The sequence below is a fragment of the Acinetobacter sp. 1424608 genome, assembly GCF_000588255.1.
GTDB classification, from domain to species: Bacteria; Pseudomonadota; Gammaproteobacteria; order Pseudomonadales; family Moraxellaceae; genus Acinetobacter; species Acinetobacter nosocomialis.
Window position 1 is genome coordinate 1 of the sequence record NZ_JFXL01000016.1, and the last position, 57,671, is coordinate 57,671.

General features: G+C 40.3%; 46 protein-coding genes, 2 tRNA genes and 3 pseudogenes. 41 read left to right on the forward strand and 10 right to left on the reverse strand.

Going from position 1 to position 57,671, the window contains the following annotated elements:
- The first annotated feature begins 66 nt into the window (after nucleotides 1-66).
- The 5 genes from J678_RS17990 (at nucleotide 67) to J678_RS18005 (ending at nucleotide 3,811) form a co-directional block, all read left to right on the forward strand.
- A protein-coding gene (locus J678_RS17990; RefSeq protein ID WP_085940844.1) for an IS3-like element ISAba22 family transposase occupies nucleotides 67-1,232 on the forward strand; the annotation gives its coding sequence in 2 pieces (ribosomal slippage) (nucleotides 67-325 and nucleotides 325-1,232; 1,167 coding nt in all).
- Nucleotides 1,233-1,303: 71 nt separating this feature from the next.
- Nucleotides 1,304-1,645 carry a hypothetical protein gene (locus J678_RS17995; RefSeq protein ID WP_031956534.1) on the forward strand — a complete coding sequence of 114 codons (342 nt, stop codon included), beginning with the start codon at nucleotides 1,304-1,306 and terminating at the stop codon, nucleotides 1,643-1,645.
- A gap of 418 nt (nucleotides 1,646-2,063) precedes the next feature.
- Nucleotides 2,064-2,198 carry a zinc ribbon-containing protein gene (locus J678_RS23770; RefSeq protein WP_001983336.1) on the forward strand — a complete coding sequence of 45 codons (135 nt, stop codon included), beginning with the start codon at nucleotides 2,064-2,066 and terminating at the stop codon, nucleotides 2,196-2,198.
- 124 nt (nucleotides 2,199-2,322) lie between these two features.
- Nucleotides 2,323-2,898 (forward strand): DUF4126 domain-containing protein, encoded by a 576-nt coding sequence (locus J678_RS18000; RefSeq protein WP_000447804.1) that lies wholly within the window; start codon nucleotides 2,323-2,325, stop codon nucleotides 2,896-2,898.
- A gap of 403 nt (nucleotides 2,899-3,301) precedes the next feature.
- Nucleotides 3,302-3,811, forward strand: coding sequence for a GNAT family N-acetyltransferase (locus tag J678_RS18005; RefSeq protein WP_031956535.1), 510 nt, complete (start codon nucleotides 3,302-3,304; stop codon nucleotides 3,809-3,811).
- 364 nt (nucleotides 3,812-4,175) lie between these two features.
- Here the strand turns inward: J678_RS18005 and J678_RS0104455 are convergent, their stop codons facing one another.
- Entirely contained in the window at nucleotides 4,176-4,460 is a 285-nt protein-coding gene (locus tag J678_RS0104455; protein ID WP_031956128.1) for a hypothetical protein, read from the reverse strand.
- Between the two features lie 681 nt (nucleotides 4,461-5,141).
- Here J678_RS0104455 and J678_RS18010 point away from each other — a divergent pair.
- From J678_RS18010 to J678_RS18020, 4 genes are all read left to right on the forward strand, one after another.
- Nucleotides 5,142-6,371: a beta-ketoacyl synthase N-terminal-like domain-containing protein gene (locus J678_RS18010; protein WP_031956127.1), complete on the forward strand. Its 1,230-nt coding sequence runs from the start codon at nucleotides 5,142-5,144 to the stop codon at nucleotides 6,369-6,371.
- 436 nt (nucleotides 6,372-6,807) lie between these two features.
- Entirely contained in the window at nucleotides 6,808-9,615 is a 2,808-nt protein-coding gene (locus J678_RS18015) for a type VI secretion system Vgr family protein (RefSeq protein ID WP_031956126.1), read from the forward strand.
- 2 nt (nucleotides 9,616-9,617) lie between these two features.
- On the forward strand, nucleotides 9,618-10,712 hold the full coding sequence (locus tag J678_RS0104460) for a DUF2515 family protein (RefSeq protein WP_031956125.1): 1,095 nt from the start codon (nucleotides 9,618-9,620) through the stop codon (nucleotides 10,710-10,712).
- A gap of 25 nt (nucleotides 10,713-10,737) precedes the next feature.
- Nucleotides 10,738-11,625 (forward strand): hypothetical protein, encoded by an 888-nt coding sequence (locus J678_RS18020; protein ID WP_031956124.1) that lies wholly within the window; start codon nucleotides 10,738-10,740, stop codon nucleotides 11,623-11,625.
- Nucleotides 11,626-11,645: 20 nt separating this feature from the next.
- Here the strand turns inward: J678_RS18020 and J678_RS23775 are convergent.
- Nucleotides 11,646-12,013: pseudogene (locus tag J678_RS23775) on the reverse strand (short-chain dehydrogenase); the annotation flags it as partial.
- A gap of 36 nt (nucleotides 12,014-12,049) precedes the next feature.
- Here J678_RS23775 and J678_RS18025 point away from each other — a divergent pair.
- The 5 genes and pseudogenes from J678_RS18025 (at nucleotide 12,050) to J678_RS0104480 (ending at nucleotide 14,022) form a co-directional block, all read left to right on the forward strand.
- On the forward strand, nucleotides 12,050-12,493 hold the full coding sequence (locus J678_RS18025; protein ID WP_031956122.1) for a hypothetical protein: 444 nt from the start codon (nucleotides 12,050-12,052) through the stop codon (nucleotides 12,491-12,493).
- Nucleotides 12,494-12,543: 50 nt separating this feature from the next.
- A pseudogene (locus J678_RS23990) lies at nucleotides 12,544-12,747 on the forward strand (hypothetical protein); the annotation flags it as partial.
- Between the two features lie 8 nt (nucleotides 12,748-12,755).
- Nucleotides 12,756-13,163, forward strand: a complete 408-nt coding sequence (locus J678_RS0104470) for a hypothetical protein (RefSeq protein WP_031956119.1) — start codon at nucleotides 12,756-12,758, stop codon at nucleotides 13,161-13,163.
- Nucleotides 13,117-13,539: a hypothetical protein gene (locus J678_RS0104475; protein WP_031956117.1), complete on the forward strand. Its 423-nt coding sequence runs from the start codon at nucleotides 13,117-13,119 to the stop codon at nucleotides 13,537-13,539. Before J678_RS0104470 ends, J678_RS0104475 begins: the two co-directional genes overlap by 47 nt.
- Nucleotides 13,540-13,563: 24 nt before the next feature.
- On the forward strand, nucleotides 13,564-14,022 hold the full coding sequence (locus J678_RS0104480; RefSeq protein ID WP_031956115.1) for a hypothetical protein: 459 nt from the start codon (nucleotides 13,564-13,566) through the stop codon (nucleotides 14,020-14,022).
- Between the two features lie 85 nt (nucleotides 14,023-14,107).
- Here J678_RS0104480 and J678_RS18030 read toward each other — a convergent pair whose 3' ends face one another.
- A complete protein-coding gene (locus J678_RS18030) occupies nucleotides 14,108-14,809 on the reverse strand; it encodes an SDR family NAD(P)-dependent oxidoreductase (protein ID WP_004711133.1) in 702 nt (233 codons plus the stop codon).
- A 670-nt stretch (nucleotides 14,810-15,479) separates the two neighbouring features.
- On the opposite strand from J678_RS18030, the gene J678_RS18035 reads away from it, so the two are divergent.
- From J678_RS18035 to J678_RS18055, 5 genes are all read left to right on the forward strand, one after another.
- Complete coding sequence (locus J678_RS18035) at nucleotides 15,480-15,983, forward strand: DUF2867 domain-containing protein (protein WP_031956114.1); 504 nt, start codon at nucleotides 15,480-15,482, stop codon at nucleotides 15,981-15,983.
- Nucleotides 15,984-16,063: 80 nt separating this feature from the next.
- Complete coding sequence (locus J678_RS18040) at nucleotides 16,064-16,765, forward strand: DUF1003 domain-containing protein (protein ID WP_031956112.1); 702 nt, start codon at nucleotides 16,064-16,066, stop codon at nucleotides 16,763-16,765.
- A gap of 110 nt (nucleotides 16,766-16,875) precedes the next feature.
- Nucleotides 16,876-17,541 carry an RluA family pseudouridine synthase gene (locus J678_RS18045; RefSeq protein WP_031956111.1) on the forward strand — a complete coding sequence of 222 codons (666 nt, stop codon included), beginning with the start codon at nucleotides 16,876-16,878 and terminating at the stop codon, nucleotides 17,539-17,541.
- 111 nt (nucleotides 17,542-17,652) lie between these two features.
- On the forward strand, nucleotides 17,653-18,033 hold the full coding sequence (locus tag J678_RS18050; protein WP_002050544.1) for a ribonuclease E inhibitor RraB: 381 nt from the start codon (nucleotides 17,653-17,655) through the stop codon (nucleotides 18,031-18,033).
- 25 nt (nucleotides 18,034-18,058) lie between these two features.
- Complete coding sequence (locus J678_RS18055) at nucleotides 18,059-18,439, forward strand: nuclear transport factor 2 family protein (RefSeq protein WP_002050553.1); 381 nt, start codon at nucleotides 18,059-18,061, stop codon at nucleotides 18,437-18,439.
- A 46-nt stretch (nucleotides 18,440-18,485) separates the two neighbouring features.
- Here J678_RS18055 and J678_RS18060 read toward each other — a convergent pair whose 3' ends face one another.
- The gene (locus J678_RS18060) at nucleotides 18,486-20,576 is read right to left on the reverse strand and encodes a TonB-dependent receptor (protein ID WP_032027421.1); all 2,091 of its coding nucleotides are present in this window, start codon (nucleotides 20,574-20,576) and stop codon (nucleotides 18,486-18,488) included.
- 74 nt (nucleotides 20,577-20,650) lie between these two features.
- On the opposite strand from J678_RS18060, the gene J678_RS18065 reads away from it, so the two are divergent.
- Nucleotides 20,651-21,796, forward strand: coding sequence for a DUF1624 domain-containing protein (locus J678_RS18065; RefSeq protein ID WP_031956109.1), 1,146 nt, complete (start codon nucleotides 20,651-20,653; stop codon nucleotides 21,794-21,796).
- A gap of 40 nt (nucleotides 21,797-21,836) precedes the next feature.
- Here J678_RS18065 and J678_RS18070 read toward each other — a convergent pair whose 3' ends face one another.
- On the reverse strand, nucleotides 21,837-22,304 hold the full coding sequence (locus J678_RS18070; protein ID WP_001247568.1) for an Lrp/AsnC ligand binding domain-containing protein: 468 nt from the start codon (nucleotides 22,302-22,304) through the stop codon (nucleotides 21,837-21,839).
- Nucleotides 22,305-22,440: 136 nt separating this feature from the next.
- Between J678_RS18070 and J678_RS18075 the strand changes: the two genes are divergently transcribed.
- The 5 genes from J678_RS18075 (at nucleotide 22,441) to J678_RS18095 (ending at nucleotide 28,604) form a co-directional block, all read left to right on the forward strand.
- The gene (locus J678_RS18075) at nucleotides 22,441-23,706 is read left to right on the forward strand and encodes a D-amino acid dehydrogenase (protein WP_031956107.1); all 1,266 of its coding nucleotides are present in this window, start codon (nucleotides 22,441-22,443) and stop codon (nucleotides 23,704-23,706) included.
- Between the two features lie 20 nt (nucleotides 23,707-23,726).
- Nucleotides 23,727-24,830 carry an alanine racemase gene (alr, locus tag J678_RS18080; protein ID WP_031956106.1) on the forward strand — a complete coding sequence of 368 codons (1,104 nt, stop codon included), beginning with the start codon at nucleotides 23,727-23,729 and terminating at the stop codon, nucleotides 24,828-24,830.
- Between the two features lie 10 nt (nucleotides 24,831-24,840).
- Nucleotides 24,841-25,200, forward strand: coding sequence for a RidA family protein (locus J678_RS18085; protein ID WP_031956105.1), 360 nt, complete (start codon nucleotides 24,841-24,843; stop codon nucleotides 25,198-25,200).
- A gap of 162 nt (nucleotides 25,201-25,362) precedes the next feature.
- Nucleotides 25,363-26,802 (forward strand): amino acid permease, encoded by a 1,440-nt coding sequence (locus J678_RS18090; protein ID WP_031956104.1) that lies wholly within the window; start codon nucleotides 25,363-25,365, stop codon nucleotides 26,800-26,802.
- Nucleotides 26,803-27,173: 371 nt separating this feature from the next.
- Nucleotides 27,174-28,604, forward strand: a complete 1,431-nt coding sequence (locus J678_RS18095) for an amino acid permease (protein ID WP_031956103.1) — start codon at nucleotides 27,174-27,176, stop codon at nucleotides 28,602-28,604.
- Nucleotides 28,605-28,664: 60 nt separating this feature from the next.
- On the opposite strand, the gene J678_RS18100 is transcribed toward J678_RS18095, so the two are convergent.
- A complete protein-coding gene (locus J678_RS18100) occupies nucleotides 28,665-29,546 on the reverse strand; it encodes a LysR family transcriptional regulator (protein WP_002050510.1) in 882 nt (293 codons plus the stop codon).
- 165 nt (nucleotides 29,547-29,711) lie between these two features.
- On the opposite strand from J678_RS18100, the gene J678_RS18105 reads away from it, so the two are divergent.
- From J678_RS18105 to J678_RS18135, 7 genes are all read left to right on the forward strand, one after another.
- Complete coding sequence (locus J678_RS18105) at nucleotides 29,712-31,229, forward strand: CoA-acylating methylmalonate-semialdehyde dehydrogenase (RefSeq protein WP_031956102.1); 1,518 nt, start codon at nucleotides 29,712-29,714, stop codon at nucleotides 31,227-31,229.
- Between the two features lie 11 nt (nucleotides 31,230-31,240).
- Nucleotides 31,241-32,131 carry a 3-hydroxyisobutyrate dehydrogenase gene (gene mmsB, locus J678_RS18110; RefSeq protein WP_031956100.1) on the forward strand — a complete coding sequence of 297 codons (891 nt, stop codon included), beginning with the start codon at nucleotides 31,241-31,243 and terminating at the stop codon, nucleotides 32,129-32,131.
- Between the two features lie 81 nt (nucleotides 32,132-32,212).
- Nucleotides 32,213-33,862, forward strand: a complete 1,650-nt coding sequence (locus tag J678_RS18115; protein ID WP_031956099.1) for an AMP-binding protein — start codon at nucleotides 32,213-32,215, stop codon at nucleotides 33,860-33,862.
- Nucleotides 33,863-33,873: 11 nt separating this feature from the next.
- A complete protein-coding gene (locus J678_RS18120) occupies nucleotides 33,874-35,001 on the forward strand; it encodes an acyl-CoA dehydrogenase family protein (RefSeq protein ID WP_031952106.1) in 1,128 nt (375 codons plus the stop codon).
- 21 nt (nucleotides 35,002-35,022) lie between these two features.
- Nucleotides 35,023-35,796 (forward strand): enoyl-CoA hydratase, encoded by a 774-nt coding sequence (locus J678_RS18125; protein ID WP_004711103.1) that lies wholly within the window; start codon nucleotides 35,023-35,025, stop codon nucleotides 35,794-35,796.
- A gap of 12 nt (nucleotides 35,797-35,808) precedes the next feature.
- Entirely contained in the window at nucleotides 35,809-36,834 is a 1,026-nt protein-coding gene (locus J678_RS18130) for an enoyl-CoA hydratase/isomerase family protein (RefSeq protein WP_031956097.1), read from the forward strand.
- 119 nt (nucleotides 36,835-36,953) lie between these two features.
- Nucleotides 36,954-38,306: an MFS transporter gene (locus J678_RS18135; RefSeq protein WP_031956096.1), complete on the forward strand. Its 1,353-nt coding sequence runs from the start codon at nucleotides 36,954-36,956 to the stop codon at nucleotides 38,304-38,306.
- 94 nt (nucleotides 38,307-38,400) lie between these two features.
- On the opposite strand, the gene abaI is transcribed toward J678_RS18135, so the two are convergent.
- Together abaI and J678_RS18145 are read right to left on the reverse strand one after the other, a co-directional pair.
- Nucleotides 38,401-38,967, reverse strand: a complete 567-nt coding sequence (abaI, locus tag J678_RS18140; RefSeq protein WP_079377154.1) for an acyl-homoserine-lactone synthase AbaI — start codon at nucleotides 38,965-38,967, stop codon at nucleotides 38,401-38,403.
- Nucleotides 38,968-39,030: 63 nt separating this feature from the next.
- Nucleotides 39,031-39,447 (reverse strand): DUF4902 domain-containing protein, encoded by a 417-nt coding sequence (locus J678_RS18145; protein ID WP_050456665.1) that lies wholly within the window; start codon nucleotides 39,445-39,447, stop codon nucleotides 39,031-39,033.
- 818 nt (nucleotides 39,448-40,265) lie between these two features.
- Here J678_RS18145 and abaR point away from each other — a divergent pair.
- The 9 genes and pseudogenes from abaR to J678_RS0104485 all read left to right on the forward strand — a co-directional run bounded on the left by abaR (nucleotide 40,266) and on the right by J678_RS0104485 (nucleotide 57,302).
- Nucleotides 40,266-40,982 carry a LuxR family transcriptional regulator AbaR gene (abaR, locus tag J678_RS18150; protein WP_031956092.1) on the forward strand — a complete coding sequence of 239 codons (717 nt, stop codon included), beginning with the start codon at nucleotides 40,266-40,268 and terminating at the stop codon, nucleotides 40,980-40,982.
- Nucleotides 40,983-41,662: 680 nt separating this feature from the next.
- Complete coding sequence (locus tag J678_RS18155) at nucleotides 41,663-43,552, forward strand: fatty acyl-AMP ligase (RefSeq protein WP_031956090.1); 1,890 nt, start codon at nucleotides 41,663-41,665, stop codon at nucleotides 43,550-43,552.
- A 50-nt stretch (nucleotides 43,553-43,602) separates the two neighbouring features.
- Nucleotides 43,603-45,378 (forward strand): acyl-CoA dehydrogenase, encoded by a 1,776-nt coding sequence (locus J678_RS18160; protein WP_079377502.1) that lies wholly within the window; start codon nucleotides 43,603-43,605, stop codon nucleotides 45,376-45,378.
- Complete coding sequence (locus J678_RS18165) at nucleotides 45,375-45,635, forward strand: acyl carrier protein (protein ID WP_002054205.1); 261 nt, start codon at nucleotides 45,375-45,377, stop codon at nucleotides 45,633-45,635. The genes J678_RS18160 and J678_RS18165 overlap by 4 nt, the downstream gene beginning before the upstream one ends.
- Entirely contained in the window at nucleotides 45,632-49,591 is a 3,960-nt protein-coding gene (locus J678_RS18170; protein ID WP_031956088.1) for a non-ribosomal peptide synthetase, read from the forward strand. The genes J678_RS18165 and J678_RS18170 overlap by 4 nt, the downstream gene beginning before the upstream one ends.
- Nucleotides 49,592-49,615: 24 nt before the next feature.
- Nucleotides 49,616-53,362 (forward strand): outer membrane lipoprotein-sorting protein, encoded by a 3,747-nt coding sequence (locus tag J678_RS18175; protein ID WP_032027424.1) that lies wholly within the window; start codon nucleotides 49,616-49,618, stop codon nucleotides 53,360-53,362.
- Nucleotides 53,359-54,630, forward strand: coding sequence for a hypothetical protein (locus J678_RS18180; protein WP_031956086.1), 1,272 nt, complete (start codon nucleotides 53,359-53,361; stop codon nucleotides 54,628-54,630). The genes J678_RS18175 and J678_RS18180 overlap by 4 nt, the downstream gene beginning before the upstream one ends.
- Before the next feature lie 52 nt (nucleotides 54,631-54,682).
- Complete coding sequence (locus J678_RS18185) at nucleotides 54,683-56,548, forward strand: alpha/beta fold hydrolase (RefSeq protein ID WP_031956085.1); 1,866 nt, start codon at nucleotides 54,683-54,685, stop codon at nucleotides 56,546-56,548.
- Nucleotides 56,541-57,302: pseudogene (locus J678_RS0104485) on the forward strand (4'-phosphopantetheinyl transferase family protein). The gene J678_RS18185 and the pseudogene J678_RS0104485 overlap by 8 nt, the downstream one beginning before the upstream one ends.
- Nucleotides 57,303-57,472: 170 nt before the next feature.
- Here J678_RS0104485 and J678_RS18190 read toward each other — a convergent pair.
- Nucleotides 57,473-57,548: transfer RNA gene (locus J678_RS18190), tRNA-Gly, on the reverse strand.
- A gap of 45 nt (nucleotides 57,549-57,593) precedes the next feature.
- Nucleotides 57,594-57,669, reverse strand: a tRNA-Gly gene (locus tag J678_RS18195).
- Nucleotides 57,670-57,671: the final 2 nt, after the last annotated feature.

Genomic DNA, 57,671 nt, shown 5'->3' on the forward strand with positions numbered 1-57,671 from the left:
TGATGTGTGCTGAAAAAACAGGAGGTTTTAACTTGGTAAACTAAACACACTCATCAGGAGTTTACCATGAGCAAGAAACACAAGACTTACACCACAGAATTTAAAGCTGAAGCCATCAAATTAATTGAAGCCAATCAAGGCAATGTCTCGGAAACAGCTAGACAACTTAGCATTTCAATGCAAACTCTTTCAAATTGGAATACCAAAGCAAAGGCTGGAACTTTAGCAGGTACAAAACAGTATTCACCTGATCTAAACGCTCTACTCGAAGAAAATAAAAAACTCAAACAACAGCTCAAAATAGCTGAAATGGAACGTGAATTTTTAAAAAAGGCAGCAGCGTACTTTGCCAAAGAAAGTCAGTAAGGTACGCCTATATGAAACAAAAAAGATATTCTTTTCCAATTACCTTAATGGCTCGATTACTTCATGTTTCAGTTTCATGTTTTTATGATTGGCTCAAGAGAGGCGTGAGCAAAAGAACGATTCAACGAAATCAACAGACGATATTGGTGAAAATAGCCCATGAGGAGACAAGGCAGAGCTATGGTTATATTCGATTAACCAAATACTTACAAGCTCAGGGTATAAAAATGAGTATGTACGCTGTACGTCAGATAAAAGCGCTGAACCACCTGTATTGTAAGCGACACAAGCGTTTTAAAAGGACTACGAATAGTGACCATAATCGAGCGATCTATGAAAACCTGCTGGAGCAACAATTCTCAATGACTAGACCAAATCAAGCATGGTCAAGTGATATTACGTACATATGGACTGTTGAAGGATGGCTGTACTTAGCAGCGGTAAAAGACCTTTACACGAAGCAAGTGGTTGGCTATAGCTTAAATGAGCGCATGACAACACAGCTTGTTTGTAATGCGCTAAATATGGCTATTCACAATCAAAAACCAACCAAAGAACTGATTGTGCATTCAGACAGAGGAAGTCAATATTGCAGCCATGAATATCGAAATATACTTGAGCAATATGGTTTTCAAGGTTCAATGAGCAAGCGCGGAGACTGTTACGATAATGCACCGATTGAAAGCTTTTGGGGAATACTGAAAAATGAGTTAGTGCATCATTACAACTATCAAACCAGAGAAGAAGCCAAAGCAGATATTATAAAATACATTGAATTATTTTATAATCATCGAAGAATTCAAAAGGGTTTGGGTTTTAAGACACCAAATCAAATGGCCGAAGACTTTTATAAGTTGGCTGCCTAGAATCTCCCAAGGGAAAGTCTCCTGATAATTCAGCGTATATCATTAAGTGTGATAAGTGTTCTAAAGGAGAGGTGCGATTTCAGGGAGAACCTCGTGCTGAATGTAATATATGTAAACACTCTTTTAATGAGGATGATCTTAAAGAAAAGTTTGTAGATGATAGTGCTGCATATATGGCAATTAGAGATGGGGTAAGTAATTACTTTCCTATTAATTGTGGGGCTTGCTCAGGATATGAAACAGTTATAGAAATAAATAAAAATGATTTGTTATGTGTAGAATGTTTTGATGTCTCGCGTTCATATGGTACTTGTGAATGGTGTAATGAACAATCTACAAACTTAAGGGAAGAGTCTTACGTAACAGGTTGTGAGTTTTGTGAAGGGCGCATGGGATGGGAAAGAGATGATTAGTAGAAACAAAAGGTATTAATTTTTTAACTTTACTCAAAGAATTGTTTTAGCTTAAACAAACAATACAGCCTAAAATTGAGACATAATGTTTTGTTGAAGATATAAAAAAGCCCGACATCCTGTCGGGCTTTTTCGTATTTGGTTGCTAGATATGACTCCTGTCGTATCTCACGATCCTGATGCATGAACCTATTATTGTTGTTTTATGTTCCGGAACATCCTGTTCCTGTATGAGTTCATATTAGAAAAAAAGTAGGGGACAGCCAATCCGCTAAATCCCTAAATCTGTGTAAGATAAATCGTACAAATAACATTTTTTGCATTTATGCCATCATCATCGGGCGAAATGGACAATTGACAATCACTCTAACTGGGTTATATTCCTGTTTAATATATATACGATTATAGGAATGTAATCATGGTAACAGCTGGCGAAAAACCCGGAACAGGCTTCTATTTCTGTGCTCAGTGCGGTCATAGAGTGTTTTTAGAAATTAATACCGACCCTTTACCACCTTGTACGAAATGCTACTGCACACAATTTAAACGTTAAGAATGAAATAATATTTGCGTTCGCATTTAACAAAAAGCCCTGTCACCCGATGGGGCTTTTTTGTTAATTTAAAAATAAGACTTACATAATAAGACCCGTGATGGGCATAAAGAAGGAAACCGTTATGGAAACGATATTGGGTTTATGTATTGGTGTGGGCCTGAGCGCTGCCTGCGGTTTTCGCGTGTTTGTGCCGCTACTGGTCATGAGCATTGCCACCATGATGGGCTGGTTTGAGCCATCGAAAGGCTTTGAATGGTTAGCTCTGCCATCGGTGTGTTTGGCTTTAGGTGTGGCAACGGTGTGTGAAGTTGCGGCTTACTATATTCCGTGGGTCGATAATGCCTTAGACACAGTCGCAACCCCTGCGGCTATGATTGCGGGTACATTAGCGACAATGGCGGTGAGTAGTGGAGAAATGTCTCAGTTTGCCAGTTGGGCAGCAGCCATTATTGTCGGTGGTGGTACGGCAGGTGTGGTGCAAATGAGTACCGTTGCTGCACGTGGTGTTTCAACTGCAACCACAGGTGGCTTGGGTAACTTTGTCGTTGCAACAGGTGAGTGGATTGGCGCAATCTTACTTTCGGTTTCAGCAATGCTGGTGCCTGCACTTGTGGCAATAGTGGTGCTGATTGCAGTTATTTGGGTGGTGCGTTGGATTCGCCATAAAAAGCAAGAACAGGCGCATACCCCGCTATAGGTGTGTGCAAATATCAATTTTTAATAAGCATAAAAAAAGCCCGACATCCTGTCGGGCTTTCTTGTATTTGGTGATTAGATATGACTCCTGTCGTATCTCACGCTCCTGGTGCTTGAACGTATTATTGTTGTTTTATGTTCCGGAACATCCTGTTCCTGTATGACTTCATATTAGGAAAAAAGCAGAGTGTCGCCAATCCGCAAAAGCCTTAAAAGCTTGTAAGAAAAATCTTACATTAGAGAATGGCTTGGGAAATGTTGTACTAGAGACATGCAAACGGATAGCTAGGGCCTATTTTAAGAGTAATCCTTTAGGGCTAAGAGAAGAAAAAGAGTTGTTATTGATAATATTATGTTATTTTTAAATTCTGCTTATAAAAAGAACAACTTCTTGGGAGTAATAAATGACCGTTATTTTGGTAAAACCTCATTTGAGATTTAAAGACAGCTATAACGACTATATCAATGAATTAGCAGATGAAGGTCGCCACCCTTTGACAACAGAGTTTGACCATAGAGATTTTGAAAGTTTTTTGAATAAACTAAGAGATTATGAAAAAGGGGAGTCCCTAGAAGAAGGGCATGTTCCTAACATTACATATTGGTTAGTAGAAGGTAATGAAATTATTGGCGCATCTAACTTGCGCCTTAAACTCAATGAACAGATTGAATATTGTGGTGGGCATATTGGTTTAGGTATTCGTCCCTCTAAACGTGGGCAGAATTTTGGCTCGAAATTGTTGGAACTTACAATTCAGGAAGCATGGAAATTAGGCTTAACAGAGTTACATATACATTGCTATAAATCTAATTTAGCTTCTGCAAAAACCATTCAAGCAAACAATGGCCGCCTTCATTCTGAAATTACTCTCGATCAAGTGGTTCAAAGATATATAGTGAATAAAACAATATGAAAATTTTCTTTCAGAGCATTTTTAAACAGCAATAAAAAAAGCCCAACATCCTGTTGGGCTTTTTCGTATTTGGGTACTAGATATGACTCCTGTCGTATCTCACGCTCCTGGTGCTTGAACGTATTATTGTTGTTTTATGTTCCGGAACATCCTGTTCCTGTATGAGTTCATAATAGGAAAAAAGCAGGATGTCGACAATCCGCAAAAACCTTAAAAGTTTGTAGGATAAAACGTACAAGAACGCTTTTTATTTATCTTATTTTGAATTCAACTTAGGCCCCTATGCCACAACAGACTTTAATTTTTTGCGCTGATTTAAAGTAAAACACCATTGTGACATAGAGATAAAGAGCTAAGCCAACGCTTAGCCCAGACTACTTTTGTCACACCGCTGTATAGTGCTTAAAAAAGTAGGGGCAAAGTCCCGTGGGAGAACAGGACTTTGCAAACTGACATGTTCTAGGCGCTGCATCATTTTTGGGGAATAAGCTTTTTCAAGTTGCTGGTAAATACATTCGCAACTGGTCTTGCTATGCCCACCCGATAGGCAAATTTTTTCAAACTCCTGTTGAGCATGAAGGCTGCAACCTGCAACACCTAAGCTACCGACTATGAAATTTAAAGCCAAAAAGGGTTTATAAATTTTCATATTATTCTCATGAGTATTTATATCTATGACTAAAATAAAAAATATAATTTCTTGGGGGATTAAAATAATTTTTAAATAAAAGTTAATCCTCCTATAAATACAGGAAAATAAAATAATTAAAATTTTAAAATAAAATTAGTTTATAAATTTAAAAAAAATAAGGTGTAAAAACCCAAATTTTAAATCAATAAAATAGTTAAAAAACAGAGAAAATAAGATTAAAAAATGTCATGGCCAACTCCTTAAAAAATGGAGTTCTACCACCAGATTACCGCGAATTAATTAGGGTGGTAGAACGAAAGGGGGTTAGCAGACTGGCCTCGTAGAACCAGCACGCGCGGGGCGTCCCCCTCCCGTCCTACCGCAAAGAAAAGGGGACGCAAGGGTCTAACGATTTATAGATTGTACTATAAACCGCTACGAGGTTACGGTCTGCTAAAACCGTCTGGCAATGTAGGCCAGCAACGAGATAATAATCGGTGATTTTAATTACGTCAATTTAATATTTAAAATATTTTTGATTTAATAATAAAACTAAATATATTTTTAAAATAACAGAATTATTATTAAATTTTTATTTATATTCGATGAGAAAAAATAATAAATATAGAAATATTTTGCCAGTTCCAAAAAAGAACTTGATTGTTAAGATCTATTTTTGTCGTTTTTATAGAGATAAGAATGGAACGAGTTGTCATCACAGGTATGGGAATTAATTCCTGTATTGGAAATACATTAGAGAAAGTAACCGAGTCCTTAAAAGCAGGCTGCTCAGGCATTCGCTATAACGAAGTCTATGCAAAACTGAACTTTCGAAGTCATGTGAGCGCCACAGCCGAAATGAATTTTGAAAACATCGATCCAGAATTAAAAAAACACATGGGCGTTTGCGCCATGTATGCATACAACTCGGCACTCGATGCACTACAACACGCCAAGCTTGATGTAAATGACATTGCCAACAACTCAAAATATGGCGTGATTGGGGGAACAGGCGGCACCTCAACAGCGTCTATCATCGACATGTTGCATACCCTAAAAGAAAAAGGCGTCAGCGAAGTATCACCCGATTTAGCACCACGCTACCTCACCAGCACCATTAGCTCTAACTTATCACGTGCTTTCAACCTAAAAGGCGTATCTCAATCAGTCGCGAGTGCCTGTGCGACTTCAGCCGATGCAATCGGTTATGCATATCACCTTATTGCCGCTGGCAAACAAGATCTGATGCTGGCGGGTGGCGGTGAAGAAGACCATTGGTCGCAAACGGCAATATTCGATGCAATGGGCGCATTATGCTCTAAATACAACGATGCACCTGAAACGGCTTCACGCCCATATTCAAAAGATAATGACGGCTTTGTAATCGCTGGCGGCGGTGGCATGGTGGTTTTGGAGTCTTTAAGCCATGCCCAAAAACGCGGAGCAAAAATTTTGGCTGAAGTGGTTGGGTACGCTGCCAATAGTGACGGTGTCGATATGGTGGCCCCGAGCGGTGAAGGCGCGACACGTTGCATTAAACTGGCACTCGCAGAAGCCAAGCAAAATGGCTCTGAAACGATTGACTATATCAATACGCATGGCACTTCAACGCCAGCAGGCGACATTCCCGAACTATTGGCCATAGAGCGAGCTTTTGGCAGTGAAAAAGTCCCGCCGCTCAGTTCGACAAAGTCCATGACTGGGCATAGTTTGGGGGCAGCAGGCGTACATGAAGCTATTTATTCTATTTTAATGCTGCAAAATAACTTTATTGCGCCGAGTATTAATATTACCGAACTGCGCGAAGAAGCTAAAAAGTTCGATATTGTTCAAACGAGCCGAGAAACCGAACTCAAAACAGTCATGAGTAATAGCTTTGGTTTTGGTGGGGTAAATACCTGTCTGGTTTTTAGAAAATGGGAAGGGTAATTTAAATATGAAATATATATGGGCGTGAGAAAAAGAATAAAATAGGTCATATATATGGTTTTATAAGTGGTGGGAATTAATTAGTTGATGAATGACATTCACCCAAAAAGAAAAATATAGATAAGAGCTTTACTTTAAAATTTATAAAAATATGCAATTTATTGGTTTTTATAAATATTTTTTAGCTTAAATACGTTTCCACTAAGTTGTGCTGGGAATTAATTATCTCTTGCTTAGCTATATCATTTAAGTATCTATAAATAATTTAAAATGCATTAAAATGATCGAAGTTTACCTTTGACATACCTATTGAATAAGAAATTAACGTAAAAATGCATATTTTGACTAGTTACATTTTGAAAATGAGTATAGATAGACAGATTAGTCTTTTTTTAATTAAAATAGAGCTTAAATATAAGTTTGATTGATAATAAAAATGCAGATGAGTGTGTCGAGTATATTGGAACGTTTAGGCCTTGTTTCACAAAATCGTGCTGTACATATCCAATTCTCAAATCAGTCTTTAAATCAGCAAGTCTTCTTACAACGTATTGAGGGCGAACATACGCTTAATCAGGGCAGCGTTGCTGAACTACTGTGTCTGTCGACCAACGCGCATATTGCATTAAAACAATTTATTGGTTGTCAGGTTGCCGTCGATCAGGTTACCGATACAGGCCAGTTTTTTAGAACGACAGGTATTATTACCGAAGCGAGCCAAGGTCAAAGTGACGGCTCACTCACCATTTATAATTTAACTTTAAAAGACCCAACTGCACTCTGGCATAAACGCCGCAATAGCCGCGTATTTATGAATAAAAGCGTGCGCGATATTAGCGAAATTTTGTTTAAAGAATGGCAAGGCAAAAGTCCGTTATTTGCTTCAAGCTTAACCCTTGATACATCTGGCTTAACCAAAGACTACGATATGCGTCCATTTGTGATGCAGTCAAACGAAAGCGATTATGACTTTTTAACCCGTTTGTGGCGTAGTGAAGGCATTAATTGGCTGGTCGATGAGTCACAGCTTTTAGTCGCGGACCCGAATGCTTCTATTCAGCCACAAGTCTTACGTTTAATTGACGATAACCAAAATTATCAGGCGCTTGAACGCCGTAGTATCCGCTATCAACGCAGCAGTGCAACAGAACAGTTCGATACCATTACCCAAGTCAAAGCTGAGCGTCGTTTACAACCAACCTCGGTTCATATCCAACGCTGGCAAGCTGATGCCCTTCAACAAGAAGAAGGCAGTGGCAGCGTACAAGGCACCCAAAAGCACAGCGAACACTATGACAATGCTAGCCTGAACCTTGAAGATGCATGGCATGTTAGCCCTGCTTGGATGCAGGACTTAAAAGGCGAAGACCAAGCTACCGCTTCAGGCAACAGTCAAATTGAACAGCTTAACCAACACATTAACGCTTACCATCACCTGAGTTCTAAACAGTTTACCGTTGCAGGTAACATCCGTGATGCGCAGGTGGGTTACTGGTTTGAACTCAATGAACACCCAGAACTCGACCAGCATGACAGTGCTGATAAAGAGTTTTTAATCTTAAGCAAGCACTACTACAACCAGAATAATTTACCTAAAGAATTACAACAGCAACTTGAACGCCTATTACCACAAGACAAACTCAAGGCAACTGAACTCGACACGCAAAATCCTGAGCAGCGCCACTTTGCTGAACTCAATGTCGTTCGACGCAACGTTAAAGCTGTACCTGAATATAACCCGCTAGAACACCGACCGGTAGCTTACCCGCAGCGCGCTAAAGTTGTGGGGCTAGAGGGTGAAAGCATTCATGTTGACCAGTGGGGGCGTATTAAAGTCCGATTCCTGTTTACCCGAGCTGATGACCATAGCCATGACGGTGGAGCAGGCAGTAACGACAATGACACCGACTCAGCTTGGGTTGATGTACTGACCCCATGGGCAGGTGCAGGTTATGGAGCACGCTTCTTACCACGTGTCGGCGAGATCGTGGTGATTGACTTCTTTGATGGCAACATTGACCGACCATTTGTGGTGGGACGTATTCACGAAGCGGAACGCCACCCAACCCAGTTCGACCAGAAAGGCCAATTACCTGATACCAAAAAGCTCAGTGGTATTCGCTCTGAAGAAGTCGACGGCAAAGGCTTTAACCAACTCCGTTTTGATGACACCACAGGTCAAATCAGTGCTCAGTTACAAAGCAGCCATGCAGCTAGCCAACTCAACCTCGGTAACTTAAGCCATCCAAAAGACAAGGCGGAAAGCGATGGTCGTGGGGAAGGTTTTGAACTCAGAACTGACCAGTGGGGCGCGGTACGTGCAGGCAGTGGCTTACTCATTAGTACTCATAAACAAGACCAAGCCCAAGGCGTACACTTAGACTCAGCTGAGGCCAAACAACAAATTGAAGGTGGTCTTAGCAATGCCAAGGCACTCAGTGAAGTTGCTAAAAATCAGCAAACTGACCCCTTAGAACATTTAGAAAACCTAAAATCGTTTATTGAAAAACTTGAACAGCAAGACAACGCAAAAGCCAAAACTTTCAAAGATGCGATCATGCTACTGGCAAGCCCAAATAGTATTGCGGTCGCGAGTAATGAAGACATTCACTTAAGTGCAGATGGGCAGCTCAACCAAACTGCGGGCGACAGTATTAACCTATCTACTCAAAAGAACCTGATCGCACACGCCCAAAATAAAATTAGCCTTTTTGCAGCGCAAGAAGGGGCAAGACTCTATGCAGGCAAAGGTAAAGTCGAGATACAGGCGCAAGGTGATGGAGCAGATTTAATTGCCCGTAAAGCTGTTCAGGTGATTTCGACTGAAGACAAAATCGAAGCGACGGCATCCAAGGAAATTGTGCTCACCGCAGGCGGCTCTCAAGTCAGAATTACTGGTTCGGGTATTTTTATGACTACAGGCGGCAAGTTTGAGGTGAAGGCTGGACAGCATAAATTTATGGGGGGAGCTGAGGTAGGTATGAACCTTCAAGGGTTACCCGCTTACGAAGCCTATAATGAAAGGTTCAAGATGCTATTACCTTCAGGTGAGCCACTTTCATTTATTGATTACAAGATATCTTCTGAAGGTAAAGAAATTTTTGCTAACTCAGATAAGAAAGGTCAAACCAAAGAAATACATAGTCCCAAAGAACAGGAGCTTAAGCTCGATTTATTATGGTTGGATTTAGAAACAGTAGATGAGACCGAAGTTTGGGTAGATCCAGCGCAAGGAAGTAAATAAAAATGTCTAACAGTTTAGATTGGAACAGTAAAACGAACATAAGTGAACATAGTTGTAAGGATGCTCACTGTGACTGTTTGACATTTTGGGAAATATATCAGCAAGAAGCCATCAAGAGATTATCTAACTTACAAAAAGCGAATAGCTATAAACTTGAGCCAGGATATGAGGCAAGAGCAAGAAGAATTGCCTCCGTATATGCCAAAATATTTTTAGAAATAGAGCTCGGTGGAAATAAGAACCTTTTGGGGCGATATTATTGGATGGGCTTAGGAGCTTTTGCCTCAAAAACAGTTGCAACTATATTTAAGCATTGGGGGAGTCTGCTTGGCTATAATGTCGGTGTACAAGAGGCTATAAATCTTTTTGCTCGTGGCAATTTGTGGTTGTTTATGGATATTGCTCCTTGGCATTTAGCTTGGAGTGCATCTTCAGAATCTTTTAAGAGTTGTAAAGGTACGCGAGATACTAGTACTTTCAAATTTGTTAAGCCAGCATTAATGAATTTGCCATGGTCATCGTGTTTACCTAGTATTAAAAATTTAAAGGTGACGAAAGAAATTAATGATGCTTTTACTTTATTACCTGCCATTGAGAAAGCTTTTTTGAATGGAGGTGATGAGAAAAGTAAATATAGAAAAGCGAGTCAAAATCTATTCGATCATTTGATGGCTATTGCGGTACAGGAACAACATAATATTCTTCAAGTCGTTGTTTGGGAAAATTGCTCAGTTAAATTTGGTGCGTGGATGCAACGTTGGTTTATAGGTATGCCAGATGCCACACTTGTTCTATCAAGTGATTATAGTGTAAACGCGGTAAAAAAGAATTGGTTTGGTAATTATACAGGTAGTAAAGCTGATCAATTAGTAGAATTAAAAGAGGACGTTTACATTGCTCCTCTCAAGGGTACGATTGCTGAAGATTATGATAGTCGTATGAAATGGATTGGTAAAGCAGCTGAAAAATATCACCGTTTAATGCTTGATGAAAAAGGTAGGCCATTTTTACAACAAGAATTGAAAACTATTTCTAAATGGGGAAATAGTAAAGCCGATTTTAAAATACATTCAAGTAGTAATGAAGGGAAGGTGTGATGCTAGACAAAGCTGGAAACCTATTATGAAAAACTTTTTATATTTATTTATCTGCATTATTACATGCATCTTTTTAACCTCTTGTAAGCCCGCAAATAATACTACCCAAGGAAATAAGTCAATGAACCAAAATCAAGATGTAATAGCCCTTCATTTTGGTGAACAAGGCATGCAAGATTTTAGTAAAAATAGTACTACACCAGTTGATCGTCAACCTGCAGGGATGAATTTTTTATCATTAGATTGGACTCCACCAAAACTAGGTCGAGTACGTGTATTTAGTGAAAAGAGTAATTTAGAAATTGAAAATGTAATCAGTGTGCTAGGTACACAAGTAGCTCGACGAAGCAATGATGGTATTCAAATCATGGACATTAATGCTAGCTTGCATCCAAATGAATATACTACGAGCCAAGAGGCTTATACTGCTTATACTAAATTAGTACATCAGATTAATGACAAACAATGGAAGCAGTATTTTTTACCTTTTAGTGCTCGAATTGATAAACAAGATAATCTAAAGCATATGACTGAGACTATGGGAGAGGTTATAGATCCAACTTATATCTTAAGTTTTAAAGAATGGCAGGATGTGCTTTCGAAAACAAATAGGTTGGTATTTAATTTGTATAATGGGGATGTGGAGCTGGGTATTAGTCTTCGACGGACCTATAAAGATGATAAAAAAGAACAGTATATGGTGAGGTACAGCTTTGAAAACTTTAAATATGCAGGGCGAAATGCTATCTCTGATTCAGATAAGATGAATTCAGAGCAGTTAAAGCAAGCATTTGAAACTGAAGTTGCTAATAATAAAAAAGCCCGTAAAACTGAAGAAAATAATATGAAAAAAGAGGGTTATCATATAGATGAAAGCTATATAGACCCAGACATTTGGCCTTATGTAAAATAAACTGTAAGAAGCGTAATTGGTTACGCTTCTTCTCTCATAAAAAATAATTTAAGCAGTTTGAATGGCTCTCCACAAAGAGAAACAGTTTCTTGTTTATGTTGATGTAAGTACCAGAACTGCTCCGCAACCGTTTCTGGATGGATCGTATAAGTTTTATCTTTAGCTTCAGGTGTTTCATCTGCAAAACCATTTACAATCCTTAGCCCACATAAATATTTGAGTCAGCAAGACTATGAGCCAGTAAGTTAGTGGTTTTGTATTGAGCAGCAGCGGTAGTTGCTAAGGATGAATATTCTTTGGTAACAAAGTCGATGCCAATTGCATCGAAAGCAAAAATCCCGTTTGTCGATAAAATACTGCCATAATTCTTTTCTAAATCACCAGAGCAAATATTGCAAGCCGAATTAAAAAAGGTTCAAGTAAAATGAAATTTTTATCATGTATATGGATATTTTTATTATTTGGTTGTACTTCTAAAAACATAAATTCTCAATCTACCGATATTAATTTTGGAAAATTTAAATATTTCCAATCTATGTATAGTGGAGAAAAAACATACCAAGGTTTTGTTACAAGCTCTTCTTCTTTAAAAGAAATTTCTGAAAAAAATCTATTTCCTATTTCTAAGCTAAATTGTTTGGAAAATCAGCTTATGGTAAGAGGTGGGGTAGACTTAGATTCAGAAGAAATTAATAATCAATTATATAAATATATGGCACATGTCGAAATATGTAAAAATGATGATTGTTCAGTCGATATTAAAAAAGCAAAAATTGATACTGAATGCAGAATTGAATTAAGAAAAAATTACTCAAATGATGCTTATCAATCAAATAAAGCAAAGTTGACGAATGCTAATTTTGAATAAAATGGATGTATAAATATTTTTTAATTGTGCTCAGCCTTTATGGATGTACAGGAAAATATACACCATCTGGGTACTTCAAAGTTTCCGAAGATGAATCCATGAATGTATGTATTGATAGGAACCAGTTAGAAAAATTGTTAACTAGCAATATGTCTTGTAGAGTAGTTTTTGGTGGGTTATTACAAAGCAGTAAAGTTATGGTAGATAATATTCTGATATCAAAAGAAGCTATAAGAAAATCCAATTTCCAATAGAGTTTTAAATGAAAAAATTTCTTTACCTATTAGGGCTAATTCTTTTAAGTGGATGTAGTGAAAAAATTTCAAATTTCACAATAGAACATTCTAGGAAAAGTAATGAAAAGTTAAATTTTTCTATTAATTTTAAGAACAATGAAGTTCTGGATAAAGTAAAAGAATCATCATCGAAAAAAATAGTTTGCAAAAATACTGCTAATAACAACCAAATGTTGGATGCTTATATAGATAAGATTGAAAATAACAAAATTGATGTATCTGTAGAATTCTGCTCAAATAATAATAGAAGCTGTGAACCTATAGATATCAGTTCAGTTAAAAAAATTAATTTAGAATGCCAAGCCATTTTCTCTGCAATGATTGGTAATGTCTCTAAATCAGAAAAATTTCCAATTGTATGGGAAGAAAAATAATTTGTTTAAAAATCTGAAGCTTAAATTAGTAACTTTGGGTGTGCCATTGTTAGTTATGACAGGGTGTGGTCACGAATATACAATTGAGCCTGAAAGGCTTCCAGTAGCCTATGTAGGTAAGGCATATAATCAGCAATTAAACATATCAGGTGGTAGAGTGATACCATATTCTTTTGAAGTTGAAACCAATTTCCCTAGTGATATGAATATCTCTATTAGCCCAATAGATGAAAATGAAGCGGATGCTTATAACAATTTAAAAATTTCTGGAGTTCCAAAATATAAGGGAACTTTTACGATTCATATATATGCGGGTTTTTATGCTAGTGGTGATGGGAATTTAGATAAGACCTATGAATTTGTAGTTAAAGAATAAAAGATATTTTAATAAGAAGTAGATATGAAAAAGAATTTATTAATTACCGTGCTAATTTTACTTTTCATCATACAGTCTTTATTAAATTATTACTTCTGGAACCGTACAAAGACACCAGAAATTCATGTTCTAGAGAAACCTCTACGAATAGCATCAAATTTCGATAACTATTCATCATATACAATTCTTCCAGCAGGCACAGTTCTATATGATGATAGTGATTCTTTAAATAGAAGAGTTATGGTTTATTTCAATTTACAAGGCGTAGACTTTAAATTTGAAGAGCAAGATCCAGAAATATCTAAACAGCCAAGTGAAGTACGCTCTATCAGAAGTATGGAGCTAAATGATATTTTAAAAACTATTCCTTTGACGAAAAAAGATATTTATCTCATTATTAAATATGACGATAGTATAAATGATTCAGTACGCTCAATTTTATTTAAAAAATACAAAATTGATCCTGCAGAATATGAAAAATAATTAAAGAATTCGGATGCATACAGACATCAATTTAAAAACGAGAAGAAGCCTAATTGATTACACTTCTTCTCTCATCAGAAATAGTTTAAGCAGCTTGAATGGCTTCTCCACAAAGAGAAACCGTTTCTTGTTTATGTTGGTGTAGGTACCAGAACTGATCTGCAACTGTTTCTGGATGTACCGCGTAGGTTTTATCCTTCGCTTCTGGGGTTCCATCTACAAAACCATTCACAATGACTTGGCTCACATAAACATTTGAGTCAGCAAGACTATGAGCAAGTAAGTTGGTGGCCTTGTATTGAGCGGCAGCGGTGGTTGCTAACGATGAATATTCTTTGGCAACCAAGTCGATACCCACTGCATCGAAAGCAAAAATTCCGTTTGTCGATAAAATGCTACCGTGGTTCTTCTCTAAATCACCTAAGCAAGCTTGTACCGTCGCAATATAGCTCGAAACACGAATATGAAAGCTTTTAGTAAGCTCTAGTGGAGGGGTTTTTAAGATATTGCTTTCAATATCATGGAAAGCATTCCAATGAATATTTTTAATCTCTCCTAATTGATCTTTAATGCGTTTAATTAGGTTTGGTATATCTTCAAGAACCGCTAAATCACATGTAAAAGCATAAGCTTCAATACCTTGTGCCTTAAGTTCTAAGATGGCTTTTTCAAGTTTTTCAGCATTACGCGCCACTAAACCGATTTTATAGCCTTCTTTACCAAACTTATGTGCCACGGCTTTGGAAATACCTGTTCCATAACCAAAAATTATAATATTGTTGTTCATTATAAAGTTCCAAAAAACCAATTATTTGGTTAGAAATAATTTATAATATGTTTTTATAATGTATTCAAGCGAAAAAATTAAATCTAAAAATAATGCAGAAAGAACAAGACAAAAATATGAAAAACAGAAAGAAGTTAGTTGGGTTTGAATACTTCGGATGATGTAGCTTTTATTAAAATTTCAAATTTATAAAAAACCTAGAGTAGTGTTTTCCGAATTGAAGAAATGTTTACTATCTATTTTCTAATAGGATCATAGAGTGATTTAATTGGTAAAATAAACCGAAAAATAGAAGTAAAGTGGAATTTAAATATAACTAGTTATTAGTAAATGGGAATAAATTCTTTTAAATTTGTCTAATGGCGTAAAAATTCCCAAAAATATTAAAAATTCGCTTTTCTTAGAAAAACAATCCCGCAGGGTGCTGGCTAAACTATATCTCAAGGGTGTGATAGGGATCGAAAAGAGTAGCATGCACCAAAACGTATAACGTTAGTGTGTACTCACCCAAAAGGTCTCGATTCGGCTTAGGACGCTATAGATCAAAAGTTTATAGGCACAAGGTTATAACTTACAAAGTTATGATTGTTGAAGTAAACCATAGATGTTTTCCCTTGACACCCTAAAAAATTCTCTATAATAAAAACTATACTTTACAAGAATATAATTTATGAATAAGCCTTATCTTTCTGCTTTACCTAGCGACAGTCAAATCTCATCTCAATTGAACAATGCCTACTTCCACGACTCGTGGAGTATTGTGCTTGGTCAGCCTGACCTGAATGTATTTGGGCAACTTATTAAACTGTTCCATCACACTCCAGAGTGGGTAGAGTGGAGCATGAATGTGCGTAATAAAATTACTTCAAAGATTGGGCTTAAAGACTTAGGAAGTTTTAAGCAAATTGATTCGAATAAAAAAGAAAATGAATATGTCACAGGCGACCGAATTGGAATTTTCACCTTACGGCAACGTACCGAAAATGAATTAGTGATTGGAGATGATGACAAGCATTTAAATGTAAATTTATCTATTTATAAGAATGAAAAGACTCAAGTCCTGACGGTAACCACAGTGGTGCATATTAAAAATTGGCTTGGAAGACTCTACATGGTTCCGGTGATTCCTGCACATCGAAAAATAGTGCCAGCAACTTTACAAATATTGGGTTAAAGCATTATTTTTATTTACGATGTTGCCGTCTTAAATCATTTATATAATATCCTTATTATTATAATTGCGAGCTGAATAAGATGGAGAATAAAAACCAGTGTCGCCAATGCGCCGTATGCGGAAAGAATTTCCCGTTAAAAGATCTGGTTTCGGGTGAAGTCATTCGGAATGTGATTAGCGATGAAATTATCCAAGATCATCCAGATTGGAATTACTCAAGCTTTATTTGTCGGGCCGATCTGGCAGATTATCGAATTAAATATGTGCAGTCGCTATTACGCTCGGAAAAGGGCGAACTCTCTAATTTAGAAAATGAAGTGATTGGCAGTATGCAACGCCATGAATTAATTAGCCGAAATACCGAATCCGACTTTGATCAAAAATGGACGTTTGGGGAAAAACTGGCAGATAAGATCGCGACATTTGGTGGAAGTTGGTCTTTCCTGATTTGTTTTGCGATCTTTTTAACAGGTTGGATAGTATTAAATACAGTCGTGATGGTAGTCCGTCCTGTCGACCCTTATCCTTTTATTTTACTGAATTTAGTGCTGTCATGTTTAGCCGCAATTCAGGCACCTATTATTATGATGAGTCAAAATCGTCAAGAAGCCAAAGACCGTTTGCGCTCTCAACATGACTATCAAATTAATTTAAAAGCGGAACTTGAGATTCGCCATTTGCATGAAAAAATGGATCATCTTTTATCGCATCAGTGGGAAAGGCTTGCACATATTCAAGAAATTCAGCTAGATCTTTTGGCGGAAATGAATAAAAAACGATAAAGCTTTTCTTAGTTTCACGTGGAACATGATGAGAGCTTATAGATTGCTTTGCGGTAGGTCTGAAATTTCTTTATGATTTGCCGCCATGCTCCCTTGCTGTTTCTACGACCATGCCTTTAAACGACAACTTTGTTTACGCTCCACCACAAGATCCGCTTTCAATTTTATTTGAAGATGATGATTTAATTGTGGTCGATAAACCTGCGGGATTGTTGTCTGTGATGGGCCGTTTACCTGAGCATCATGACAGTGCTTATTTAAGGGTACTAGAAAAGTTCCCTTTGGCTAAAGTGACGCATCGTTTAGATATGGCAACGTCGGGCTTACTTATGTTTGCCAAGCACCGTGATGCAGAAGTCGCGGTAAGTAAAATGTTTCAGGCCAGAACAGTCAAAAAACATTATATTGCTTTGGTGCAAGGCCAAGTCGCACAAGAGGGTAGTGTTGAAGTTCCACTCATTACCGACTGGGAAAATCGCCCAAGACAAATTGTACATTTTGAATTAGGCAAACATGCTAAAACCTTGTTTCAACCGCTCGTTTATGATGAAAAAACAGATCAAACGCGAGTGTTACTTGAACCAGTCACAGGACGTTCACATCAGCTACGTGTGCACATGATGCACATTGGCCATCCGATTATGGGCGACAAGCTGTATCACCCTGAACCTAAACGTTTTCATTTAAGCCGTATGGCCTTACATGCTGCGTATTTGGCTTTTCAACATCCACTGAAAGGAACCGATGTCGTGATTGAGTCGCAAGTGCCTTTTTAAAAAATTAAAATTTGATGCAATTCGCAACTGAATACATATCCAAACTGCAATAAAAGTCGGTTATTCTTGATGTCGAATAATACAAATTAGAGCAACAACAAGGACAATCTAATGAATCGCGACTACGAACAATTTCCCGATGACGATAACGGCAATGTACTTTGGCAAATGGTTGAAGATGGGGATGACTTAACAGAGCTGCATGAAATTGAATTTTCAATTGCTTTTCATGATCAAAAAAATGCAGAGCAATGTGCACTTTATTTACTTTACCAAGAACAAAAAGTTTCTCTTTTCCAAGATGACTCTGTTGAGCCGAATGAATGGGTAATTACCATCTTTGTTAATATGGAACCTGAGTATTCAGATATTGTTGACTTGGAACAATGGTTTGCCAGCATCGCTGAAAAATTTCAGGGTGAATATGATGGTTGGGGCTGCATGGCCTATGTCTTCGAAGAAGAGAGTGAAGAAGATGACCTGTTACAGTAAGGTCTAAAAATAGTAGGAGATAATCATGAGCTTATCTCAAAAACAAATTGCGGTACGGTTTCTAGAACTTGCCGCAGCAGGCGAAGTCGATGAAGCCTATAGCAATTACACTGCGCCTAATTTCAAGCATCACAATCCTTATTATGCGGGTGATGCGACTTCTTTGAAGGAAGGGATGCGTGAAAGCGCGGCTGAAAATCCCAATAAAGTCTTTAATGTTCAACATGTCATTGAAGATGGGACTTTGGTCGCCGTGCATTCGAAACTTGAAATGCAAATGAATGACAAAGCCACCATTTTGGCTGTGGTTCATATTTGCCGTTTTGAAAATGGAAAAATTGCTGAGCTTTGGGATATCGGACAAATACAGCCCGAACAGCTTGTAAATGAAAATGGCATGTTCTAATAAAAAAGCCCGAAAATAATTCGGGCTTTTTTATTTTATAGATAAATTAAAACTTCCACTGTGCCGAAATTGAAGCATTCAATGGTTCACCCGGCTGAACCCATAAATCGCTATAGCTTGAGACATAGTAGGTTTTATCAAATAGGTTGTTTACGTTCAGTTGATAGCGTAAGCGGTCAGATGGAGCATAGTAAGCATTTAGGTTTACGAGGGTATAGCTTGGTAAATTAAAGCCATTATCAAGGTTATGTCCGCTACGCTCGCCTACATAGGTAAGGTTGGCACCTACACCTGCTTTTGTTGAGCCGTCTTGTAGAAACTCATAATTGGTACTTACAGCACCTTGGTGTTTTGGAACATTACTTAGACGTGCACCTTTTGCCAAGTCTTGGTCTTTTTCAATTTGAGCATCAGTATAACTGTAGTTGGCATTGACGAACCAGCGGTCAGTGATTTGGCTATTTAAGTCAAACTCAATTCCTTTACTGCTCACTTCGCCTGCTGCGGTTTGAAAGTTACTGTCGATTGGGTCGGTTGTGAGTACATTTCGCTTTTTCATTTTAAACAGGGCGAGACTCAGCACACTTTGGTCATTCACTTTATATTTGGTGCCGACCTCATAACTTTCACCTTTTTCAGGAGCAAAAGTCTGGCCATTGCGGTTCATACCACTATTCATGGCAAATGAGCGACCATAGTTGGTATAAAACGCCCATTGGTCAGAGGCTTTAAAATTTATTCCGAAACGCGGACTATTTTGGTGAAGCGTCTGGTTGCTTTCAGTCTGACTCAGGTGATTTTTAAAGTCTTGTTCGACCTGATCAAAACGGTTGCCAAATAGCACACTCCACTGGTCATTAAAAAAGATCTGATCTTGTACATTAAGCGCAAAGTAACGCTGCTGTTCTTTTGTATTGGTAAATGGTGCAAGGTTTGGTAAATATTTGCCATATTCAGGTTGGTAAATATCAATTGTGTTTGGTGAGCTTGTGCTGTGGTTGCGACGAAGCTGGTTTTGTTTGTAGTCGAGTTGACCAAGTTCGGTTGAAAGTAAAATTTCATGACGTGCCCAAGACGTATCAAGCTTGCCCAGTAACTCGGTCTGAGCCAGCACATCTTCACTTGTATAATCACGATAGCGACGTTGACGCTCTAAAGTACGTCCATCGGCTTGCATACGACGAGGTTCGGTTGCAAAACCCACCATTTTGGCATCTTTATAACTGACTGCACTATTTAGCTTCCAGTCAGGGTTAAACTCGTGGCTCAGACGTAATTGGTAAAAGTAATCTTTTATTTTCAAATCGCCATCGTCAGGTTCACCTGTAAAGGTTTTCGGGTCCATCACAAACTGGTGATTGACTGTGCTGACACCACGGTCAAAGGTTCCTTTATGCTCTGTAAATTCACTGTCAAAGTCGAGTTGCGTTTGGTCTGAAATTTTCCATGTGAGCTGTGGAGAAAAGAACCAGCGTTCACTGCTGACATGATCACGAAAGCTTTGATTATCTTCATGAGCCACTGCTACACGATAGGCCAGTTCATCGTTTATAGGCGCCGTGTGTTCCAGACTAATTCGATATTGTTCTTGGGTATTGGCACGTAGGTTAACTTCACTTTCGCTTTCCCACTGTGGTTTTTTACTATTGAGGTTAAGCAAACCACCTGTTTCACCGCGTCCATATAAAGCCGCCATAGGCCCTTTTAAAAACTCTAAAGATTCAATATTTACGACATCTTTGGGAGCGCTAATCCCTCGGTTGACACTCAAGCCGTTTCGAATCATGGATGCACCTAAATTGGGGTCGGTACTAAAACCACGGAAAGAGTAGTTTTCCCAAAAGCCGCCACCAAAACTGTTTTGATGAAAAACCCCACTCACCAAGCTTAATGCGTCATCAATCCGTTGAACGTCTTGTTGTTCCATCATTTGTTTTGAAACATAAGCACGGTTAAAAGGGACATCTAAAACATCGTGAGCAAATTTAGTCGCCGAGCTATTTTGGCTCACACCTTCTTGGGTACTTTCAGCCTGAACGCGTATGGTCTCAAGTACCGTTGACGTTTCTTCTGCCCAAGTGAATGTCGATATAAATGATAGACCCAACGAAGACAACAATCCTAATTTGTGTTGCATAAATAATCAGCCATAAAAGACAAAAGAACTATAATGTAATAGTATAACGTTACATTATTTTATTGATTACCGCTATGCCTATAGAAAAAAATATTGAACGTTTACAGTCGATTGATGCATTGCGTGGTTTGGTTATCCTCATTATGTTGCTCGACCATGTAAGAGAAACTTTCTATTTACATAAACAGTTTACCGATCCAATGGACGTAACAGTAACAGAACCAGCATTATTTGGCAGTCGTTTATTGGCCCATATTTGTGCTCCGGTTTTTGTACTTTTAACCGGTATTTCTGCATTTTTATTTCAATCAAAAAAACAGGACTTACAACAAACGCGTGCCTTTCTATTAAAACGCGGCTTATTTTTAATTGTATTAGAGCTTACCCTTGTGAATTTTGCATGGACAGCGACTTTTCCACCCGAAGTCATTTATTTACAGGTGATTTGGGCCATTGGTATTAGCATGGGGGTCTTGGCTTGCTGTGTCGGTTTGCCTTTGCCAGTCCTTGCTGGTGTAGCGTTGGTGATTATTTTTGGACACAACTTATTAGATTCTGTGCACTTCTCACAAGACATCCTACAAAATATATGGTTCGTTTTACACGAACGTGGCTGGCTTGAGTTTGCGGGCATTAAGCTTCGTACAAGCTATCCGGTTTTACCTTGGATTGGGGTAATTTTATTGGGCTATGTATTAGGCCAGTTGTTTAGTTCAAAATATACAGCAAAGCAAAGAGGCCTCGCTTTACTTAGTCTAGGTTTCGCAAGTATTGGGTTGTTTGTTTTACTACGTTTGATCAATGTTTATGGTGACCAGCCGTGGCAGCATTTTGAGTCATTACAACTAAGCCTCATGAGCTTTTTTAACCTCACCAAGTATCCGCCGTCTTTATTGTTTATTTTGCTAAATGTTGGGATCGGACTAATTGTACTGACCGCTTTTGAACGTATGCAGCAATACTCATTTCTAAAACCATTGGTCGTGTTTGGCTCGGTGCCGATGTTCTTTTATTTACTGCATTTATATGTGCTGAAACTGATGTATGTGTTTGCGCTAAGTATGTGGGGAGCAAACTATGGGAGTTATTTGTCGGTCGGCCATGTATGGATGCTGTGGCTAATCACGATTGTACTGTCTTTTGCACTCTATCCAGCGGTTAAGTGGTTCTCGAAGTTCAAGCATCAAAACAAGCATATTTCGATTTTAAAATATTTCTAATTTTCAAAAGGTAAGTAAAGCGAGTTCAAGAATGCTCGCTTTACTTACTTACATCTAAATATAGGGTTTCTTTCACTTCTTCCATGACCACATAACTGTGTGAAGATGCAGAAGCGGGGAGTTTCTTTAATAGATCTCCTAATAAGCGGCGGTATGCACTCATTTCTTTTAAACGCGCTTTTACAAGGTAGTCAAATTCACCTGAAATGAGGTGGCATTCAAGCACTTCAGGAATCTCAACTAAATCTCTAGCCACCTGATCAAAAACGTCACCAGATTTGGCAGATAACTTAATTTCTAAAAAGACCAGCAGATTGCGGTCTACGTAGGCGGGGTTTAGCCGGGCGTAATAACCCATGATAATGCCATCGCGTTCAAGGCGTTTTACACGCTCTGAACAGGGGGTGGTAGAGAGGTTGACTCTCGATGCCAATTCACTAATCGCAATTCGTCCTTCACGCTGCAAAATGTCCAGAATCATGCGATCTATACGATCTAACGGGCGCATAGATATTTCCTCTTTTTTTAAAATTCTCGCGAGAAAAACATAAAATTACCTAGATTATAGCCTGAAAAACAGTGAAATAAACTATTGAAGCAGAAATATACTAGTGAAATAAACTGGTGTGCGTGAGGGAATGGAAATGCGCGTAATTGTACTAGGTAGCGGCGTTATTGGAGTGGCAAGTGCCTATTATCTGGCTCGACAAGGAGCCGAGGTTACTGTTCTCGATCGCCAGTCAGGTCCTGCTGAAGAAACAAGTTTTGGTAATGCAGGTCAAATTTCGCCTGGGTATTCGACCCCTTGGGCAGCACCAGGAATTCCTTTTAAAGCTGTGAAATGGATGTTCCAACACCATGCACCGCTTGCGATTAATTTAGATGGCAGCATGTGGCAATTACAGTGGATGGCGCAAATGCTGAAAAACTGTAATCCACAAAGTTATGCTGTGAACAAAGAACGTATGATGCGTGTGGCTGAATACAGCCGTGACTGTTTACGTGAACTCAGAAAAGATACGGGTATTCACTACGAAAACCGCGCTAAAGGTACTTTGCAGCTATTCCGTAAAGAAGCACAAATGGAAGCGGTTCAACGCGACATTAGCGTGCTTGAAGAATGCGGCGTAAGCTACGAATTATTAAATGCTAATGAACTCGGTCGTGTAGAGCCTGCTTTGGCAAATGCACAAGATAAACTCGTGGGTGGTTTACACTTACCAAATGATGAAACAGGCGACTGCTATTTATTTACCAATGCTTTAGCTCAAATTGCTAAAGAGCTAGGCGTTAATTTCCAGTTTAACCAGAACGTAGAAAAATTGATTGTCGAAGGCGATCAAATTAAAGGCGTACAGGTAAATGGCAAGGTTTTAACCGCAGATCTTTATGTTCTAGCGTTTGGTAGCTATTCACGTGATTTCTTGAAACCGCTTGATCTCCAGTTACCTGTATATCCTGTAAAAGGTTACTCGTTGACGATTCCTATTGTTGATCCTGCTTTTGCTCCGCAATCTACAGTGCTGGATGAAACTTACAAAATCGCGATTACTCGTTTTGACCAACGTATCCGTGTAGGTGGAATGGCTGAGCTAAGTGGCTTTAACTTAGGTCTTAACGAAGACCGCCGTGCAACCTTACAAATGGTGACTCAAGACCTGTTCCCGGGTGGTGATATGGCACAGGCGTCTTTCTGGACAGGTTTACGTCCAATGACGCCAGACAGTACTCCAATTATTGGTGCGACTCGCTTTAAAAATCTGTTCTTGAATACAGGTCATGGCACTTTAGGTTGGACAATGGCATGTGGTTCAGGAAAATTAATCAGTGACATCGTATTGAATCATAAGACTGATATCAGTACCGATGGCCTTTCAATTCAGCGTTATTCACACGCACACGCGGCTTAACGGACGTTAGGAAAGTAATCATGCCTCGTCCTATTACCGCAGTGATTCACCGTCAAGCCTTACAAAATAACTTGGCGGTGGTGCGCAAGGCTATGCCAAACAGTAAGGTCTTTGCTGTTGTAAAAGCCAATGCTTATGGACACGGAATTGAACGCGTCTATGAGGCATTTAAAGCAGCAGATGGCTTTGCCTTACTTGATCTTGATGAAGCAAAACGTATTCGCGCTTTAGGTTGGACAGGTCCAATTTTATTGCTCGAAGGAGTTTTTTCTCCTCAAGATTTATTTGATTGTGTGCAGTATCAACTCAGTTTCACCGTTCATAGTGAAGCGCAAATCGAGTGGGTAGAACAGCATCCTTATCCAGCTCAATTTGATGTTTTCTTGAAAATGAACAGTGGTATGAACCGTCTTGGTTTTAAACCACAGCATTATGTGCAGGCTTGGGAACGTTTAAATAACTTGGCAAATGTGTCCAAGATTACGCACATGACGCATTTTTCAGATGCAGATGGCGAGCGTTTCGGTCAGCAAGGTATTGATTATCAAATTACTGCTTTTGAAGAAATTGTGAAGGATTTACCGGGTGAAAGATCGGTAAGCAATAGTGCAGCAATTTTGCGTTATCAAGACCAGCTCAAATCAGATTATGCCCGCAGTGGCATCATGCTCTATGGCAGCTCGCCAGATTACCCAACGCATAGTATTGCAGATTGGGGCTTGCAGCCGACCATGAGCTTACGCAGTGAAATTATTTCCGTTCAGCATTTAGAGCCGAATGAAAGCGTAGGTTATGGCTCAAACTTTGTCGCAGAGCAACCCATGACGATTGGGATTGTGGCTTGCGGCTATGCCGATGGTTATCAACGTATTTCGCCAACAGGTACTCCAGTTTTAGTGGACTCAGTACGCACGCGTACAGTTGGCCGCGTCAGTATGGATATGTTGGCAGTCGATTTAACGGGTATTGAGAGTGCCCAAGTCGGCAGTGAAGTGGTGCTCTGGGGGCAATCAAGTACAGGCGTCATTTTACCTATAGATGATGTCACAGTTTCATCGGGTACGGTGGGTTATGAACTGATGTGTGCTGTCACCGCCCGTGTTCAATTTATTAATCAGGTATAAGGAAATCCGAATGTCTAATTCAGATATACAAAAGATCAACACCAACGAAGTCATGAGCGCCGTGACTGTTTTTAACAAAGTGGTTTATCTGTCAGGTCAGGTGCCTAAAAATACCGAGCAAGACGTGGCAGGCCAAACTCGTGAAATTCTTGCCACGATTGATGAACTTTTGGAATTAGCCAATACCGATAAATCTCGCTTGCTTTCTGCGCAGCTCTATTTGAAAAATCTTTCTGACTTTTCAACCGTAAATGCAATTTGGGTTGACTGGTTAAAAGGGTGTGTTGCTCCATCGCGTGCCACAATTCAGGCCGATTTGGTCAATCCGGATTGGCTCATTGAAATTGCCGTGACGGCAGCACAAAAGTAATTCGGCTTTACTCCAAAAACGATGATGTATCTAACAGAAGGAAGATAGATACGGTTTAACCAGTCGTTTTTTGGTGAACAGATTCAGTGACCTATGGCATACGGTTCAATTTTCGCCATAGGTTGCTGATCTTAACAAAGGAATTCAAAAAGGAATTTTAATATGACAACGGCTCGTCATTCAGATACGGAAAATTCTCCCGATCATCTGCAACGAAAACTGTCTAACCGTCATTTACAACTGATTGCAATTGGCGGTGCAATTGGAACTGGCCTATTTATGGGCTCAGGTAAAACCATCTCCCTCGCAGGTCCTTCAATTCTCTTTATTTATATGATTATTGGAGGAATGTTCTTTTTCTTAATGCGTGCAATGGGTGAACTACTCCTTGCAAATCTGCATTACAAATCTTTTGTTGATATGGCTCATGACCTGATTGGTCCTTGGGCTGGCTACTATTTGGGCTGGACTTATTGGTTAGGCTGGGTGCTGGTGGGTATTGCGGACCTTTCAGCAGTCATTAACTATTTGAGCTTCTGGCTGCCAGATGGTGCAAGTTTCTCTCCAATACAGCAGGCCATGATTAGTGCTGGCTGTGTGTTGTTTGTGATGGGTCTTAACCTCTTAACAGTACGTCTATTTGGTGAAATTGAGTTTTGGTTTGCCCTTATTAAGATTCTGGCAATTATTGGCCTGATCGGGGTGGGTGGCTACATGATTTTCAGCCATTTTCAAGCTCCGCAAGGCGCTATTGCCAGCATTAGTAATGTCTGGTCACATGGTGGTTTATTTCCGAAAGGTACAGAAGGCTTTTTGGCAGGATTCCAAATTGCCGTTTTTGCTTTTGTCGGTGTTGAGTTGGTTGGTACGACAGCTGCTGAAACCAAAGACCCGCAGAAGAACTTACCAAAAGCAATTAACGCGATTCCGGTACGTATTATCCTCTTCTACGTGCTAGCACTATTTATTGTGATGTCGGTAACCCCATGGGACCACATTCGTGCCGATAAAAGCCCATTTGTTGAGTTATTCTTAAATGCGGGTATTCCGGTTTCTGCAATTATTATGAACTTGGTGGTGCTGTCTTCGGTGATGTCTTCAATGAACAGCGGTGTGTTTTCAACCAGCCGTATGCTGTTCGGTTTATCAAAAGATGGTCAGGCACCGGGTGCTTTTGGTCGTTTATCAAAACGTGCAGTACCGTCAAATGGTTTGATTTTTTCTTGTACTTTCATTATGGGTGGGGCAGTGCTTCAGTACTTTGTTCCCAACACCATGGAGGCATTTACGTTAGCAAGTTCACTTTGTGTGATTCTATTCATTAGTGTATGGAGTCTCATTATGGTGTGCTATTTACGCTATCGTAAATTACGTCCTGAATTACATGAAAAATCGACATTTAAAATGCCGGGTGGCATTTTGATGAGTTATGTTGTTTTGGCATTTATGCTTTTTACTTTAGTCATCTTGGCATTAGAGCCAGATACTTTGAAAGCTTTATATGTCAGTCCGGTATGGTTAGTTATTTTAGGTGTTACCTATCATGTGTTGTATAAACCACGCATGAAAAAGCTAGGACGTGAACTCGTTAACGATCATTAAGTTTTATTAAAAAGCCAATCAATCATGATTGGCTTTTTTTATTTTCATCAGTTTTTTTATCGGAATAATATTGTTTATTTTTGAATCAATAGCACAGTTTTGAGGGGGGGAGTAAAGCGACATCTAGCATTATCACATGCTAAACTCCGGCTAATCTGGTGAATCGAGATTGGATAATTAAAATTGCCGTGAAGGCAGTACATAAATAATGCAACTTAAAAAAATAGGGACAAAAGATAGATCAATTAAGGAAAAAATATACTTGAACATCTTGTCCTGAGGTATAGACTCAGCAACCCACGATATACGGTTCGTTTTCTCCCTATAGGTTGCTGATTTAAATTAAGCAAAATATAAAAAGGACTTCTAATATGACAATGGTTCATCATTCAGATGAGGCAGGCTCCCCTGATCATTTACAACGGAAATTAAGTAATCGCCACTTACAGCTCATTGCAATTGGCGGCGCAATTGGTACCGGTCTATTTATGGGCTCGGGCAAAACCATCTCTCTCGCAGGTCCTTCAATTCTTGTAATCTACATGTTAATTGGTGGAATGTTCTTCTTCCTTATGCGCGCATTGGGTGAATTACTACTTACTAATTTACATTACAAGTCATTTGTCGACATGGCGTATGACCTAATTGGTCCGTGGGCTGGCTACTATATAGGTTGGACCTATTGGTTAGGCTGGGTACTGGTCGGTATTGCCGATCTTTCTGCGGTTATTAACTATTTAAGTTTCTGGTTACCCGAAGGCGCCAGTTTTTCACCCATGCAACAAGCGATGATTAGTGCGGGCTGTGTACTATTCGTCTTAAGCCTTAACCTTCTTACAGTGAAGTTGTTTGGTGAGGTTGAGTTTTGGTTTGCGCTTATTAAGATTTTAGCCATTATCGGTTTGATTGGTGTGGGCGGCTACATGATTTTAACCCACTTCCAAGCTCCTCATGGTGACGTGGTAAGCATCAGTAACGTCTGGTCACATGGTGGTATATTTCCAAAAGGTGTAAGCGGATTTTTGGCAGGTTTCCAGATCGCCGTATTTGCCTTTATTGGTGTTGAGCTGATTGGTACAACTGCTGCTGAAACGAAAGATCCAGAAAAGAACCTACCAAAAGCAATTAACGCGATTCCGGTACGTATTATCCTGTTTTATGTGTTAGCACTTTTTGTGGTGATGTCTGTAACACCTTGGGATCATATTCGTGCCGATAAAAGCCCGTTTGTTGAGTTGTTCTTAAATGCAGGTATTCCTATTTCTGCAATTATTATGAACTTGGTTGTTCTGTCGTCGGTCATGTCTTCAATGAACAGTGGCGTGTTTTCAACAAGCCGTATGTTGTTCGGTTTATCAAAAGATGGTCAAGCGCCGGGTATATTAGGACGTTTATCAAAACGTGCCGTACCTTCAAATGGTTTAATCTTCTCATGTATTTTCATTATGGGTGGGGCAGTGCTTCAGTACTTTGTTCCAAACACAATGGAAGCATTTACTCTGGCAAGTTCACTCTGTGTAATCTTGTTCATTAGCGTGTGGATTTTGATCATGGCGTGCTATTTACGTTATCGTAAAACTCGTCCTGAACTTCACGCTGCATCAACCTTTAAAATGCCAGGCGGCGTATTAATGGCGTATGCGGTTATTGCCTTTTTCTTGTTTACTTTAGTGATTTTGGCATTAGAGCCAGATACATTAAAAGCGCTCTACGTCAGTCCAGTATGGGTGGTGGTTTTAGGTGTGACTTACTATGCATTCTATAAGCCGCGCATGAAAAAATTAGGCCGAGAAATCTTTTAATTATCTTTTCTCGATTTACCAAAAAGCCAATCATCATTGATTGGCTTTTTTATTAAAAGATTAATCGACCAGCAAATGTTGATATTTATCAGCTTGTTTACGCAAGTAATCCCAGACCAGTTTAATGCGCGGCTCATGCTGTAAATCAACGAAGGTCAGCATCCAGAAGGTATGGGTAAAACGAACTTGTTGCTCTAATACTTCTTCGAGCTCAGGTTTGTCATCTGCTAAAAACTTCGGCAAAATTGCAAGCCCTGCGCCAGCACTCACTGCAATTTGTTGGGCCAAAATACTGCTACTGCGAAAGTTAGCATTCAGCTTTAAAGGTAAACGCTCTAGACAATACAGCTCTGGGCTATACACCAGATCATCAATATAATTTACAAAGCGATGCTGGGTTAAATCTTCTAAACCACGAATTGGTGGATTTTGTGCTAGATAGCTCTGGCTGCCATAAATTTTTAAGCAGTAGTCTGATAAGCGCGTAATGATATAAGGGCCCGAGGTTGGGCGTTCAATGGATACCACAATATCTGCTTCACGATGCGAAAGCTTAATCATTTTTGGCACGGGTATTAGATCGATGGTAAGCAGTGGATACTGAATAGAGAACTCAGCCAGTAAGCGGGCTAAAAATGCAGTTCCAAAGCCCTCAGGTGTGCCAATTCGCACACGTCCTTGTAAAGGTTGATGCGGTTTTTCAATTTGTAAGAAAGCTTGTTCCATTTGTTCAACTCGAGGGACAAGTGCCATCCCTTCGAGTGTCAGCTCATAGCCCGTTGCTTCACGTTTAAATAGCGTCGTACCTAAAGCAAGTTCTAGAGCCTGAATCCGTCTAGCTACCGTACTATGTTCAACACCAATAATACGTGCAGCATTGGTTAAGGTTTTAGTACGTGCTAAAACCAGAAAAAACTGTAGATGATCCCAATCCACTTTCATTTTTGTTATTGTCCCTGTGCATATTTGCACAACAATCGTGCATGAATTTGCGTTGGTGGTCAAAGATTTCTTTGTTAGTCTCAAATAAAACCTGAATAAAGAAAATACATAGAAAAGTATTTTCTAATAACTGAACACAATAAAAATATGACCTACGGAGAGGTTATGAACACAATCCAGAAAATCGAATTGGACACCGCTAAATTACTTATTAACGGACAGTTTATCGAATCTAAAACCCAAGAATGGCAAGACATTATTAACCCTGCAACTCAGGAAGTGATTGGCCGCGTGCCTTTTGCAACGGTTGAAGAAGTCGACGCTGCTATTCAAGCTGCTCAAGATGCTTTTGCTTCTTGGCGCCAAACCCCAATTCAGGCACGTATGCGCATCATGCTCAAGCTACAAGACTTGATTCGTGCCAACATGAAAGAAATTGCACAAGTATTGACGGCTGAACAAGGTAAAACCTTGGCAGATGCTGAAGGCGATATTCAACGTGGTCTAGAAGTGGTTGAACATGCCTGTTCAGTTGGTACTTTACAAATGGGTGAATATATTGAAGGTGTAGCACGTGGTGTAGATACATATACCTTGCAACAACCTTTGGGTGTTTGTGCGGGTATTACGCCGTTTAATTTCCCAGCCATGATCCCGCTTTGGATGTTCCCAATGGCAATCGTGTGTGGCAATACCTTCGTTTTAAAACCATCAGAACAAGATCCGTTATCAACCATGATGCTGGTTGAACTTGCGATTCAAGCAGGTATTCCAGCAGGTGTGCTGAACGTTGTGCATGGTGGCAAAGAAGTGGTTGACCGTTTGTGTACCCATAAAGACATTAAAGCGATTTCATTTGTAGGTTCAACTGCGGTTGGAACACATGTTTATAACCTTGCAGGGCAACATGGTAAACGTGTGCAAGCCATGATGGGCGCAAAAAACCATGTGGTTGTTATGCCAGATGCCAATAAAGAACAAACCTTAAATGCCTTAGTGGGCGCAGCGTTTGGTGCTGCGGGGCAACGCTGTATGGCATTGTCGGTTGCAGTGATGGTTGGCGACAGTAAACAATGGATTCAAGAGTTAGTCGAAAAAGCGAAAACCCTAAAAGTAAATGCAGGCCATGAGCCAAATACGGATATTGGCCCAGTCATTTCAAAACGTGCCAAAGCGCGTGTAATTGACTTGATTAATAGCGGTGTTGAGCAAGGGGCAGAACTTCTACTCGATGGTCGCAATGTTCAAGTACAAGGTTATGAGTCAGGTAACTTTGTGGGTGCTACGATTTTTAGTGGCGTAAATACCGACATGCGTATCTATAAAGAAGAAATCTTTGGCCCGGTACTTTCAATTATTTGTGTCGATACACTCGATGAAGCGATTGCATTGATCAATGCCAACCCATTTGGTAACGGTGTCGGTCTATTCACACAAAGCGGTGCTATTGCACGTACTTTCCAAAACTTGATTGATATTGGTCAAGTCGGTATCAACATTCCAATTCCTGTACCTGTTCCGTTCTTTAGTTTTACCGGCTCAAGAGGCTCAAAACTTGGCGACTTGGGACCATACGGCAAACAGGCTGTCCAGTTTTATACCCAAACCAAAACTATTACCAGTCGCTGGTTTGAAGATAGCCATGAAGTTGGCGGTGTAAATACAACTATTAGTTTACGTTAAGGGGATCACGGATGAATATCGCCTTTATCGGTCTAGGTAATATGGGCGGCAGAATGGCCCAAAATCTACTAAAAGCCGGAATCAAAGTTTATGGTTATGACCTCAGTGAAGTTGCTATTCAGCACTTCGCCGAGGCAGGTGGCATAGTCTGCGACAGCCCACAGGACGCAGCTAAACAAGCAGACGTGGTCATTACCATGTTGCCTGCCGCAAAGCATGTTAAAGAGGTTTACTTAGGCGAAAATGGTGTCTTGGAAGTGCTAAAAGCAGGTAGCTTATGCATTGATAGCAGCACTATTGACCCGCAAACCATTAAAGACATTGCTGCTGTTGCACAGGGCAAGAATATTAAAATTTGTGATGCACCAGTTTCTGGTGGAACCATTGGTGCTCAAGCAGGAACCTTAACCTTCATGGTCGGTGCTGATGAACAAACCTTTAATGAGGTGAAACCTGTGCTCAGCTATATGGGCAAAAATATTGTTCATTGTGGTGATGTGGGTGCGGGTCAAATTGCCAAAATTTGCAATAACCTGATTTTAGGCATTTCAATGGCTGCGGTGGCCGAAGGCATGGCACTCGGTGTGAAGTTAGGCATCGACCCACAAGCATTGGCAGGAGTAATTAACACCTCAAGTGGTCGTTGCTGGAGTTCGGATGTATGTAACCCATGGCCGCATATTAATGAAAATGCGCCTGCATCTCGAGGCTATCAAGACGGTTTTGCGACTCAGCTAATGCTCAAAGATTTAGGACTCGCTGTAGAAGCCGCAGGCCAAGTAAAACAGCCGGTTTTATTAGGTGGTATGGTGCAACAGCTTTATCAGCAAATGTGTATGCGTGGTAATGCTCATCTCGATTTCTCGAGCATTATTCAGCAGTACCTACCACAAGAGGCATAACGGTAAAGCCAAAGGATGGCTTTAAACGAATAAATCAAACCCTGTCGTGAATAACAACAAATCCGGACTGAGGGAAAAGATATGATGGATTATCAAAATGCTGTACAGGCTTTCGATTTGGAAAGCACTGCTAAACAGATGTTGTCAGGTTCACTCGATGCACTGAACGCTTGTTATGAATGCTGTGATAGACATACAAATGGCGACAAAATCGCACTGTACTGGCAAGGAAAAGACGGTCGCAAAGAACAATATACCTTCCGTGAGCTAAAAGAATGGTCAAGTCAGTTTGCTAACTTTTTAAAAGCACAAGGTGTAAAAGCAGGCGACCGTATTTCAGGCTTATTGCCAAGAACACCTGAACTGATTGTAACCATTTTGGCGGCTTGGCGAATTGGTGCTGTGTACCAGCCTCTATTTACTGCATTTGGCCCAAAAGCGATTGAGCACCGTATTCAACTTGCACAAAGCAAGTTGGTGGTGACCGATATGGGCAACCGTAGCAAGCTCGATGAAATTGAAAAGTGCCCTGCAATTATGACAGTGGCCGATGCTCAAGGTACTGCGCTTAAAGCAGGGGATTTTAATTTCTGGAATGAAGTGAAGCAGCAGTCCGATCAATGTGATCTGGTGATGCGTAGCATCCAAGATCCTTTCTTGCTTATGTTTACTTCAGGTACTACAGGACCAGCGAAACCATTGGAAGTGCCACTAAAAGCACTGATTGCTTTTGGTCGATATATGCAAGATGCCATTGGTTTAACCGAAGAGGATTCATTCTGGAATATTGCAGATCCGGGTTGGGCTTATGGTCTGTACTATGCGATTACTGGGCCGTTATTTTTAGGTCATGCCACTTTGTTTTATGAAGGTGGTTTCAGTACAGATAGCCTATGCCAAATTGTGAAAGATTATAAAGTTAACAACTTGGCAGGTGCACCAACAGCTTACCGTATGATGATGGCAGCAGATCCGGTACAAATGGCACCATTAAAAGGCCAATTTCGCGTGGTGAGTAGTGCAGGTGAACCGCTTAATCCGGAAGTGATTCGCTGGTTTAAACAAGTCTTAGACGCTCCAATTTATGACCATTACGGACAAACCGAAGTCGGCATGGTGGTGTGTAATCATCATGGTTTAAAACATGAAATTCATGCTGGCTCAGCAGGTTTCCCAAGTCCGGGCTATCGTGTTGCGATTGTTAATGAACAAGGTGAAGAACTTCCGCCAGACACACCGGGAATTTTAGCAGTCGACATTAGCCAGTCTCCAATGATGTGGTTTGGTGGCTATAAAGAAAGCCGTAAATCACCTTTCGTCAGTCATTACTACTTGACGGGTGATACTGCCGAACTTCATGCCGATGGCAGTATGAGTTTTGTCGGCCGTAGCGATGATGTAATCACCACATCAGGCTATCGTATTGGGCCCTTTGATGTAGAAAGCGCACTGCTTGAACATGATGCTGTGATTGAAGCCGCAGTAATAGGCGTGCCTGATCCAGATCGTACTGAAGTCGTTAAGGCTTTTGTAATTTTAGCTGCGGGCGTACAACCTTCAGATGCACTTGCTGAAGAACTCAGCCAGTTTGTGAAAAGACGACTTTCTGCACATGCTTACCCAAGATTAGTTGAATTTGTGAGTGAATTACCTAAAACTCCAAGTGGCAAAATTCAGCGCTTTTTATTGCGTAATCAAGAAATTGCTAAACAACAAGCTAAAGCAGGGTAAAGGAAATAATAATGCAATTTACCGAAGAACAATTACTCATTCGTGATATGGCGAAAAGTTTCGCCCAAGAACAAATCAAGCCTAATGCCAGCGATTGGGACCGAGACGGGACTTTCCCAAAAGAAACTCTGACTCAAATGGGACAACTCGGTTTTATGGGAATGCTTGTTTCAGAGCAATGGGGCGGTTCAGACACGGGTAACTTAGCCTATGTACTGGCACTCGAGGAAGTTGCGGCAGCAGATGGTGCAACCTCGACCATCATGAGTGTTCATAACTCGGTTGGTTGTGTACCTATTTTAAAATTTGGGACCGACGAGCAAAAAGAGCGCTTTTTAAAGCCTCTGGCGCAAGGTGAAATGATCGGTGCTTTTGCTTTAACCGAACCACATACTGGCTCAGATGCAGCAGCCATCAAAACCCGTGCAGTGAAAGATGGTGACGATTACATTTTAAATGGTGCCAAGCAATTTATTACCTCGGGTAATAATGCCGGTGTCATTATCGTGTTTGCAGTGACCGACCCGAGCGCAGGTAAAAAGGGCATTAGTGCCTTTTTAGTTCCACGCGAAACACCGGGTTATGAAGTGATTCGTGTAGAAGAAAAACTCGGTCTGCATGCTTCAGATACCTGCCAAATTGCGCTGACAGATGTACGCATCCATAAAAGTCTCATGCTAGGTAAAGAAGGCGAAGGTTTAAAAATCGCACTTGCCAATTTAGAAGGTGGGCGTATTGGTATTGCTGCACAAGCAGTCGGTCTAGCACGTGCGGCACTCGAAGAAGCAACTCGTTATGCCAAAGAGCGTATTACTTTTGGAAAACCAATTTTTGAGCATCAAACCATCGCATTTCGCCTTGCCAGTATGGCAACCGAAATTGAAGCAGCGAGACAACTCGTTCACTACGCTGCGCGTTTAAAAGAAGCAGGCCAACCGTGTCTCAACGAAGCCTCAATGGCTAAGTTATTTGCTTCAGAAATGACTGAGCGTGTGTGCTCAAGTGCCCTACAAGTGTTTGGTGGCTATGGCTATCTCAGAGACTTCCCAATTGAGCGTATTTATCGTGATGCGCGTATTTGTCAAATTTACGAAGGCACAAGTGATATCCAACGTTTAGTCATCGCACGTAGTCTATAGAACCAGAACAAGGAATAAATAATGCAGTGGCAAAGTATTTTATTAGAAAAGCGTAATGGGGTTGGACTGATTACCTTAAATCGCCCTCAAGCGCTCAATGCTTTAAACAGTGAATTAATTAGTGAAATTAATCAGGCATTAGATCAACTCGAAAAAGACCGCGAAATTGGTTGCATCGTATTGGCAGGCTCAGAAAAAGCTTTTGCCGCAGGGGCCGACATTAAAGAAATGGCTGATTTGGCTTTTCCCGATATTTATTTAGATGACTTTTTTCATCTTGCAGACCGTATTGCACAGCGCCGTAAACCTTTAATTGCTGCGGTGAGTGGCTATGCCTTGGGTGGTGGCTGTGAGCTGGCGCTTATGTGTGACTTTATTTATTGTGCTGACAACGCCAAGTTTGGTTTACCCGAAGTCACTTTAGGGGTAATTCCGGGCATTGGTGGGACACAGCGTTTAACCCACGCCATTGGTAAAGCTAAAGCAATGGAAATGTGCCTTACCGCTCGTCAAATGGGCGCAGTAGAGGCAGAGCAAAGCGGTTTGGTTGCACGTGTGTTTAGTAAAGAAGAATTACTTGAACAAACCTTGCAAGCCGCTGAAAAAATCGCAATGCGGTCTTTAACTGCAAACATGATGCTCAAAGAAACCATTAACCGAGCTTTTGAAGTGAATCTTACCGAAGGTTTACGTTTTGAACGCCGCATGTTCCACTCCATTTTTGCAACTGCGGACCAAAAAGAAGGCATGCAAGCATTTGTTGAAAAACGGCAGGCAAATTTTAAAAATCAGTAAGAGATCAATAAAATGAATACAGAAAATCACTTAATGATTGAGCGACAAGGTAAGCTCGGCGTGATTACCTTAGACCGTGTGACTCATCTCAATGCATTGTCGCTAGATATGATTGAAGGGCTTGGTGCCCAATTGGAACTGTGGCGAAATGATGTTGCTGTTCAAGCGATCTTGATCAAATCAAATAGCCCAAAAGCCTTCTGTGCAGGGGGCGATATTCGCTATCTCTACGACAGTTATAAAAATGGCACGGCTGATTACAAAGGCTACTTTAGTGCCGAATATAAAATGCTCAATACACTGCGCGAATATGAAAAGCCAATCATCGTTGTGCTTGATGGCTATGTATTAGGCGGTGGTTTTGGCTTGGCTCAGGCGTGTCACATTGTGGTAAGCAGTGAAAAGTCCAGATTTGCTATGCCTGAAACAGCGATTGGTTTTTTCCCGGACGTTGGCGCAACTCATTTCCTGTCTCGCCTTGATGATATTGGCGTTTATATGGCAATTACGGGTGAGCAGATTAGTAGTAGCGATGCGCTCTATCTCGACTTAATTGACTACCATGTACCAAGCGATCAGTTACAAGCTTTACAAGACGCTCTCGTTGAAGCGCCAAGTTTAAGCAAAGAGGGAATTGAACGCATCATTACCCGATTTATTACTCGGCCTGTCGAAAGTGAGCTTAAACAACTTGCCGAAGGCATCCGTAAACATTTCGGATATCAGCATTTAGATGAGATTGAGCAAAGCCTTGAAAATGAACAGGATGAAAGCTTAAAGGCTTGGGCGAGTAAGATGCTTAGTATTTTGCAGCAGCGTTCATTTATTGCCAAACAAACCAGCTTGAAACTGCAATATTTAGGGCGCGGCCTTTCACTACAGCAGTGTATGCAGCTTGAGCGTGATTTACAGGATATCTGGTTTGAGCATGGTGACTTTATTGAAGGCGTTCGTGCACTGATTGTCGATAAAGATAAACAACCACGTTGGCAAGAACGTAATCCGGAGCTAGAGCAAATTTTAGAAAAACTAAGCTAACCCATTTTAAAAACACACAAAAAGCTTAAGGAGATCAAGCGAGACCTGAACATGCTTATGGTCAGGACAGATCATAAGCATAAAAAGACAAAACAAGAAAATCTAAAAAGGACATTACGATGCAAACAATACATGGAAATGGTTCACATCCTAAAAAGTCGTCACATCGATTAGCAGGCATCTCTAGCATGGTTGGCACCACGATTGAGTGGTATGACTTTTTTGTTTATGGCGCAGCAGCAGCCCTCATTTTTAACAAGCTATTTTTCCCAAATCTGGACCCACTTACAGGTGTGCTTGCTGCATTCGCAACCTATGCCGTTGGGTTTATTGGGCGGCCTTTAGGCGGCTTGGTCTTTGGTCATTTCGGTGACAAGATTGGTCGTAAGTCAATGTTGTTGTTAACGCTGATGCTCATGGGAATTCCAACCGTACTGATTGGCCTCTTACCAACTTATGAATCAATTGGATATTGGGCCGCAATTGGCTTGGTGATCTTACGATTTATTCAAGGTATGGCCATGGGCGGTGAGTGGGGCGGTGCCGTGCTTATGGCAGTAGAACATGCACCCGAAGGTGGTAAAGGGTTCTGGGGAAGTTTACCTCAAGCCAGTACCGGTGGGGGCTTAATGCTCGCCTCAATTGCACTAGGACTGGTATCGTTATTACCTGAGCAAGCACTGTTTAGCTGGGGCTGGCGGTTACCATTTCTTGCCAGCATTATTTTACTGGCAGTGGGCTGGTATATTCGTGTAAAAGTGCCTGAGTCACCAGATTTTGAAAAAGTAAAACAGCAGTCTGAAGAAGTCAAAGTTCCTGCCTTTCAGGTTTTTAAAAACCATCCAAAACAACTTATCACCATTATTTTGGCGAGAGCTGCTGAAAATGCATGGTTTTATATTGCGTCAACATTTACTTTGGCTTATACCACTGCACAACTTGGTATTCCCCGCCAAGATATTTTATTTGCCACCATTTGCGGTGCAGCCGTGATTTTATTTATGACGCCGTTATGCGGACATTTGTCCGATAAAGTCGGTCAACGCAATATGTTTATGTTTGGTCTATGCGTATTGGCACTTTATTCTTATCCATTTTTTAGCATGCTCAATACCAAAGATCCTGTACTGGTCTGGACAGCAATTGTGCTGGCGATTGGTGTGGTGTTTCCAATTATGTATGCGCCACAAGCTCAGCTTTTTGCGCGTCAATTTCCTGCTGAAATTCGTTATAGCGGCATTTCGATTTCAGTACAGTTGGCAGGTGTTTTGGGTGGTGGTTTAGCCCCTATGATTGCCACCAAGCTGCTCAGTATTGGGCAAGGTAACCCATATTTAATTATGCTTTATATTGGAAGTATGGCTGTCGTTGCAATTATATCGACATCATTTATGCCGCGTGATGGAAACTCTAAAACGGATGAGACTTATTATAAAAAGACAAACTTAAATTTAAAAACCAAGATTGATTGATACGCGTTATTTATTCTTCGCAATAAGCGTATTTATTGATTATAAAAAACTAGGTTAACTCATGTCCGAGAGACAAGAGTTAACCTTTAAACCATTACACATCAATTAAACAGGCAAACATAGAATAGCCATCAATCGTCATTGGTGGGCCTGCACGATGGGCACGAAAACCAGCAGCACGTAATAAACGCTCTACACCCAGAGGAGAGGTCGTAATAAGTTGTTTGGCCCCTTGTTCTCTTGCAAAGTTAATCGCTTCTTGCAGAATTGCAATTGAAACTGGCGATGACACTGCTTGACTTACTGTTGTAGGCGGATTTGAAAAATCTACGGCTGAAAATCTTGATAATTCCCAAATTTCTGGGGAACACGGGAGAGGTATTCCATTCAGTAATTGAGGAAATATTTCACCAAGTAAATACGGTTGAGTCGTAGGTAGTAATCTGGCACAGCCAATAATATTAGAGTCTCTATCTTGAGCGACCACATAAGCTGTATCGACTTTATCAAATTGATCGAGTTCTTCATTATGTGGGCAGTTTAACTCCCATCCTAAATGCTCAACAAATACCTTATAACGGTAACTTTTAAATTTGCTATATAAGCCTTCTGAAAAATTGTTTTGAAATCCAGCAATAATATTCACTACAAGTGCTTCCACTTATTTTTGATGTGACTTTACTGAACAGCTGGAAAGGCGGTAACTGTAAAAATTTACAGGTTTCTAAGAGAAATTCAGACTTACTTTAGACTTGATTAAGCTTGTATTGATTTGAGCATAAATGAACTGTTCCCAGAACAAAGTATCTATCTTCCTTTTGATTAATGTTTCAGTGCTATCAAATCCAATATCTGTACCAGATATATCAACAATCATAATATTGCTTCTAGGCAGACCAGTTCGTTTTAAAGTAACAAAACCGTTTTGTTCAATAAATTCCCAGTCCCATCCTGTACTTAAAGCAGGAGTTTTTAATGTCGCCCATTCAGTAAAACCATAATAAACAATTTGAGATTTTTCAATTTGGGTTGATTCAACGATAGATACAACGTGTTGAAAAGGGTAATTTATGAGTTGGTTCTCATTCATACGAATAAAACCATCTGTCGAAATTGAAAAATGAGGGGTAATGTTGGCCATGCTACCTGTTCAAGTACCCTGAAATAGAAATCTTTTGATAAATACCATAAATTATTGCCAATTAAATACTGTTATGTTTAACAGGTTAAATATAATTTGATGCCCTATATCGTTAAGCTATTCTTATTGGAAGATTATTCAAGTATTAAGGTTGGCTAAAGTAAAAAATGATTATCTTGTAGTTATAATATAAAAAATGCTTTTGACAATGCTCAATTGACTTACTTTTTTTAGCTTTTTTAGGTGGCTTTTATACTTGTTATTAAAACAATAGTTTTAACTAAAATAAGCCACCATGTAATTATTTGATTTGCTAAATAATTATTTATTTTTTTAGTTTGAATATATAATGATTGGTAAAATTATATTTCTTGGGTCATTGTTGAAATGTATTATTTAATTAAATTAATAAAATATAATTTCAAGATTAAATAATGAGCATTGTTTTTTTATTTTAAAAACTATGTTTTTTGGAATAAAATGCATCCTGTAAAATTTAATTTTTTCAAGCATAATCTGTATATTGAATATAACAACCTTAAAGGCTTTCAGAAATTTAGTTTATCTGAATAATTTACAACCATTTGGGCTTAAAAGTGTTGTTAATTGGATGATGAGTTCAAAATCTGCAATTGAGAAAGTAATAAAAGAAGATGAAGTAGTGGAAATATTTTGACAGCCTCATAATCTTTTAGATTTTTGTAGAGTTCTATTGAAATAAAGGTAAAAAAATAGCCCTACGCTTCAATTTAATTATTTGGATTCACTAGAGATAACTGAACAAAAAATAATTTCTGAATGGAGCCTAATGAGAGCAAATGGAAAGTTGGCAAGAGGATTTATTATCAGCATTTTTGGTCGTAAAAAATGAAGATGAATTGTTTGAAGTAGTCAAATCTACAGCGTCAAAGCTTGGATTTGATTATTGTGCTTATGGTATGCAGTCACCGCTATCTATTGCTGAACCAAAAACAATTATGTTGAATAATTATCCTCAGGCATGGCAAAAGCGCTATATAGAACAACGTTACGTGAAGGTAGACCCTACTGTGCAGCATTGTATGGTATCACTTCAACCTCTTGTCTGGTCGAGTCAAAATGCAAAAACACAAGAAGAAAAAGATTTCTGGGAAGAGGCGCGTTCTTATGGTTTAAATGTCGGTTGGGCTCAGTCAAGTCGTGATTTTATTGGGACGAGAGGGATGTTAACACTAGCAAGATCCACCGATCAATTATCAGAAAAAGAGCAAAAAGCACAATATACAAATATGTATTGGTTGACTCAAACAGTGCATTCCAACATTGCTAAAATTGTCAATGATGTAGAGTTCTCTCAGTTCAACCTTTATTTAACGAACCGAGAAAAAGAAGCTTTACGTTGGACAGCAGAGGGTAAAACCTCAGCAGAGATTGCTCAGATTATTGGGGTTACTGAAAGAACTGTAAATTTTCATCTTTGTAACTCGATGCAAAAATTAAATGTAAATAATAAAATTTCAGCAGCTATTCGAGCAGTAATGCTGGGACTTTTGTAAAAAGATATATAAAGAATATAGGGTATTATAAAATAAATAATTATATGATATTTATTTAAATATTTTTATAATGTGTATCTTAAGTTTTTATTTTAAAAAGTTAATCTATGAATTTAAAGTAAGGAATAAGTTTATTATTTTAAATAAAATTATTTATAGTTTATTATAGTAATGTATAAATTAAATTTTAATTATCTGAAATAAAATTAAGTAGGCGGTATTAATAATTTAATCTTAAAAGTAAAATTATACGAGAGTTGATATTATTTGATAATTTATCTTTAAAAGAACTATAAATTATATCTCATATAGAAACTAAAAAAATTAAAACAAACGCAGCAGAAGAAAAACTAAGTAATGATCTGAAGATTAAAAAATTTTACTTAAGAGTATCTAAAAGTAGATCAAAGAATGGTCGCTTTTTAATTATTTAAAAGTTCTTAAACTATATAACTGGATAAAAAATAATTTTTAAAAATATTTTAGCTTCTTATTTTTCAATAAGTAACATCTAACCTGTAAACCCTTACAGGTGTAATAAAGGACACTTGTGCATAAAATATAATGTGAATTTATATTTTAAAGAAAAAGTATATTCATTTTTATTAAAACCCCCAACTAGAAATTAATTTCTGAATCAGCAGGTTTTAAGGGTTAATTATAATTAATCGGAGTAAGTTATGGCTGTAATGTGTACGGATAATATCATTGCAACTTTGGAATCCCACGCGAACCTAAATGGGGGTAAGACTGCTTTTGAGTATTTGGGACGCCAATCTGGTGGGATTCAATCTCTAACGTATGCAGATCTGAATAAGCGAGTTCAACACCAAGCTCAGATATTAATGAACCTTGTAGACAGTGGTGATCGTGCAGTCTTGCTGTTCGAACCGGGGCTAGACTTTATCGTATCGTTCTTTGCTTGTCTGAAAGCTAAAATTATCGCAGTACCAGTTAGCCTGCCGTTTAATCGCAATGGTTTTTCTAATATTTTGAATATTATGAATGACTGTGAGCCAAAAATCGTGCTCACAACAAAAAAGATTCTTGAGTTATCTGGCCTAATTACATTAAAAGCTCAAAATGAAAGTTTAATACTACATGCTGTTGATACGGAATTTCAGCGAGACTTGGTGGAAAAGGATTTTCCTTATATTGATGCAGATGATGTTTGTTTCCTTCAATACACTTCAGGATCGACCGGTTGGCCTAAAGGTGTAATTGTTACCCACAAAAATATTATGGCAAATGAAGCCATGATTACGGAAGCTTTTTGTACACAACCTGATGATATCGGCCTTACATGGTTGCCTGTTTATCATGATATGGGATTGATCGGCTCGGTTTTGCAGAGCGTGTATGTGGGGCTAACTTGTTATGTAATGTCGCCTCTGGACTTCATACGTAAGCCGCTTAAATGGCTACAATTTATTAGTGAAAAAGGCGTCACGATCAGTGGTGGTCCAAACTTTGCGTATGAGTTGTGCTTGCATCGTATTTCAGATGAAGACGCAGCAACGCTTGATCTGAGCCGCGTACGTGTACTATTTAACGGTGCGGAACCAATCAAAGCGCATGTCATGCAGCGTTTCATGGAGAAGTTCAATACTCAGTCCAAACTGAAACTAGATACTTTCTTGCCATGCTATGGCTTGGCGGAAGTGACGCTCTTAGTCAGTGGTATGACTGGACCTCTCAATGCAATTTCTCTTGATCGTGATAAGTTGAATGCCCACTTGGTACAAACCAGTCAGGATCAGACCGCGGTACAAGTGGTGAGCTGTGGCAAGATCTCGGCGCACATTGATTGCCGTATAGTTAATCCACATACCCATAAAGAAGTAGCAGCTCATGAAGTTGGTGAAATCTGGCTAGCAGGAGAGAGTGTCACCGCAGGCTACTGGCAGAAGCCTGAGATCAATCAGGAAACCTTTGAAGCAACGATCCTTGATGAAGCAGGTCAGCCAAGTAAAGAATATTACTTAAGAACGGGTGATATGGGCTTTATCAAAGATGGAGACCTGTATGTAACTGGCCGTCTTAAGGATGTAATTATTATCCGTGGCAAAAACTATTACCCACAAGATATCGAATGCTCTGTTGAAATGGCACATCCTGCTGTTCGTAAAGGCTGTGTTGCAGCAGTAAATTTTGCTGATTCTGAGGGTGTTACGGTTGTACTTGAGATCAAGAAGAAATCATTAAACAAAACTCTTAATTTTGAAAACATCAGGACTCAGGTTAAAGAACAAGTGGCAGCTGATATTGGCTTGCCTGTAGAAGGGGGCTATTTATTGCATCAAGGCCGAATAAATAAAACGACTAGCGGCAAAATTAGAAGAAGAAAAATTAAAGAACAGATCGAGCGAGGTCAGCTGGTCTGTTTGACCCATCCAAACCGTAGAACGGTGATTGCTCGAAATTATATCAAGAACAGTTTAGAAGTCATCCGTGATCGTGAGCAGCGGGGGCAGTTGATTCGTTATAGCTCCAATCTACTCAACTCAATGATCAAGGAACGTGAAGTGCGCACGCTGATTTTTAATCGTCTGAAAAGTGCTTTGTTTTAACCCTTACCCTTTAATCATTTGAGTGAAAATTCATGTCACTTACTTCCAATTTGCGGCAGTTTCAATCTGCTGCTCGTCTGGAGCAAATTTTAGGCTCCGTACATGATACCAACAATGATTTTTCTTGGTCCGCTGCCATCGAGCGTGATGAAAAGGAACAGTATCCTCAGCGTGCTGTTGATTTTCTGAATGCGGTGGGTATGAACCGTTTCTATGTACCTTCAGAACTTGGGGGGCGCATGGAAATTGGTGAAGAGTTGTTATATCTGCATCGTGTGTTAGCACGACGCGATCTAACCATCAATTCGACCTATAGTACGAATGCTTGGTCTGTGATCGTATGGATCGGTGGTAATGCGAATCAATGTCAAAACATCGCTAACCGAATTTTAAGTGGTGCTGCGCCAGCACTAGCTTATAGTGAAAAAGCACATGGTGCAGATCTGTTATCTAGTGAAGTGACTGCACAATCTGGTGAAAGCAAGTATGTCTTAAATGGCGAAAAATGGTCGATCAATCGCGCCACTTTAGGTGACTCTTTAAGTCTGATTGCTAAAACATCGAATGATCGTGGACCGCGTAGTTTGAGTGCATTCTGGCTCGATAAGCGTCAAATGGCTTCGAAAGGAACGTATAGCCTGAACCGTCTGCCAACAGTGGGTATGCGTGGTCTAGATATTAGCGGTATTGGTTTTAATAATGCTGAAATTCACAAAGACGCTCTAATCGGTGAAGAAGGCCAGGGCTTGGAGCTTGGTCTCAAGACGCTACAGGTAACACGTGCATATTGCAGTAGTTTCTCGCTCGGAGCGGGTGACACGATGCTACGTATCGCGACCGAATTTGCTATTGAGCGCGAGTTATATAACAAAAAAGTGATAAACATTCCGCTAGTGCGTGAGCAACTCGCCACCGCCTATGCTTATCTTTTAGCGGCTGAGGTGTTATCACTCGTTGGTGCGCGTGGATTACATGTTTGTATCAATCAATTCAGTACATGGTCACCAATCGTCAAGGTCGTAGTACCTGAGTATGTAGAGTCGCTTGCCAAGATCACTTCTTCAGTGCTTGGCTCACGTTTTTTCTTAAGAAATGCATATGCTGATGGAATGTACCAAAAAGCATTCAGAGACCATCTGATTGTTAGTGTATTTGATGGTAGCAGTACCGTCTGTCTAGACAGCCTGAGTTTTCAGCTCAAGTCTGCCAATAAAGGTCGTAGTAAAAAAGCCGATCAACTCAATCAAGCCGAAGCTAAAGCACGCTATCGCCAGTTGTATGACTTGCAGGTAGAGACAGGTGCTATTGATTTTCGTGAGCTGGAGATTTTTAACCGAGATGGTGACTTGGTAATGGAGTCGCTCGGGACAATCATCGAAATGCTCAACAATACCGATGTCACAGCAGGATTGTCTGCCCAAACGCTTTCTACACTACGTGAGCGAGCAAACCAGTTGCTTGTTGAACAGCGCTCATTGGATCAAAAAATTCAGGATTACTTTTCAAACTCTGAGAAAAGCAACGAATTTGAAACGCTGCGCTTTAGCCTTGCCCGTGGCTACGCCGAGCTGTTTGCCCGCATTGCTGTGCTGGGTTTCTGGGTTTTTAACCGTCATGGTTTAAGGCCTGCTTTGCAGGATGGTGCATGGCTGATCATTTTCTTAAATACCGATGAAGGAGAGTCATCTCCTCCTATGGCATCAGTACGTGAAAGCACATTGGCAGATTTGCTAGACCGAATTTCAACTAACCATATGTTATCTGTTATCGATTTTGCATTGGCACCGCGCGATGCCAAACCAGTTAAAGAGGAGATTACCCCATGAATAAGGATAAAGCTTACTGGAGCGCGATCATTCGTACACTAGTAGCCAAAGAAATGCGTGTAGAGCCTGAGACGATTGATCCAGAGCAAAAATTTACCAGTTATGGTCTTGATTCGATCGTTGCTTTGTCTGTCTCTGGGGATTTAGAAGATCTGACAAAACTGGAGCTTGAGCCGACATTACTATGGGATTACCCAACAATTAATACATTGGCCGAATATCTTGTTTCTGAGTTGCAACAGGGAGTTGCTTCATGAATAACATTGCACACCTAGAGCCAAAAATTCTGTCACGTCACGCGATTTCTGCAGAGCAGCTTGGTATTTGGTATATCCAACGTTTTGAGCCAACTTGCAGTGCCTACAATATGGTGGTGGCCTTTGATGTAAAGGTCAATCAACCATTAGGCAACAAACCGATGGAGATTTTGGAAGCGGTGATGGATGATTACCCGCTATTGCGTGTAAGCATGCCTGCCAATGAACAGGGGATTGAGCAACTTATCTGGGATCGCGTGTATCCTAATATTATTTTCACTGATGCTCGACATGTTGAAGCTTCTGATTTGACAAAATTGGTTGAACAAGATACCAAGCAACCATTTGACCTGACTCAACCACCATTGTGGCGTATTCATTGTTATGAACGTGGTCAGAATCATTATGTGGTCGCAGTTGTGATTCATCATGCCTTAATGGATTTCTGGTCAATTGGTCTGTTGCTGCGTGATGTCTGCAAGCGCTTTGGACTAATTACAGAGTCAAATGCGGTAGACGGAATTGAGTTCGCACAGTATGCGGATAAGCAGAAGAACAATGCGACCGACGATGATGATGAAAGCCTACTTTTCTGGAAAAATGCGTTACAGCACGCACCACATGTGCATAGTATTCCGCTTGATTACCCACGTCCAGCTGTGCAGCAACATAAAGGTAGCTCGGTGATTTTCCGTGTGCCTGAGTCAGTATCATCTGGGCTTGTGAGCTTGGCGAAAGATTATGAGATCACATTGTTTGGTCTTGTACTATCTGGCTTTTATATCCTACTGAACAAACTATCAAATGAAAATAATCTAGTTATTGCCACAGCAGTAGCAGGTAGGCTTGAGCGTTCTTTGCGTAATGCGCTTGGGCAATTTGTCAATACAATAGCTCTTCATGTAGACATTGATGCTGATCAAACATTACGCCAATTTACGCAACAGGTCCAAGAACAATTAAAACAAAGCCTAAAACATCAAAAAGTTGCCTTTTCTAGAGTAGTTGAGGCTGTCTCACCAAAGCGCGATGGCAGTATTAACCCATTGGCTCAGGTGGGAATGTTCTGGGAACGTCTAGGCGGCATGGATGAGTTTAAGGAACTACTCTTACCAATCCAGAATCCAGCTACATTAGTTGGTCAAGACCTGACTTTAGGAAGCTTTCCAGTTCGCCAGCAAGAAGGTCAATTAGACATTATGCTGGAAATGGGGGGTGAATATCAGGGTGAATTGGTTGGTGTACTGAAATACAATTCCGAAATATTCTCTGCAGAGTCTGCCGAAAATATGGTGCAACTGCTGCAAATCATACTATCGGAGATGGTGACCCATCCTGAGCGTAAGCTCATTGAGTTAGATATTGCTCCTAGTTATGCGAATAACATCCAGCTAGGCTATCTACATGGTCAGGTTACGGACTATTCTAAGCATGATTTATTGGCAATGATTCTGAAGCAGATTGACGAGCGTGGTGACAACTATGCTACGACCTGCAGAGATCATGATGTCAGCTATCATGAGTTAGGTCAGCATATCGCTGGTATCGCTGAATATTTGCGTGCACACAATATTACCAATGGTGATCGTGTAGGTCTGATGTTAGACCGTACTACGCTATTGCCTGCTGCAATCCTCGGAATTTGGGCGGCAGGAGCAGCATATGTGCCATTAGATCCTAGTTTCCCAAGAGAACGTCTGCATAACATCGTAGAAGACGCTGAACCTAAAGTCATCTTGACTCAAGCTGAGTTAATGGATGCTGTTAATGTTTCTGTGCCTCGTTTAGATATTAATCGAGCTGGTGTTGTACCCCTTGAGCAAGTGCGTGAGACACTTGCCTTTGGTGATACCGCTTATGTGATGTACACCTCAGGTTCGACAGGGAAGCCCAAAGGCGTGCGTATTGGGCATCCTTCAATGGCTAATTTCTTGCTGTCTGTGAATGATAGGCTGCAAGCAACGCCAGATATGCAGTTATTGGCGATTACAACTTATGCCTTTGATATTTCGGTTGTTGAGCTATTGATTCCGTTGATGTATGGCGGTGTGGTACACGTCTGCCCACGTGAGGTATCGCTAGATGGTAACTTGCTGGTGGACTATATGCAGGCGAAGTCGATCAATATTATGCAGGCAACACCAGCCTCTTGGAAAATGCTTTTAGATAGCGACTGGAACGGTATTCCGGGTATGACTGCAATTAGTGGCGGCGAGGCACTCGATCCTATACTTGCAGAAAAACTTTTGGGCAAAGTAAGTTGTCTCTGGAATATCTATGGTCCGACCGAAACTACAGTATGGTCCAGTGCAGCTCATATCACCGATTCAAAATTGATTGATTTAGGCCAGCCAATGGCGAACACCCAGCTTTATGTTCTTGATGAACAACAGCGGTTGGTCCCACGCGGTGTTATGGGAGAGCTCTGGATTGGAGGCGATGGCCTAGCAATTGATTACTGGCAACGACCTGATTTGACAGATGCACAATTCAGAACCTTGCCATCTCTACCAAATGCCGGTCGACTTTATCGTACTGGAGATAAAGTCTGTTTGCGTATGGATGGGCGTTTGACCCATCACGGACGTCTGGACTTCCAAGTCAAGATCCGTGGATTCCGTATTGAACTGGGTGAAATTGAGAATGTTCTTAAACAGATCGATGGTATTACAGATGCCGTAGTATTAGTTAAGACCACTGCCGACAACGATCAGAAACTGGTGGCCTATGTGACAGGGTCTGAGATTGATATGGCAGGGTTGAAAAAGACCCTGCAAATCCATCTCCCAGCTTATATGGTGCCAAGTACGTTTATCCAATTGGATGAATTTCCAATGACGGGTAGTAACAAAATAGATCGTAAGGCGTTCCCTGAGCCAGTGTTTGAGCAGAGCAATGATTATGTTGCACCACGAGATTCGATCGAAATCGAGCTATGTACGACCTTTGAGCAGATTTTGTCAGTTAAGCGAGTGGGTATACATGATGATTTCTTTGAGTTAGGCGGGCATTCATTACTTGCGGTGAAGCTTGTCAATCATCTCAAGAAGGTATTTGGTACCGAATTATCAGTTGCCTTACTAGCACAGTACTCCACTGTAGAAAGTTTAGGCGAGATCATCCGTGAAAATAAAGAAATCAAACCTTCCATCGTAATCGAATTACGTCGTGGAACCTATGAACAACCGTTGTGGCTGTTCCATCCGATTGGTGGTAGTACTTTCTGTTATATGGAGCTTTCGCGTCATCTCAATCCGAATCGTACTTTACGTGCTATTCAGTCTCCAGGATTGATTGAAGCTGATGCTGCTGAAGTAGCCATTGAAGAAATGGCGACACTCTATATTGCTGAAATGCAAAAGATGCAGCCTCAGGGGCCTTATTTCCTCGGTGGATGGTGCTTTGGTGGTGCGATTGCATACGAGATCAGTCGTCAGTTGCGTCAAATGGGGCAGCAGGTCACAGGGATTGTCATGATCGATACTCGTGCTCCAATTCCAGAAAATGTACCTGAAGATGCCGATGATGCCATGCTCTTGTCTTGGTTTGCTCGTGATTTAGCTGTCCCTTATGGGAAAAAGTTGACGATCCCAGCGCAATACTTGCGCGAATTAAGTTCAGATCACATGTTTGACCATGTGCTTAAAGAAGCTAAAGCTATCAATGTTATACCTTTGGATGCTAATCCATCAGATTTCCGACTTTACTTTGACACTTATTTGGCTAATGGCGTCGCACTCCAGACCTATTTCCCAGAACCTGAAGATTTTCCGATCCTCTTGGTCAAGGCTAAAGATGAGATGGAAGATTTCGGGGAAAGCCTCGGTTGGGATCAACTGATCAAAGATACGCTTACACAAGTGGATCTGCCTGGTGACCATTCATCGATTATGTTCGCTGAGAACGTGGCGGCTGTGGCCCAGACAATTGATCAGATGTATCCAGTTCCTGCATAAAAAATATAAGAAGGTAGAACCACTATGGTGACCATAGAACATGCTTTCCTCATACCAGGCGATATTGATAACGTCTTTAAATATCTTGCCAACCCGGGTCATGATGCAAGCTGGCAATTGTCATGTAAGCATTCTGAGCTGCTAGATAATACTCCGCGTGTGGGCAGTAGGTATGAAATCAGTTTGACCTTTGCTGGTCGTGAGTTGGCCTTTAAAGGTGAAATTACACATCTGGTACCCAACGAATTATATGCCTTTCAAGTGCTAGAAGGACCTTTTCTTTATACGGGTACTTACCACTTTAAACCGCATCCAGAAGGTACATGGATTGAGTGGCTTTTTGTGGCGGAACCAGGCGGCTTTTTTGGTGTCTTTCCCGATGCACTGCTAAAAAAGATGGTTCTTGCCCAGTTCAAGAAAGATCTTATTAATCTCCAAGCACTGGCCAAAAAGGGTGGAACCTATGAGGCAGTGAGTCAGCAAGCACAGGAGATCGAAGAACCGTCGCAAGAGATCGAGAAGCTATCGCAGGAGATCGAGAAGCCATCACAAGAGATTGAAGAGCCAGCACAAGAGGCCGATAAAAAATCACACGAGATCGAAACACCACTTCAAAAGACTCATCCAGTGATGGAAAAATATGCGCGTTGGATTCTCAGCCATCGCCGTATTGTGCTGACCGTAGTCATGCTCTTAACGATTGTCTTGGCATATCTCGCATCGGGCGTAAAAATTATTATTGATCCGGGCGCACTTGCACCTAATGGGCATCCTTATATCACCTCGACCAAACTGATCGAAAAGAAATTCGGTTCCAAGTATATGGTCGTGATCGGCATCACACCGAAACAAGGTGATATTTATCAGCCGCAAGTATTAGAAAAAGTTAAACATATTACCGAGGAAGTTGACAATGCACCTGGCGTAGTTCGTTCTACGATGATGAGTCTGGCTGCACGCCAAGCCAAAGGGATCATGGCTAATTCGGAAGGGTTTGATGCCAAGAAATTATTGCCAACCAGTTCTGTAACTCAGGACGATATAGATCATTTGAAAAAAATGTTGGCAATGAACCCGACCTATATGAATTCAGTCGTATCTAAAGATCAAAGAACTGCTGCAATTTTGCTTGAGCTTGAGGAAAGCCCGGAAGGCTTCCAGAAGATGATGGCTCCAATCAACAAAATTGTAGAGAGCGAACAATCTAAAGATATGACCATCAGTGTTGGTGGCAATCCCGTCTATCTCGATAAAGCTGAAGATTATTCTAAGCGTATCAATATCTTGTTCCCAATTGCTGTGTTGGTGATAGGTTTATTGCACTTTGAAGCATTTCGCAGTAAGCAGGGGTTGATCTTGCCACTCGTTACAGCTTTGCTGTCTGTGGCATGGGGTATGGGCATGATGGGCCTATTTAAACAGCCGATGGATATTTTTAACTCGCCTACACCAATTTTGATTTTGGCCATCGCAGCAGGTCATGCCGTACAGTTGTTAAAGCGGTACTACGAAGACTTTGACCGTTTGCTTGCTCAAGGGATGGAGCCTAAAGCTGCCAATAGTGAAGCTGTTGTTCAATCTCTGGTCCGTGTTGGTCCTGTTATGATATTGGCTGGCGGAATTGCAGCGGCTGGGTTCTTCTCCCTGTTAACTTTCAATATTCCGACTATTCGTTCATTCGGTATTTTTACTGGGATCGGGATCATTAGTACACTCGTGATTGAGATGACTTTTATTCCGGCACTGCGCTCGATGTTGCCACCACCTTCTGCTACGAAGGTCAAACGTAAAGGTCTACCGATATGGGATTGGATTCCAAACCGTATTGGTGATGCTATTTTGTCAGTTCGTCCGCGAATGATGTTAATGACTGCGATTGCGGTAGTAGGTGTCTTACTTGCTATCGGCCCCAGCCGTATTGTAGTAGATAACGATAGTCGAAATTTCTTCTCGCGTGACCTGCCAATGCAGAAAGACGACAGATTTTTGAATCAGTCTCTTGGTGGAACAAATAGCCTTTACATTATGGTCGATACTAAAGTTCGTGATGGTATCGAAAACCCTGAAATTCTCAAAGCAATTGATAATACAGAAAAGTTCGCGAATTCAATTCCAGAGGTCGGTAAAACAATCTCTATTGTGGACTATATCAAACGGATGAATCAGGCCATGAATGCCGATCAGCCACAGGCATTTCAGGTTCCTGCAACCAAAGATGTTGTCGCTCAGTATTTACTGTTGTATTCAATGTCTGGTGAGCCGACGGATTTTGATTCCTACATTGATACCACTCAGCGATATGCCAAGATTACGATTCTGATGAAAACAGGTAGTAATCATCGCATTACAGAAATCCTTGAATCTCTAAAAACTTATATGGCAGGTCAATTCGGTGATAAAGCTGTAGTAAGTTTTGGGGGTGACGTGACTCAGACTATTGCTTTAACTGAAACAATGGTCCACGGCAAACTCATGAATATTCTACAAATTTCATTTGCCGTCTTCTTTATATCAGCTTTGGTCTTCCGCTCACTTTCAGCTGGGCTGATCGTTCTGACACCCCTTTTATTCTCAATTCTTGCGATCTTTGGGGTAATGGGTTGGCTCAATATTCCCCTCAATATTCCAAATTCTCTCATCTCGGCTATGGCTGTTGGTATCGGTGCGGATTACGCCATCTACTTCCTCTATCGCTTGCGTGAAATCTTGCGTGAAGAAGGCGGAGATATCAAAGATGCTGTTCGTAAAACCTTAAGTACAGCTGGTAAGGCTTCTCTTTTCGTCGCGACTGCGGTTGCTGGTGGTTATGGTGTACTGTCCTTATCACAGGGCTTCCACGTACATCAATGGCTAGCGCTGTTTATTGTGATTGCGATGCTTTTCAGTGTATTTGCAACCTTAATTATGGTACCTACAATGATTTTGATGCTAAAACCACGTTTTATCTTTTCTTCAAATAAGAAGAGCATTCCTGTTGCACAAACTGTCGTGACAAGCCTTTTGTTGGGTACGGCACTTACTTTTTCACTACCTAAAACATCACATGCAGATGAGGCTCAAGACATTGTTAATCGTAGTGATGATGCCTCTAAGTTCTTGTCTTCAACTGCTAGCGCCAAATTTATTCTGACGTCTAAAAATGGTGAGCAACGTGTACGTATGACTAAAAATATGACTAAGCTTGCTGGAAATACTCAGAACAATATGCGTTTGACTGAGTTCATCTCGCCAGCGGATGTCCAAGGCACTACGACACTGTTGATTGAAAATGCAAAAGGCAGTGATAGCATGTTTGTCTATTTGCCTGCATTGAAAAAAGTACGTCGACTAGCATCAGCGAATAAGGGCGATGCTTTTATTGGTACCGATTTTAGTTATGGTGATGTACTTGGCTATAAGCTCAGTGACTGGAAGTACACGAAACTGGCAGATGGCAAATTTAATGGTAAAGATTGCTACATGATTGAAGCAACGCCAATCAATAATACGGTGAAGAGTGACTTTGGTTATAGCAAACGTCGCATGTGCATACTCAAAGACAACTTTGTTACAGCAACCATCGACATTTGGGATACCGCAGGTAAGCCGTTAAAGCACATTGAGTTCACCGATATCCGTCCTTACGGCAAAGTGAAACCAAGATGGCAGGCTATGAAATCTATGGCGAAAAACTTGCAAACTCAACATATGACGCAAGTGATCGTCAATGATTTTGTCGCAGAAAAAACTTTATCCGATAAGCTTTTCTCACCGCAGAGCCTTGAAAAATGACGCAAGGTGCCTATTGGGTATTTGCATGCTGTAGTAGCTTTATGCTACTGCAACATGCTTATGCAGATGACAGCGAAATTAGTTTTGTAAGCCAGAACTCGGTCAGACTCGATGCGTGGTCATCAGATCGTGATTTAAGTTCGTTAAAAAATATTGGGCAAGCAAGTTTCTGGTCCAATGGTACGCTTAAGTTTAACCCAGCGTTTAAGATCCATTACGATATAAATATTGGAGACGAAACGGACCATACTGTAAATCCGGATCAGGTGAGTAAGGTGAATCGCAACTTACGTGAGTTGTATGCATCTTATAACTGGGATCAAACGTTTTATTTCGACTTTGGTCGCCAGATTGTGGTCTGGGGGAGAGCTGATGGGATTAACCCAACGGATAATCTCTCGCCTCGTGACTATACGCGTCTAGTGCCAGATGAGACAGATCAACGTCTTGGAAATGACGCACTCAAATTGACGTATATTCCTGAATCTGGAACTAATAAATGGACGGCATTATGGTATCCGCGTAGCCGTTCAGATGTGATTCCATTGCGTCAGATTGCTGGTGTTCAGTATGACATAGACCGTAAGAGCCGTCCTGCGTTTGCAGTGCGTTGGGATTATTCCGTAGATGGTCTAGATGTAGGTGCATCGTATTTTTCAGGTTTAGATCACATGCCTGATCTGTCATTGCAGTCGTTATCTTCAACAGGAGCAACGTTACAATTGAAAAATAATCCTATGTCTGTCTATGGGATTGATTTCAGTTATAACCGTAACGATATCGTGTGGCGTGGTGAAGCTGCATATACAAAGACTGACTCGGATGGCAGCGAAGATCTTACGCATAAGAAAAATAATTTAACCGTGGTCATGGGACCCGAATGGTCATTAAAAAATACTACGCTAAGCTTAATGGGTGTGTACAAACATACAGAGGACGTAAGGTCTGCCGATAGCTTGACAGATCCATTATTGAGAGAAGTTTACCGTTATCAGCAAACAATTAGTGATCAATATCAGCAAAATCAGTATGGAGCTATGCTGCGCTATGCACTTAACCTGCTGAATGACAATTTAAAGTTAGAAGTAACAGGGTTCTATTTTTCGCCCAAACCGAATGAGTTACTAAGAGTACGTATTAATTACAACCTCAATGATCACTGGCAGCTGAATGCAGGTGGCGATCGCTTCTGGGGCAGAAATGATACTGTGTTTGGACAATTTAGAGATAACAGTCTGGTATATGCCCAGATTCGATATAATTTTTAAGATAATCCGCTTCAAGTAATACTGGAGCTCGCAATCCCTAATAAGGTGATTTATGGATAATTTAAATAAAGCAAAAAAAGATAATTTTTCACGGAAAACTATATTAGTAACAGGTGCAGCTGGTTTTATTGGAAGCAGATTAGTTGTTGAACTTTTACGTCAAGGTCATCAAGTAATCGCTGCACTGCGTAATACTCCAACCAAGAAAGAAAAACTATTAGATTTCATTGCAAAAGAAGGGCTGATTGATCCCTCTATTTCTTTTGTTGAATATGATTTAAGCCGTGATTTTAAGCTGGACTCTCTATTAGCGGATACTCAAACGAAGATCCATGTTATTTATCATTTGGCTGCATCATTTAGTTGGGGAATTAGTAAAGCTGATGCTCAACTTACCAATGTAAAATCAGGCCTTGCCTTGATTGAGTGGGCGGCAACATTAAAACAGCTTGAGCGATTCATCTGGATTGGTGGATACCGCATGGTTTCTCCACCGAAAGGTTCACCTGATGATTTATATCGTAAATACGGCGGTTATGAGGCTTCGAAACTTTTAGGTCATCAGGCTTTCATTGAGGCTTGTAAGCGTTTAAATGTGCCATGGACTGCAATACATCCTGCTACAGTTATTGATGGTTTCTATCGTTATGGCGATATGCAATATATTGGTATTGCCGAAATGATTGGTAAGTTATATCAGGGACGACTGATGGCACTGCCTGGTGGCCGTGACACATTCTTACCACTTTGTAATATGCAATATATTGTAAGCTTCCTAATCCGCACCATGTTTTATCCTGAAACCATTGCTCAGGAGTATATGCTGCTCGATCCTGCGACGCCGAAATTTCATCACCTGATCCATCTGGCTGCCGAGTATTTAGGAGTGAGTACACCACATTTGCAACTCCCTAAAATTCTACTCGAGAAATTACCTGAAGTATTGCTTGATAGCTCCAAAGAGCAACTTGCTTTTATTTCTAATGAAAACTATCAAGTCGCTGAAACAGTGATGATGGCAACGAAGATGGGGATTGCTGATCTAATCAATACTACTCCTTATTTCTCTCACTGGATTGATCGTCTGGTACTCACACGTTTTGGTCATATGCAAGTAGCTATACCGAGTCGTTTCAGCTATCAGAGTCGATATTGGACAGAAACCTATATTAAACAGTCGCTTAGTTCAGAAAAAGCTTCTGCATTATTTTTACATGGAATCCCATTTGATAGTGCATGCTGGTCTCCAATCATCAATAGAATTACATATGATCAGGTCGCTATGATGGACCTACCGGGACTTGGGCGTTCTGGTAGTTATGAGATAATGGAAGATAACAACCATCAATTTATTGATGTTGCTTCAAAGCTTTTAGCACCAAATAGTGTTGTGATTGCTCACTCGTTAGGGTGTCTTTTCGCATTGAATCTTGCAAAGAAATATCCAGATAAAGTTGCTCGCCTTATCCTGATATCACCTTATCTTGTTCAGGCGCGGGCTGCTAAAATATTCCAAATACAGGCCATCTCTAATTTAATTTTCCGCTTTGTGCCGAAAGATATCATTGCTAAAGATCTACATCCAGATGGACAAAAAAATCCGTCAGTGGACTATGCGATGGATTCATTATGCCGTGTACCAGTATCTAAGCATATTAGCGAGTATATGCATCTCGTTAATTTGCCACAGCAACGAGCCGCTCAAACTACTCTGCTCAATGAGCTTCGATCTAAAGTCGAGATTATTATTGGAGAGAAAAATCCAATCGTTACTCCAATAAGTCCTGATATTCCTGTACATATCATCGCTGGTGCAGGTCATAATCCACACATTACCCATGTAGAAGCGGTTTATGACTACCTCACACCAGTTCTAACAAAGTATATCAGTACTACAGCACAACTTAGTGATGTCTGATATACCCCAAGTGCAGGTTTATATTTGCCCAGTTTCACGGGTACCAGATAATCATCTCATATTGAGTCATTATCTCAGCTTTCTCAATGCCGCAGAAAAGTTGAGATATGATCAATATCTTCCTCAGGCAGCGCGTCTTTTCTTAATTTCTCGTGTCTTAACGAAGTCTGTTCTAGCAGATAAGCTGGGTATTTCAGCACATCAAGTCAATATTCAATTACAACCGAACGGCAAACCTTTTGTACAAGGTAGTAAGACGATTTATTTTAATCTTAGTCATTCAGCGGACGTTATTGTCCTTGCTGTGACTGAAGAAGGGGAAATTGGTGTTGATGTTGAATGAGTGAATCGAGAGTTCCAATGGAAGCGGGTTGATAGCGTTTTAGACCTAAGTGAAATAGAGTGGATTCAGGAAAATGAACCGATTGACCCATTCAGCGTATATCAGCGGTTTTTTCAAATATGGACCTTGAAAGAAGCCTATATTAAATGTACTGGTCAAGGAATGAGTAGCCATTTAAAGAAGCTGAATTTCCGTATCTTTTCTGAACATATAAAGTTTTTTGATGCAACTCATAATGCTCAAAAAACAGAACATTATTATTTTCAAAGTCATATCTATGACTGCAATTTTATCTTTTCCATATGTTTACAGCAGAGCCACCATATAGAACGCTTTAATATGGACTGTTTCCAATTATTGCCGTGTATATCTATGCATCCAATGAAGCCGACACCTTGTAAATATAATTAAATGGATGTAACTGGCAATTTAAAAAGGTGAATCGGGTAGAAGCTAGAAAGACTTTCGTTGGACTTGAACCAGGTTCTTCTCAGTAAGTTATGCTGTGAATTGATAAAGTAAAAAATAAGGATCGATAAAAAGAAAAAAGCCCCAGTCTTTTGACTAGGGCCTTTTAAATTTGGAGCGGGAAACGAGACTCGAACTCGCGACCCCAACCTTGGCAAGGTTATGCTCTACCAACTGAGCTATTCCCGCATATATGAGCAGTTTTTACTAAAACTTTCTCAAAAAAAACCAATTTGGAGCGGGAAACGAGACTCGAACTCGCGACCCCAACCTTGGCAAGGTTATGCTCTACCAACTGAGCTATTCCCGCAT

Coding starts and splice junctions, on each gene's coding strand:
- J678_RS23770 (WP_001983336.1), top strand. CDS start 2,064: ATGGTAACAGCTGGCGAAAAACCCGGAACAGGCTTCTATTTCTGTGCT.
- J678_RS18000 (WP_000447804.1), top strand. CDS start 2,323: ATGGAAACGATATTGGGTTTATGTATTGGTGTGGGCCTGAGCGCTGCC.
- J678_RS18005 (WP_031956535.1), top strand. CDS start 3,302: ATGACCGTTATTTTGGTAAAACCTCATTTGAGATTTAAAGACAGCTAT.
- J678_RS0104455 (WP_031956128.1), bottom strand. CDS start 4,460: ATGAAAATTTATAAACCCTTTTTGGCTTTAAATTTCATAGTCGGTAGC.
- J678_RS18010 (WP_031956127.1), top strand. CDS start 5,142: ATGGAACGAGTTGTCATCACAGGTATGGGAATTAATTCCTGTATTGGA.
- J678_RS18015 (WP_031956126.1), top strand. CDS start 6,808: ATGCAGATGAGTGTGTCGAGTATATTGGAACGTTTAGGCCTTGTTTCA.
- J678_RS0104460 (WP_031956125.1), top strand. CDS start 9,618: ATGTCTAACAGTTTAGATTGGAACAGTAAAACGAACATAAGTGAACAT.
- J678_RS18020 (WP_031956124.1), top strand. CDS start 10,738: ATGAAAAACTTTTTATATTTATTTATCTGCATTATTACATGCATCTTT.
- J678_RS18025 (WP_031956122.1), top strand. CDS start 12,050: ATGAAATTTTTATCATGTATATGGATATTTTTATTATTTGGTTGTACT.
- J678_RS0104470 (WP_031956119.1), top strand. CDS start 12,756: ATGAAAAAATTTCTTTACCTATTAGGGCTAATTCTTTTAAGTGGATGT.
- J678_RS0104475 (WP_031956117.1), top strand. CDS start 13,117: ATGTCTCTAAATCAGAAAAATTTCCAATTGTATGGGAAGAAAAATAAT.
- J678_RS0104480 (WP_031956115.1), top strand. CDS start 13,564: ATGAAAAAGAATTTATTAATTACCGTGCTAATTTTACTTTTCATCATA.
- J678_RS18030 (WP_004711133.1), bottom strand. CDS start 14,809: ATGAACAACAATATTATAATTTTTGGTTATGGAACAGGTATTTCCAAA.
- J678_RS18035 (WP_031956114.1), top strand. CDS start 15,480: ATGAATAAGCCTTATCTTTCTGCTTTACCTAGCGACAGTCAAATCTCA.
- J678_RS18040 (WP_031956112.1), top strand. CDS start 16,064: ATGGAGAATAAAAACCAGTGTCGCCAATGCGCCGTATGCGGAAAGAAT.
- J678_RS18045 (WP_031956111.1), top strand. CDS start 16,876: ATGCCTTTAAACGACAACTTTGTTTACGCTCCACCACAAGATCCGCTT.
- J678_RS18050 (WP_002050544.1), top strand. CDS start 17,653: ATGAATCGCGACTACGAACAATTTCCCGATGACGATAACGGCAATGTA.
- J678_RS18055 (WP_002050553.1), top strand. CDS start 18,059: ATGAGCTTATCTCAAAAACAAATTGCGGTACGGTTTCTAGAACTTGCC.
- J678_RS18060 (WP_032027421.1), bottom strand. CDS start 20,576: ATGCAACACAAATTAGGATTGTTGTCTTCGTTGGGTCTATCATTTATA.
- J678_RS18065 (WP_031956109.1), top strand. CDS start 20,651: ATGCCTATAGAAAAAAATATTGAACGTTTACAGTCGATTGATGCATTG.
- J678_RS18070 (WP_001247568.1), bottom strand. CDS start 22,304: ATGCGCCCGTTAGATCGTATAGATCGCATGATTCTGGACATTTTGCAG.
- J678_RS18075 (WP_031956107.1), top strand. CDS start 22,441: ATGCGCGTAATTGTACTAGGTAGCGGCGTTATTGGAGTGGCAAGTGCC.
- alr (WP_031956106.1), top strand. CDS start 23,727: ATGCCTCGTCCTATTACCGCAGTGATTCACCGTCAAGCCTTACAAAAT.
- J678_RS18085 (WP_031956105.1), top strand. CDS start 24,841: ATGTCTAATTCAGATATACAAAAGATCAACACCAACGAAGTCATGAGC.
- J678_RS18090 (WP_031956104.1), top strand. CDS start 25,363: ATGACAACGGCTCGTCATTCAGATACGGAAAATTCTCCCGATCATCTG.
- J678_RS18095 (WP_031956103.1), top strand. CDS start 27,174: ATGACAATGGTTCATCATTCAGATGAGGCAGGCTCCCCTGATCATTTA.
- J678_RS18100 (WP_002050510.1), bottom strand. CDS start 29,546: ATGAAAGTGGATTGGGATCATCTACAGTTTTTTCTGGTTTTAGCACGT.
- J678_RS18105 (WP_031956102.1), top strand. CDS start 29,712: ATGAACACAATCCAGAAAATCGAATTGGACACCGCTAAATTACTTATT.
- mmsB (WP_031956100.1), top strand. CDS start 31,241: ATGAATATCGCCTTTATCGGTCTAGGTAATATGGGCGGCAGAATGGCC.
- J678_RS18115 (WP_031956099.1), top strand. CDS start 32,213: ATGATGGATTATCAAAATGCTGTACAGGCTTTCGATTTGGAAAGCACT.
- J678_RS18120 (WP_031952106.1), top strand. CDS start 33,874: ATGCAATTTACCGAAGAACAATTACTCATTCGTGATATGGCGAAAAGT.
- J678_RS18125 (WP_004711103.1), top strand. CDS start 35,023: ATGCAGTGGCAAAGTATTTTATTAGAAAAGCGTAATGGGGTTGGACTG.
- J678_RS18130 (WP_031956097.1), top strand. CDS start 35,809: ATGAATACAGAAAATCACTTAATGATTGAGCGACAAGGTAAGCTCGGC.
- J678_RS18135 (WP_031956096.1), top strand. CDS start 36,954: ATGCAAACAATACATGGAAATGGTTCACATCCTAAAAAGTCGTCACAT.
- J678_RS18145 (WP_050456665.1), bottom strand. CDS start 39,447: ATGGCCAACATTACCCCTCATTTTTCAATTTCGACAGATGGTTTTATT.
- abaR (WP_031956092.1), top strand. CDS start 40,266: ATGGAAAGTTGGCAAGAGGATTTATTATCAGCATTTTTGGTCGTAAAA.
- J678_RS18155 (WP_031956090.1), top strand. CDS start 41,663: ATGGCTGTAATGTGTACGGATAATATCATTGCAACTTTGGAATCCCAC.
- J678_RS18165 (WP_002054205.1), top strand. CDS start 45,375: ATGAATAAGGATAAAGCTTACTGGAGCGCGATCATTCGTACACTAGTA.
- J678_RS18170 (WP_031956088.1), top strand. CDS start 45,632: ATGAATAACATTGCACACCTAGAGCCAAAAATTCTGTCACGTCACGCG.
- J678_RS18175 (WP_032027424.1), top strand. CDS start 49,616: ATGGTGACCATAGAACATGCTTTCCTCATACCAGGCGATATTGATAAC.
- J678_RS18180 (WP_031956086.1), top strand. CDS start 53,359: ATGACGCAAGGTGCCTATTGGGTATTTGCATGCTGTAGTAGCTTTATG.
- J678_RS18185 (WP_031956085.1), top strand. CDS start 54,683: ATGGATAATTTAAATAAAGCAAAAAAAGATAATTTTTCACGGAAAACT.